Here is a 57,671-nt window from a genome sequence, read left to right as displayed (position 1 = left end):
GCCTTTAATATCCTAACCTTAGATCGTTTTACTTTGTGGGGTAGTATTATGGTCTTACCCCTGTTTGGGGAATTTGCCTATCGCTTCGCAGAAGGGGATTATAAAACCTTTTTAAGCACCAAATTGGGCGGACTCTACCATCGTATTCTTGCTGGTTTTTTGGCTGCTGTTTTTTTAGGAACAACTGTTTTTACAATAACCTTAAGCAATTTTAGACCGTCCCAGCCCACACCTATAAAAATGTTGCCTATTGTTAATTTTCTCAATCAGGATATGCATTATAAATGGCGCTTTTTGCCACTGGGGTTTGGCGATCAGATCGCGTGGCTTTCTGCACAAACTGATGCTATGACCGTTGACGGAAATTATCATTCTGCCCGTCGCCTTCCTGAATTGACTACCCGCGCTATAGAACGGCTGGAGAACTCCAAATTCCGTGGCGTTGAAGGCATTGGTTCGTTACAGCAATTTTTGACCGTTCCTAAGAAATACAACCTTAAATATGTATTTTCTAACGATAAATTCTACGATCCTATACTTTATTTTGCAGGTTGGCAACGCTTAGGTTTATTAGAAAATGGTATAATGGTTTGGGAGAAATTGGGCGTTCCTCCTATGCCCGAATTGATGCCTAAAGATGATATTCCCTTATTTCTTATTTTGATGTGGGGCATCATTCCGTTATTGACGGTTTTAGTTGCTTTTGTGATTAATATTCAATCGATCTGGTTACGTGCACTTCGGTCTAAAAAACCTAAAAAACCACCCTATATGCAGTGGAAAATTGATTTTTCCGCTTCCGCTAAAACATCACAAAAACGATCACAATTCCTCTTTAATATTGCTCATTTTTATGGCTTTATCGTGCTCTGCTGTTTTGCTATGGGTATCTATACTTTTTATCTCAAAAATGCCGATCAGATTTCGCCTAAAAATGTGGTGGAGGCTTATTTTGATGCGCTTGATTTTAAAGAACTGGAACGTGCCTATTCGTATTTTGATCCACAAAGTGATAAAACGCTCGACCAGTTTATGTTAGAATTCGCAGTCACAGACGGACTTTTAAACAGTTACGCCAAGCTGGATGCTATTAGAGTTACAATCACCAAGGAAACCGACAGTAATGCTCTGGCAACCGCAAAAGCATCTTGGATCACGCCACTCGAGCTCATCAATACCACCGAAGATCTGGAACTCGTTAAACGTTCCGGAAAATGGTATGTGAAACCTAAAAAACCAGAATTAGACCTTCCGCCAGATCAACTGATCACAGTTACTGAAACCGATTTTTACAACCACGGGAGACGAAGAATAACTTCAGAACAAACCTATCATGAAGATATTCTTAAACAGCCTGTTTTAGAAGTGCTTTCTGCGTGTTTGATAAAGGTTAATAACGATTATGTAATTGTGGGTGAAATTCAGAATGTTGACAATGTTCCGGCAGATGTTTCGGTAAAAGGTACCTTGTATGATAAGGAAGATCACGAACTGGCGACGTATAATGCTAAATACGAAATGAAGCATAAGCTGATGCCTAAAGAAATAACTTCGTTCAAAATAGAATTTGAAGGCACAGCCTGGATCAATCCTGATGAGCATATTCCGCTGACTTTTGATCCTGATCAATTCACTCCTATTGAATTGGATGGCAAACCTGTTAATTTTGATTTGCACGTTTCTGGCAACGTGGCTAATACCGATTTGTACAAACGCGTGGCTATAAACAGTATTGAGGTGAAAGATGATCAGCTCACAACTACATTATTCAATCCCGGTACGCAGCAGGCGACAATTCCACAGTTGTTATTATCCTATTATGATGAAAAGCACCAATTGCAATGGGTGTCTCATCATTTTCTGCAAGAAGGCGTTAGACAGCAACGCAAGCAACAGGTTTCAATCGCTTTAAATAAAGAAGAAACTCAACTTATATCAGACTCGATGCAAGCCATATTTGTAAACGGATTGCCAAATACTGAAATCGCACGCAAGGTTGTTCCACAGCGAGATGTCTCACAAGAAGATGTTGTACAGATCCAATTAAGCGACGGAGGCTTTCTTAAAGTTGAAATCAATAGTTATCTTGGTAATCCCCGATGAAAATAAACAAAGCTTACATATTGATTTCTGGTGTGCTGCTGCTTTTGGGCTTTACTGTAATTCCAAATCTTCAAAACAAAGTACAATCCGCTGTGCTTCTAACCGAGCAATCGGAATATATTGTTGGAAGCCCCATCTCACTTTCTTTTAATACTGAGGCTAAAACCACGCAGCTTATTGTTTCAAATGCTTTAGGAACATCAGTAATACAGGCAGAAAAAACAACTGGAACGGATGAAATTCAATTCTCAATTGCTGAACCTTTTTGCACAAGTTCAGGAGTTCTAAACTGGACATTAATTGGAAAAGAAAAAGCCTTATTAAACGGGAAACTTCAGCTCAAAGCAGATACAACACAAATTGCAAAACTAGAATCGTATTTGGGTCCGCAACGTATTGCTGCTGGTGGTGAAGATTTTGCCCAATTCACAATTTTGCCTACAGACATTTATGACAACCCCTTGCCGGATGAGACAGAAATTTCCTTAAATACCGGTTATACAAGCAACTCAAATGTTGAAACTTTAAAAATTCAAGAATTTATAAGTTGGAAAAATGTGTATTCTACCTTAAAATCAGGACGCATTTTTGTGGCTGCAAATAGTGACACCACGACATCAAAACTACAAACCATTTATGTAGATGCTAACCTGGCGACTCCTTTTAAAATAGATTTTGAAAGGTCCAATACGTATGCAGATGCAGACCAGATCACAACGCTAAGAACCGATATAATCAAAGACCGTTATAATAATACGATCCCTGATGCTACGCTGGTTAATTTTGTAATAAAAACCAACAGTGGTGCAATACTACAAACTTCTGGAAATACTATAAATGGTATTGCACAGGCACAAATACAACATCCTGCAGCGCCCCAAAACTGGACGGTAAAAGCTTACATCACGGGCATTGCAAAAAGCAACCCTATTACCATACAGTACCAACCGGCGATCAATGATATTCCTGTAATTTGGGATGCAACAATTAGAAAACTCAAAATTGGTCCGCTCAACGGTATGCTCGGTCAGACCTTACCAGAAGGAACTGTTGTTAGCTTAAAAATCAAAAACAAAATCGGAGAAACAGAAACATTAACCCAAAAGACCGAAGCCGGTCACGTAGCCTTTGAATTGAAAAAAGCCTTTTACCCATCTGGATCGTATTCCTTAGAAATAAGCGTTTTAGGTGTAAGCAAAAACTTAGAATCAGTACTATTTAAATCGTAATCTCGATTATCGAGTGAAAAATCAAAATAAAAACATATACCGCGCATTGCTTATTCTTTCCTTCATTGGGTTGAATTTACTTATCGTTTTTGCGATAGGCCAGATTATGACGTACCTCAACACCGGTGCAGATAAGAGTAAAATGCTCAACCTTGCGCTAAAAAGTGAGCGTGTTTACAAACCGCATCTCATCTGGAGGGATACACTCAACCCTAGCAGACCGCTAGAAAAACCAACTCAAAAACGCGTAGCGCAAGATTATCTGAATGCCTGGTATGTGCGTGAAGTTGCTTTAGCAACTAACGAGTTTAAAGGAATTGATGATTATTATACAGCAAGTGCCAGACAAAAAGTTGAACACCTGTTGAACCAAAATATAAATGCACTGACACGTATAGAAGGCACGAGTCTCAATCACAATCTGGAACTAGAATTTTACAGCGCAGATGGTCAGTTTATCAGTTTTAAAGATTTCGGTGTGCAGGAAGCACAGCGGATTTTTAGTGAAAATAATTTGCTGCTTCAGCATACTATTACGGCTTCCTATCGCGTAATTATGCTGCTTGAAGATGGGTTTTGGAGAATAAGACAGCTGGTTCGCATTCCGCAGCAGGATTCTATTGTACCGAAGAATCAAGTGGTTAAAAAAGAAATGCCAGATCAAATTAAAGCCATCAATTACTATCCCCAGCAAAATCCGTGGGATACATTTGGAACAGATTTTCAACCTGCTGTAATCCAAACTGATTTAAAAAAAATCAAAGATTTGCAGTTTAATACGATTCGGATTTTTGTGGGCTATGAAGATTTTGGCAAAGCCGAAGTAACTCCTAAAAAACTCAGCAAGCTCAAAAAACTAATGGATCTCGCTGACGCAGAAGATCTTCAGGTCATTGTTACCTTATTTGACTTCTATGGCGATTATTCAGTAATAGACTGGTCAAATACTTTTAAACATTCCAGAGCTGTCGTAAACGCTTTAAAAGCCCATCCGGCATTGCTCGCCTGGGACTTGAAAAACGAACCCAATCTGGATTTTGAATCTCGTGATAAAGATCTGGTGCTGTTCTGGCTTAAAAATCATTTAGCCTATTTAAAAAGTCTTGATCCTGCCACGCTGCTTACAATTGGCTGGTCTGATGCAGCTTCAGCTTCTTTGCTTTTAGATGATGTTGATCTTGTCTCTTTTCACTCGTATCAAGATTTTGCAAGCTTCCAAACTTCGTATGAAGAATTAAAAGCTCAAACTAATAAGCCGCTGATGCTTCAGGAATTTGGACTTCCCACTTACTCTGGCATTTGGAATCCATTAGGTGCTGACGAAGATGAACAAGCCGAATATTACACTGAGTTTCTAACTTTCGCAAAAGCTGAGCAACTGCATTATGCGCTATGGACGCTTTATGATTTTAAAGAAATTCCAACGGCTGTTGTCGGGCGGTTACCCTGGCGAAAAGCCAAACAAAAACACTTCGGTTTAATTGATGCCAATGGTGAAGCAAAACCAGCCTTATCTATTGTAAAAGACATTCAGGATTAAGCTGCTCAACTCTTAAATTTGCAGCAAATTACTTTATGAAATTATTCGATATAGAACCAAATACCTCAAAAAATCTGCTACCAAAAGACGGTGTAGTAAACTATTACGGGAAACTGTTTTCTCAGGAAGAAGCTGCCTTCTATTTTCAGTATTTAATGCATCATATTGAGTGGCGTAACGATGAAGCAGTAATTTTTGGGAAAAAGATCATTACCAAACGTAAAGTAGCCTGGTATGGCGATTCCCCCTTTTCATACACCTATTCCAAGGTTACTAAAAAAGCGCTCTTATGGACTAAGGAGTTGAAAAATCTTAAACTAAAAACTGAACAGGAGACCGGTGAACAATTCAACTCATGTTTGTTGAATTTGTATCATGATGGCAGCGAAGGAATGGGCTGGCACAGTGACGGGGAAAAAGATCTCAAAAAAAATGGAGCAATTGCTTCAGTAAGTTTTGGAGCAGAACGAAAATTTGCTTTTAAGCATAAAGATACTCAAGAAAAAGTGGCCTTAAATCTAGAAGATGGGAGTTTGCTTATTATGAAAGGTGCCACGCAAACTCACTGGCTACACCGCTTACCTCCTACTACCAAGATACATTCAGCACGAATAAATCTAACTTTTAGAACAATAGTTGAGTAATTTTTAATGTCCTTGTAGTTTAGATTATCTATCAAATAAAGAACCCCAAACGCTTTTAGGGAAAGCGAGAGGGGTTACAACCAAATCGAAGTGGGGTGAAAGGCTCCTTAAATTGAAATCAGGGTTTTTGCTTTTTTTGACTCTTTTTGTTCTATAATTTGTTTGAATACATCTACATATCTATCTGCAATAGTACTCATTGGTAATGCTGTAGCTGCTTTATAATTTGCTTTGCCCATCTCAACGCGATATTGCGGATTAGCTAATACTTTGTATAAAGCAGTAGCGAGATCTTCAATGTTATTCGGCTCAAAAAAATGTGCCTTATACCCTTCTTCGCGAGATAAAATTCCCAGGTCGCCAAGGTCTGGCATGATTACAGCTTTACCGTAACTTCCTGCCTGGTGCAAAACGCCACTGCTTCCTGTTGTAGATGTATATGGGAAAACCACAACAGCACTCTCTTCAAACAAAGCAGGAACGTCTTCTTCTGCTACATAGCCCGTAAATCGTAGTTGCTTAACGTGCGCATATTTTTCTTTCATAGTATCTAAATATCCTTTCACATTAGGATTATCTGTACCTGCAATCAAAATCTCAATATCTGCCTTAACATTTTTACGAAGATGTTCTACCGCTTCAATAAGCATTTCTACTTTTTTATAAGTACCAAACTTTCCAAAAGTCATCACTTTCATAGGGCCATCCGGTAATTCGTAGTTAGGTTCAGCAGGAAGCTCAAAAGTTCCGTGCGGGATAAGACCTACGTTATCTGCATTGTATTTTTCTTCAAGAATAGAAACGTATTTACTGATAGTTAACGCAACAAAATCAGCTTTTAGAAGAACTCGTGTTAAATTTGTGCCTATAAAACCATAAGCCTTCTGAAGTAGCTTATTAGCTGTAAAACCAGCCTGATCAAGGTCTACCTGCTCCATTATATTGTGTAATAATACGACACTGGGTATACCCATTAACTTACAGATGCCCGGGAGTAAAAGTCCTAAAGCAGCAGGGATTTTTTTATCCCCAAATTTCATAAACTGAAGGTTAAATAAAACACCGTCAGGTACAGTTTGACGTATTGCTCTTAGAACACTTTGTACATTATAATAGCTGTTAAAACTCCAGCAAGGTTTTACAGTTACTTTACAACCATTAATATCCAGATGCATATTTACTTCTTCTTCTGAAGCATCGGTTAAAAGAATCAATTCTTTGATCTCGTTATGCTTTCTGAAGGCTTTTACTAAATAATAAGCATACTCATTTAAAGTAACTTTACTTGGTGGAAATGCGGTGACTAATGCTAATTTCATGGTGATTTGGTTTTTAATTCTGATTCAAAATTGCGACTAAGCAACAGATTATCAGGTGTAAAAACGATAACAGGTAAATCACTGTAGTCGAATGGTAGTTACAGAACGTTGAATGGAAAACGTTAGAAAGTTGAACTTGAAGTTAATCTAACGAAATTAAATAGTACCATTAACAAATGCAGGAGAATTGACGAAATACATAAAAACGAAAAACCCGCGCTCTCGCGACGGGCCTTTCTCCCAACTTAAACTCGTAAATTAATTATGATTTGGGGCAATCAATAATCAAAAAATGCTTAGTATACGGTTATTATGATTTGGGTGTTTTGAAGTTAGGTCCGGTTACTAAATAGATTTGGGGCTTTAAGTTTAAATGGAATCAATCATGATTTGGGGAAATCAAAATATAATTTGGGGGAATTATACAGCTTTAATAGGGTTCTTTATATTGGCAAGTTCAAGTGGCTTGTGCGCATAAATGGTAACACCGGTAAAGTTCACTTTCTCAAGTTGATATAATCTTAAAATTGCAGCAGGTAATTCTGATGCTATCTGTTCTGATTTTTTCAATTCACTTTTAAAATTGATCTCTGAGTTTTCAAGAACAACCTTTACGCTTTCAGCGCTAATAATTGTCGTTTCAGAAAATGGTTTTGAATCTTTAGTATCGTTAGCTAGAAGAGCAGTAGACACAAAAAAGAAAAGGAGTAGCGTAGTAATTTTAAGCATTTTGTTGGGGTTTTGTTTGTAATACATCCCAAATATATAACCATTCATCTATTAAAAGCAATTATTTTCGATGAAATACACATATTTTAGCATTTTATTGATATAAATCAATTGTTGATATAATTTATACATGCTTTCTTACAAAATATTCTTACAATTATTTTAAGTTAATGATCAGTTTTTATAAAAAACAGGATTTGAGCAAGCAAAAGTAGAATCATACTTAAGATTTGCATAAAAACAACTTGTATTAGATCGGTATGAAATAAGACTATCAAACTTAATTGAAGGAATCCACCTACAAAACTTATAAATACGGATTTATACTTTCCTAAGGATAAAAAATAGTAGGTAAACAGGTTGGCGATCGCAAACATTCCTGTAGCTAAAGCATAAGGTCCCAGTAATGAAGCTACTTCCAAATATGCTTCGCCAAACATTATTGTAACGATAAGTTGTGGAGCTATAAAGCACGTAGCTATAACTGAGGCTGCAAGTATACTTATATAGCCAATATATTTATATAGGATCTTACGTGTGTCTTCGCCATTTTTCTTTTTCTCAACTACAACCGGCAACAAAATCATCACAAACATCCAGGCAACAAAATAAACCACGCGACCTATAAGTGCCAGTGAGGCATATAACCCGGCTTCTCTGGCATCAAAATAATGCTTGACCATCAAAATGTCACTGTTGTTAATTAAGATTTGCGTCCCCTCGTAAAAAGCTGTGATGAGAAAAAAGTTCAATACCTCTTTATTCAGTTTTGCATCGAGTTGACCTGTTCCTTTTTGAGTTTTATTTTTTGGGAATTGTGCCAGTATCAAAGAAAGTCCTACGCCTATCGCAACGCCTACAGCAGGTTGTTTGTGGAAAAGAACTATCAACAAAACCGTAAGAACCAGCCTGCTCCACATTTCGATCTGATACGTCTTGGCAAGACTTAACATATCTTGATTTCCCTGAAATATACCGCGATTGATACTCATTATAAAATAGAGCGGAACAGAAAGTCCAAATATTATAAACATCGTCTGGGACTGTGTCTGAAAAACTTCCTGAAAAAATGAGGAGAAGATCACAAAACAAGCTCCCAGTAAAAACCCGATGCGCGTTCCCCATTTTTTAATTTTCTGTAAAAATAAAAGTTGCTCTTGTTCATTCATCAAAACAACAAAACGCGCCGTCCCTAACTGAAAGGTCATTGCTGCAAAAGATAAAACCAACAGTAAGGTTATTAAGATGGCAGCATCGGCAAATGCTTCTGGTCCCAGCATACGGCCTAAAATCAGATTATAGGCATAGTTACCTGCATTAACAAGTAAGGCACTCAACATAAAAAGCTGTTGATGCGAGATTTTATAATTGATAAACGGTATAGCAAGCATAACTGTTGTTTTTGGCGTTAGTTTGATGAGGATTATGCGGCAAGCATGGGAGCTGTAAAATCTTTATTATCTAATAAATATTTCTTTCCAGCAAGTCCAAAACTACCTAGTACAGAAGCATTCTCAACACCTCTGAACAAAATAAGTTTTCCGCTGTTTCTATAATTGTTTTGTAACTGAACTAGCTTCATTACTGTGGTTAGTGTTAGTTCATTTAGGACGCTTAGGTCAATTGTTATTTTCTTTTGATTTCTAAAATCTTCATTAATAGTTGCAGCTAATTCACAAACAGATTGTGCTTTCAAGATGCCGCGTATTTGAATAGACTGTGGAGTTGTGATAAATGAATACATAGTGGTAGTTTTTAAAAGTTTATACTGCAAATGTGCGGCGCATCTCTATTTTACTATCCTGAAATTCGTTAAGCCGAATTTTACTGTAGATGAATGGTATAAATAGCAGCGTTAAACTGTAAATAGCAGAAAAACGGTCTTCTTTTATAGCAGTAGACATTTTTTAAGAACCGAGTTAAGTTCATTTTGAAGACTGCTATCCAATCAATAAGGTTGTTACAATTGATAAAAAGCCGTGAGATGCAGATAAGTGTCGGTAAGTGGTAAATCGCTATAGATTAAAAATGTAAGTATCGCTTCTAACTTGCTAACACCAAATCTTAGTTATGAAAACGCTATTTACATCAGTCTTATTAATTGTATTTCTTTTTAATGCTCAGGCACAAGAAATGACCACCGGTTTCAATTATTTAGAAGCAGGACAAAACAAAAAAGCAGAATTATTCTTTGCTGAAATCTTAAAGGAATATCCTGAAAACAAAACCGCACAACTTTGTTATGCGCGGGCTTTAGGTCTGGGCGGGAATCCTGCTGAAGCTTTAGAGCTTTTTAAAGAAATGCGTGTAAATCATCCCGGAGATCTGGAAATTGACCTCAACTATGCAGAAGCATTTTTATGGAATAACGAGTTTCAAAAGGCCGTACCTGTCTATAAAGAACTGGTTAAAAATAATCCGGAAAACTTTGGTGCATTACTGGGTTATGCCAATACACTTTCTAACTTAAAAGAGTATGATACTGCACTTATCTATATAAAGAGAGCTTTAGCAACTGATCCCGGAAATACCAATGCCTTAATTTCTAGAAAATACATCAGATTGGGTAAGGCAGGCCAACTAGCAAAAGTTGATCAATCAGAGCGTGCTCTTGCCCTACTCGATTCTAATCTAATAGATTTCCCTAATGATCGTGATACTGAACTTAATAAAATAGCGATCTATTTACCCACTGAAAGTTTTGAGGAAGCAGCTCGTATATATTCAGGTTTCAATGCTTCTACTAAAGATAGTATTACTGGTAAAATAGGTTTATCACTTGTTGCTCATTTAGGTGAAAAAGATAAAAAAGCACTGATCTTTGCTACCGAAGCTTTTACAATGGCTCAGCAATTTAAAAAAGATTCTTTGGCCTTTCTCCCTGCAGCAGAGCGTTTTACGCAAGCCTTAATATGGAATGCTAAGTATAGTGATGCAAAGCAAGAAATAGCAGCTTTATCTAAAGATTTTCCGCAGCACAAAATAGTATTAGCGTTACAAGCAATGTTAGGTATGTATACGGGAGATTTTAAGACTTCACTAGAAGCTTATCAAACCATCTTGAATAAAGATTCTACCTCTTTTGATGGAAATTTAGGGATTGCAAATGCTTATCGTGCTGCAGACAATCCATTACAAGCATACACATATGCACAGAAAACGTTAAATCATTATGAAGGTCAGAAAGATGCATTAGGCTTGATCACTACATTAGATCTATCTTATGCTCCAGTTGTGGGTACAAGAGCATCAGTAACTAAAGATAATGGTGAGAATAAAGCATATAGTTATGGAGTGAATATTACGCTTCCTTTTTCGACTGCTTTTAAAACAGAAGCCTTATACGGTTATCGCACTACCCGTAATGAAATTAGCGGTCAAGAAGCTCACGCTCACGAATTAGGTCTTAAACTGAATTATATGTTTACACCTGGTTTTGAACTGGAAACGCAAGCCGGTTTAATTAAAGCATTCACTGCAGACAAAGATTATACAGATGTACAAGGCTCGTTAAGTTTAAAAACAAAGCCAGCTAAACGTCAAAATCTTGAAGTTGGGTACAAAAGAGCCTTACAAAATTTCAATGCGGAATTGATTGAAGAAAAAATAGCTTTAAACGATTACTTTTTAAACTACAACTGGGGGATTACTACGCGCTTAGGCTGGTATACTTCTATGATTTACACCGCGCAATCTGATGCTAACAATCGCAAGCTTTTATTTACTTCGCTATATTATGGATTGACTAAAAAACCTGCTTTGAAAATGGGTTTTAATTATCAATATTTAGGTTATAAAAATCAGGTGAATATGCTGTATTTCAGTCCGTCTAAATATCAAGCTACTGAAGTTTTTGCAGACTTAATGCTTAATGACTTAGGCTCTTTTCAGGTTCATGCTGTTGCTGCCGGTGGTTATCAGTTTGTTGAAAGTCAAAAGGCCACCAGTATTTTTAGAGCAGAACTCAATGTGAATTATACTCTTTCTTCACAATTCAATCTTGGCTTTTATGCAAAGTATAGTAATATAGCCTCTGCAGTGGCAAGTGGTTTTGAATTTGGTGAAGCCGGTATTACATTAAGATGGTTACCGTTTAATAAACCTTTGTTTAAGAAGTAGATTGAACAAGTAAGAAAATACAAATCAAATCTTTATATGCGAGCTCAAAATCTTGATTATGAGCTCGCATTTTATTTGAAGTTGAATTACAGCTTTTAAAGTTCACTCATAAATTGATTTACTTAGGCCTTCATTAAATAGCTTTTTAAAGTACATTTATATCGCGCATGATTTAATCGCAAAAGATTTACTATGAAAACCTCAACTACTCAAGACGTATTTAGAATACTATTAGGTTCTATGATGACACTCGCAGGTATAGGTCACCTTACCTTTCAACGGGACGAATTTCAGGTGCAAGTGCCACGCTGGCTTCCTACTGATTCTGAGTTTATAGATTTTGTGGTTATAGCTTCTGGTGTAACGGAAATTCTTCTGGGTCTCGCTTTGATCTTCCTTATCAAATACAAGGTGAAGATTGGGCTTTTTCTGGGTATTTTCTTCATTCTGATTTTTCCCGGCAATATCTCACAGTTTACTAATGGTGTAGATGCTTTTGGTCTAGACACAGATCTAAAGCGCTTGATTCGTTTATTTTTTCAGCCGGTTCTAATTCTTTGGGCACTTTGGTCTACCGGTGCAATTACTTATTTGAAAAACCTAAAAACAAGTAGCTATGAATTTTTATGATCTAGAAGCAAAAACACTACAAGGAAAAACTATTTCTATGAGTGTTTATAAAGGTAAAACAGTTGTCGTTGTAAATACTGCGAGTAAATGCGGGCTTACACCGCAATATGAAGGACTTGAAGAATTGTATGAGAACTATAAAGATCAAGGTCTTGAAATTTTAGGTTTTCCGTGTAATCAATTCGGAAATCAAGAACCCGGATCTGCAGATGATATTGAAGCGTTTTGTCAGTTAAATTATGGCGTTAGCTTTACCATGTTTGATAAAGTTGATGTGAATGGTTCTCAAACTCACCCGATTTTTAAATACTTAAAATCGGAATTAGGTGGATTTTTAGGAAGCAAAATAAAATGGAATTTCACTAAATTCCTCATAGACAAAAGCGGAAAGCCTGTAAAGCGCTATGCCCCTATTACTAAACCGCAAAAAATGGAAGCTTCAATCAAAAAATTACTATAAATGGAAGATGCTTCAGTTTTACATTTAGAAAATCAGTTTTGTTTTCCGCTTTATGCGGTATCAAGACTTACAACAAAATTATACGTTCCGTTACTAAAAGAAATAGACCTTACCTACCCTCAATACTTAGTGCTTTTAGTTCTTTGGGAAAATGATTTGCAAACAGTAAACGAGATAGGGAACTGTTTAGTATTAGAATCAAACACCTTAACTCCGCTTCTGAAAAGATTAGAACAGAAAAAACTCATCAAACGAATGCGTAAAAAAGAAGACGAACGCATTGTAACAATTGCTCTTACAGAACAAGGAAAAGCACTTAAAAACCACGCAGTTTCAATTCCGCAGAAAATAGCTTCATTATTTAAAAATACGGGCTTAACTGAAGAAGATTATGGGACTTTTCAGCAAACGCTACTCAAACTCTTAAGTACACTAAAAAAAGAAACCTCAAAAAATTAATCTTTTAAAGAATCTATTAACGCGGGTTGTAATTTTTTAAGTGCTAAAGAAGCAAATGAACGAACCTCTTTGTTTTTTGCTGTTATTTGCAATTCTGCTAATAATGGTAAAAAAGTAGTGTCTCCTAAAAACTGTATCAGATAGATAACAGGTAATCTCAAATGACCATCTCCTACTTCAATAAGTTTAATTAAAGCCTTATTAAAACTTATGTCAGAGTCTACCAGTATTTCTTCATATACATCTACATCATCAATAATAGCAAGTTCTAAAAGCGGTAATAAAACGTGCTTTAACTTGGGTGAGAGAATATTATCTAAAAACTCTATTGCATTAGCACGCGTATCTTTGTCTGTACTTCTAAAACCTTTGTAAGCAACGTCAAGATCCTTTCTGCTGTAATATATAGCGAGAAGTTTAAAGATGGTTTCAATTCTTAATTGAAGTTGTTTATCTAGTATTTCGAGTAATCCCGTACGTGCTACTTCCAATTCAATTTTATCATCAGAAGAAAGTAAATGCTCATAAGACTCAGCATTAAAATTGCTTTTGATCACTTTACGACTGCTTACTATATCTCGATACTCAAAAGTATATTCTAGCAATAATCTAAAAATTGACTTCGGAAAGAAATTGAGTTTAGGATTTTTAGTCTTTAGTCTATATAAAGATTTTGCAGAAGCTCTGCGTATTAAATTATCTCTACTCTTTAACAAACGCAAAAGTACTCGCACTGAAGCTTGTGTTTCAAAAGTTTGAATTACCGCCGGAATATATTTTTTAGTATTATTCTTTAGCAACTTTTCGGATTCACGGGCAAGCAAAACTTCACTGATGGATTCTCCGTAATTTTTTAAGGCTTCAATTGCAACACTACGATATTCTTTTACTGTTAGGAAGTCAATAAGCGCATCAATGAACATAGGCTCTCCAGAAATTCCGGCAGCTTCAATCGCGTGACTTACAATATGTGGATTTCGGTTATTAAAGTTCGCCGAGATAAACGAATAAAATTGTGGAATCTGAGCATAACCTATAGATTCTAATAAGAAGGATAATTCTTCCGGACGATGGTCACTGTTGGGCAACTCGAGTTCGGCAAGCCATAGCTCAATACGCAACTCCAGATTATATCTAGAAGCTATTTTTTTGTTTTTTCGAGCTTCCTTTGCCAAACATAATAATGCGGCGTGCGCGATATAATCGCTGCTATTATTTAGATAAGAATCAAATATTCGGTTATCGTTAAGCGATGTATGCATGATCAGATAGCTCATTGCCGCATAAACCACTTCATCATCTTTTAAATACACCATTTTGCGCACAGCCTCTAACGCTGTACCTTCAGGATAATGATACAGCTGACCGATCGCGGCTATTTTAACAGCATCATCCTCATGCTCTAAAAGAGGTATTATTTTATTCCGTAAAATTTTTGCGTTCCTAGGATTTATATGCTCTAAGTAATGAACAATTTGTTCAGTATCATTGGAGCTTAAAATACGCTTTCCCAGTTCTAATGGAGATTTACGTTTTCTTCTCGATGTTCCTTCCGATAGCTCTACTGCCTCCCTAAGACTCTGTCTAAAGCTTTTAAAATAAGAATCGCGTACTTTGAACACACCAACAATCCAAATGAGGATCAAGAACAAAATAATTACCGTAACGTAGTTTGAAGGAAGTGAAAGTCCTTTGATTACAAAAATCAATAAACAGCCAGCTATACCGGTTGCAACGCTATCAACAACAACATCAATAAATGACTTTGTGCGATTTTTTATTTCTAAAGAAATAGGTACCATAGCTAACTCAGTAGCCGCTTTATTAACCGATTGTTTTAAGCTACCGTCTAAGCCTTTTATGATAATTAGCACCCACAGTTCCGGAAACGTCAAAAACAACAGCGAACCTAAAGCTATGCCTAAAGGAAGGATCAATAACGAACTGTTTACTCCTAGTTTTTCTACTACTCGATTGGTTAGAAATAACTGGATACCTAAAGAAACCAGGTTAAAGGTCGAAAACCAAAATCCAAAAAATGATGCCAAGCTATCGGCATCTGGTATAGCTCGGCTGGCAAAGTCACTAAACTGGAAGTCTACCAGTTTTGCAACAATAACCCCTAAACCTATAATTAAAGCCAAAAAAGTTAAATGCTTTGATTTCAAGAGCAGTTTAAAAGCGGTATCACCCATATTATGATGAGCATTTGCAGATCTTGATGCTCTGCTCACATAACCCTTTTTATAGATCATAGAAAGTAGTGGAATACAGGTTAAAATAAAAATAGAAGCTATAAGCAACATATTTCCATTACCGATATAGGGTACCAGAATAGTGGTTAGATATCCGCCAAAAATTCCTCCTGCAATTGCTCCAGATCCTATAAAACCAAACAACCGTTTTGCTTCTCTGGCATTAAATACCATATTCGCCAGTAACCAAAACTGGCTGGTAGTGAGAACAGCAAAAATCCCACTTATAACATAATAGATGTATAGAGTTGCCGAGCCAATTATCTGCATTTTATACAACACACTTAGCAAAATAAATGCAAAAGCAAAAAAGATAAGCGAAGAGACCATAATACGCCTCAAAGAATAACGCCTTACCGCCTGATTGTAGAAATACGAAGTGATTATAGCTGTCGCAGCTATAAAGAGATATCCAAAAGCAAGATTATCTGCACCCAATCCTTCGAGAAATAGGGCATTTACTATAGGCTTTACGATCAGTAAAATAGTAATGATCAAAAAGACGTATAACTGCATGAAAAAAGAGATGGTGATTTCACCATCTCTTATATTAAACGTCTTTTTTAGAAATTTCCTAATCACCTAAACTGCCAGCGCCTTTTGTAGCACTTGCGAGTAAAGTTCGAGATTTTTGGATAGCTTTCTCTACAGGAAATACTAAATTTCTTATAATTTGTTCTCCGTTAGGATCTTCAACTAAAGCTACAAGAATATATTTACGACCATTGTCTCCCCAAACCAAAATAGAATCGGAGTGGTATTGTTTCCAAGAACCAGATTTTCTAAACAAACGTGCATTTGGCGCAATACGTTCTAGCGTATTTACAAATTTGTGGTGTAAAGAAGGATTCTCCATAATATCAAGCATTGCTTTAGAACGCTCTGGACTTACTAATTTACCGGTAACTAATTTGTAATAAAATCTACAAACCTGTTCTGCTGTAGCAGCGTGACTTAATCCCTTAATGGGATCTGGTCTACGTTCACCGGCAGCAGCATAACGCTTACCTACCCATAAACCACCACCGTGAGCTTTATCGTATAATTTATATTTATCGCTTTGTAATACACTAGATATTTTATCATATCCTAGACGATCTATCATACGCGTACTAGCTTGGTTGTTAGATTTACTAATCATCAACCACATATCTTTTTTGATCTCTGCAGTTTCCTTCAATTCTCCTTTATCAATAGCATCCATCGCAGAAAGAAGAATAGCGATTTTAGGTAAACTCGCAGCGTACATCATTTCTTCACCATTGAGACCGGCATATTGAATCGCATTAGGATCATCGAGACTCACAATACCTACAGCCATTTTCTTTTGGTCAACAAGACGCTTCATGGTAGGGTCTTTGGAAATCTGAGAATATAATTGAGAAGTTAAAACCGAACTATTAAAATCTTCCAAAGGGGCATCAATACAATCTTTAAATGGAAGTTCTTGAGCAGTTACTTTTGAAGCTATCGCTACTAATAGCAATAGGATTAACAAATTTATTTTTTTCATAGACAATTTTTGGGTGTGCTTAATTTTGGGGTTTAACGCAATATTTACAATAATAGTATGCAAAGGTTAAAGAAAAATCAAGTCAAAATCAATATTTAACATTCTTTAATTGAATTAGTTGCAAGTCTTATGCCAAAGAAATGTTAAAGAGAAATTAGTTTTAAATCTTTTTGATGCAGAAGATAAAGTCTAAAAAATCTAACTTGTTGATTAGTAATCCCAACGTCTTGTTTGATTGAGTTCTTCCTCTTTCTGTAATTCTTCTTGCGGAATAACCTTTAAAAAGGAGGGATGTTGTTCTATGGCGTACTCGATCATTTCTACAATATCTTCAACAGAATCGTTTTCATAATCAATATCCAGTGGTTTTTTAATTTCCATAGTTTGAAGAATACCGCGTTTTTTGATACGAATACCCTTTTTATCAAAAGAGCGTCTAAACCCATCAATAACGATAGGTACAACGACCGGTTTATATTGCTTAATGATGTGTGCAGTTCCTTTACGAATGGGTTTCCAGGGTTTTGTAGTTCCCTGTGGAAATGTAATTACCCAACCATCGTGCAACGCAATACCTATATTTTCTGTATCACTAAGATTCACAGGCCGGTCTACTTCTTTTCCTTTTGAACGCCAGGTTCTACTCACCGAAACCGCACCGGCATAAGCCATAATACGCGGTAATATCCCGCTACGCATCGTCTCACTTGCAGCTACATAGTAGATATTGAGTTTAGGTTGCCACAAATACCCTACATTTTTTATGCTATCTACTCTACCGCTTAAACTCGCGTTAAACACATGAAACATCGCCACAACATCAGCAAAATAAGTTTGATGATTCGATACAAATAGCACATTTGTGCCGGGCAATTCTTTTATAATTTCAGAACCTTCAATTTGCAGTGCATTAAAACCTCGGTAGCGTCTGTGTGACATCGCACCAGCAATACGGATAAGCCACTTCTTGATGAAGTCATAATGCCCAAACGGATTGTTTTTTAAAAGTCCCATAGTTTTTATTACGTAATGAAAGGATAATTGTGAAATATAAAATTAAAACTTCAAATTATATACCGAAACTCAATCTAATTGTTGAAGCGCCCACTTAACTTCGCTAAGCATCATTGCTGTTGCGCCCCATACTACACGCTCTGCAAGATAAAAAGCAGGTACTTCTAACATAGTACCGTAAGAAGTATCTATACGTTGTTTGATCACCTTTTTATCATCTAAAAACTCTTTTAAAGGAACTTCAAGAATCGCTTCGACCTCTGCTTCTTCTTTTGTAAAAGTTGGTTTAGATCGCACAATCCCTATATAGGGTTGAACCCAAAAGTTACTGGGTGGGATGTAAATTTTTGTCAATTTTTTGATTACTTCGATGGTATTACGATCTACTCCTATCTCCTCTTCGGTTTCGCGTAAAGCGGTCTCCTCTAATGATGCATCAAAAGATTCTACCTTTCCTCCAGGAAAACCTACCTGATTGCTATGTACACCTTTATAGGTTTTTCGCAGAATTAAAACCAGCATCGTATCTCCTGATCCATTAGGATAAAATACAGCCATCACTCCTGCCCATCTGGGATTTTTTGCCTCAATATCTATATCTTTTAACGCACGTATGCGTTCATCAGGAGCCATTAAGAATTGAGCCTCTTGTCCCAATAAGGTCAAATTGCTTAATTTTGGCATTCGTTTTAAAAACTCTTCAAACTGCATTTATGCGTATCTCTGTTATTTTAGTATTATTCGTCTTGGTATTAACCGGAGCCAGCTGTGAAGATAAAAAATCAAAACAAAAAACAACCGAACCACAAACCGTTGAGAAAGTTGCAGATAGCACTCCAGAGCAAAAAGCAAAAGCCGAAAATGAGAAATTAAAAAAGAAAGCAGGATCAATTATTGAATCTCAGGCAGAGCTTATTCCCTTTTTAACAGAATATGGCAAGAAGAATCCCGAGACGCGTGTACGCATCAAAACCAAGTTTGGTAATATTGAAATTCAACTCTACAGAGATACACCGTTGCATAGGGCAAATTTTATATTACTGGTAAAACAGGGATATTTTGATGATACGATGATTCATAGAAACGCACTGGATTTTGTCGTACAAGGCGGTAACAGTGATGGCTACGAAACACCCAAAAAACGTCAACGAATCGGTAATTATTTAATACCCAATGAAGCTAGCTCTAATCACACACATGTACGCGGAGCTTTCTCTGCTGCAAAATATCTAGAGCAAAACATAAGCGATGCTTCTTCTCCCTTTGAATGGTTTATTGTGGTCCCAGAGCGCGGCGCACATCATCTGGATGGTGAACATACTGTTTTTGGACGCGTAATTAAAGGAATGGATGTTGTTGACGAAATAAACAAACTAAAAACAGACGACAATGAATGGCCTATTGAAAATGTCTATCTGGAGGCCGAGTTGATTAAATAATCTTGTTTTTAAATAAAATAATTCAGTTGGGATCTTTATTTAAAAATCCCGGTTTCTAATCCGTCGAGACTGGTTTGATTTTTCTCGGTCCAGTATTCTTTTATACCACGCTCACCTTTTTGCTCTGACCAGACTTTTAAGGTCTCGCGCTCGCCGATATATTCCATAAAAGGAACCCCAAAACCACAAGAAGTTTGCACTAGGTCAATATTCAATTTAAAAATTTGACGAGCTCCGGCAGTTTCTTCAAAATGAGTGATGTATTCACCAAAAGCCTCATCTCGTTCATGAAAGACTTCGGCTTTGCCATACAGCCTTAAAATCAACGGATTCTTATCAAATGAACAAAACATAATGGTCATTCTGGGATCTTTAAGCATATGAGCAGCAGTCTCATTACCGCTACCGGTCATATTAAGCCACAAAACCTCCTGCTTGTTGAGAATATAAAAAGTTGCCATCCCTTTAGGTGATACATTCACACGACCCGTTTCTGCCGCAGTACCCACAAAGAATATTTTTTGATTGCTGATGAATTCCTTTAAGTTGTCTGTTAGCTGCGGAAGTTGTTTTCCCATAATTCTTGAATTAAATAATACCGAAAATGCTAGTTTTGATAACGTTCTGCCTTGCTATAAATTGAAGGTAATTGCAACTCATAGATCACTGCAAGTGTTCTGATCAGGACAACTACAAAACCTGAAACTACGGCATTTATACCAGAAGATATACCAGAAGAATATAAAATCACATATAAAGACCCTCCAGCTATACAAGCACTCGCATAGATTTCTTTTCTAAAAATAACAGGAATCTCATTGCACAGAATATCACGAATCACACCTCCAAAACAGGCCGTTATCGTACCCAAAGCCACACAAATAACAGGATCTAAATTTACCAAAAGTGCTATTTCTACACCGGTAATAGTATACAAAGCAATACCTATGGTATCAAACAAAAATAAAGACCGGCGTACATAACGTAGTTGTTTTCTAAAGATAATACCCACTACGGTGGTGATCACGATAATATAAACAAAGGTTGAATTGAGTAACCATGTAACCGGTGATTTACCAATGAGAAGATCTCTTAGTGTGCCACCACCTACTGAAGTTACAGTCGCAATGATGAGAATCCCAAAAAGATCCATCCGCTTTTTTGTTGCGGTAATCACCCCAGAAATCGCAAAAGCAATTGTACCTAAAATATCGATGATGTCTGCAATACTTTCCATTTATTTCTGAGTGTAGTAGTTATAATCTTTAAGAACACGATCTACAAATGTAAACGGTGTTTCTTCTGGTGTAACCTGCATCGTTTTAGCAAGTTTTTCGCTCAGCTTCAAAATAACCTTGTGTTTAGAGTAGCGCTTAGCATCACTGTAAACCGTTTTAACTTTCTGTATATCTGCATCGGTAAAAACGGTTACCTGTGGATATTTTGGTATATAATCTTCAGCTATGTTTTCTAATATAGTGTGGCTTAAACGCACTTTTTTACGCTCGGTCACAACTGTGGTTCCAGCAGCTATATCTCCTAAACGCTGACCTTTTCCATTTAAAAGAATGGTAAAAACAGCAACGCCGCCTGTAGTTAAGGTCACATCGATCACACGCATAATCCAACGCACAAAAAAGCTTCCAAAGCCTGGTTTTGAGCCGTCTAATTTTACCACCCGTAAACCCAATGCTGCTTTACCCGGTGTGCGACCGTCCCAGAATCCCTCAAAAAAGAGAAAGTATAAAAACGAAGGAATCCCGATAATCATAAAATAAATATTGATTGAAGAACCTTCGTTAGAATCTAATCCAAAAGCGGTTACTAAAAAGATTGAAGCGATCCAGTAACCGCCTAATATCAATAAATCAATGAGGTATCCCAATATGCGATCCCCTATTCCCGCAACCTGTTGCTGAATGCTCACATTTTGTGCGGTTTCAATTTGAAAGTTATCCATGAATTCTTTTTCTTTACCTATTAAGTAGGATTTTAGAATTTAGAGTTTATCTCTAAAAAATTAAACTACACATCGCTAAACAGGGAATCGAACCTGATTAATTAAACGAATAACCAGACCATGCGCGAGGCGGCTTTTGTGAAGCAAAATAAGGATAAATGGTTAAGATTTGAAAACGTTCTGGAAGGTAATCAATCTGATTTATCTCCAGACGAGTTATCTGCCTTGTATCTTGAGGTTACAGATCATCTGAGTTATGCAAAAACTTTTTACCCAAAAAGCAAAACTACGCAGTATCTCAATTATCTGGCGTCTCAATCACATCAAAAGATCTATAAGACTAAACGCGAGTCTAGCCGCAGGTTCATCACTTTTTTTACTGAAGAGTTCCCAATTTTGATGTATAAATATCAAAAACAATTATTACTTTCTTTTGCTACTTTTTTGATTTTTTGCATCATTGGTGCTTATAGTGCTGCAACCGATGGGGCTTATGTGCGCAGTATTCTGGGTGATGGTTACGTCAATATGACTTTAGAGAATATTCAGAATAACGACCCGATGCGTGTTTACAAAGAAATGAACGAAGTAGAGATGTTTATGGGTATTACCGTAAACAACATCAGAGTTGCCCTTATGGCATTTATTCTGGGAATACTTTTTAGCATTGGTTCGCTTTATATGATGATGCAAAACGGCGTGATGCTGGGCTCTTTTCAATATTTCTTTTACGATAAAGGTTTATTATGGGAATCTGTACGTACGATCTGGATTCATGGTACTATTGAAATTTCAGTAATCATTATTGCGGGTGCTGCGGGATTGGTTTTAGGAAATGGAATTTTATTTCCGGGAAGCTATACCCGACTCGAATCTTTTAAACGCAGTATGAGAGACGGACTCAAAATTGTGGTGAGTACCATTCCGTTTTTTATTATTGCGGGTTTTCTGGAAGGTTTTGTAACCCGCCATACCGAAATGCCAGACTGGCTTGCTATTTTAATTATTAGTATTTCTTTGTTACTAATTCTGTTTTACTACGTCGTATACCCAAGAATTGCTTATAAAAAAACAACTACATCCATTAAATGAAAGAACTGATCACTTTTAAAAAACAACGTGAATTAGGAGAGATAATTACAGACACATTTAAATTTCTCCGTCTGGAATACAAACCTTTATTTAAAGCTTTACTGCGCAACGCTGCAATACCTTTTTTAATCTTAATAGGTATATCCGCCTACTATACAGGGATCTCTACAGATTTTGACATGTTTAGCAATGATATGTTTAACGCTGCAAATATTATACTGCCTTTAATAGGCTTATTCATTGCTGTGTTTTTTTATTATGGAGTTCTTTATGGAACGGTACTCAACTTTATTAAACTATATATCAAAAACCAAGGCGTTGTTGATCAGGATGAACTTAAAGTATTAGTGCGTCAGGATTTAGGAAATTTGACCGGTCTTACATTTCTAATTGCAATAATGATCTTTTTTGGTTTTATGCTTTGCTTTTTCCCAGGAGTATATGTTGCTGTTCCGTTATCATTAACCTGGGCGATCTTGGTCTTCCAAAATCAATCTGTAGGTGATTCTATTTCAGATAGTTTTAAATTGGTTAAAAACGAATGGTGGATCACTTTTGCCACTATGTTTATTTTAGGCTTATTAATGTGGATTGCCAACATGGTTTTCTCTATACCTGCACTTATTTATACCGTTGGTAAAGGTTTTGCTTCCGCAGAACAAATATCTCAGGGAGATATGTCTAGTATGTTTGATTGGGTTTATGTTTTATTGAATGTACTCTCCTCTGCTGTTCAATACATCTTAGCAGGAATTTTCGCAATAGCGATCGCTTTTATTTATTTCAATTTGAATGAAAAAAAGAATCAAACCGGAACTTTTGAAACTATAGAAAGTATAGGTTCTGGCAATGATTAGAAACCTGATTTACATATTCGTTTTTCTATATTCTTTTGGTTGTATTTGCCAGACGGTAAGTATTGATTCTACTGAATTTATTCAGGAAGTTCAATATGATAAAAGTGCTATTACCCCATTGCAGTTTGATGATCAAGCTATACAAGAATTAAAACAAGACGAAGCTTTTGATTATGTTGAGTTTGTTCCACCAGATAACATTTGGACACGTTTTAAAAACTGGATCAATGAAGTATGGAATTCTTTTATAAACTGGATTCTTCAGGGAAATGAAGCTACGGGAATTCTGGGGTTTTTAGTAAAAGCTTTACCTTACCTACTCATTGCGGGAGTTCTTGTATTTTTAATATGGCTTTTCTTGAGAATTGATCTGGGAGGTTCTCCTCTTAAAAATGCAGAACTTAATAAAGTGATTCTTTCTGATGAGCAGGATATCATAGAGACCCATGATATAGAAAGCTTAATCACCCAGGCACTTCACGAAAACAACTACCGTCTTGCGGTTCGTTTTTACTATTTATTGGTACTTCAAAAATTATCAAAAAAGGATATTATAGACTGGCAGGTTCAAAAAACGAATGCCGATTATGTTTATGAAATTAAAAGTGAAGGTCTACGCAATGACTTTACCAAACTTACCCGTATTTATGATTTTATCTGGTACGGCAATTTTGATGTGAATGAAACCGATTTTTTAAAAGCAGAAAAAGAGTTTAAACAAATCACCGCCACGTTATGAGTAAACGTTACAAAATAATGGCGGTTCTTCTGGTGGTTTTTCTCTCGCTTCTAATTATTGGCGAAGCCACACAACCCGAACCGGTAAACTGGTTCCCCGGTTATGGAAAGCAAGATAAAATTCCATTTGGTACATATGTTTTTTACGATCAGCTTCCTTCAATTATTGATGAAGAGCGTTTAGAAGACGTTAATATTCCACCTTTTGAATTTTTGCTAGATTCTACAGATACACCTGAAGGCACGTATCTTTTTCTCAATTCAAGCGTTTATAATGACGCTTCAGAAAGCGCCAAAATTTTAGATTGGGTAGCTAAAGGAAATACGCTGTTTGTTGCTTCAAAAGCAATTAGCGAAACAATTCTGGATAGTTTATGTCTAAATACAGAATATCTTTCGGAAACCAGCGAACTCAAAAAACGTCCGTTAGCAAACCTCAGTAATCCATCTTTAAAGGCCTCAAAACCTTATCGCTTGAATAAAGATGTAGGCACAGTTTATTTTGATCAGATAGACACTACCCAAACCACAATTCTAGGTGTTTATGATCTTATCAGAAACAATGATTCTACAAAAATTCTGGAGCCTAAAGTCAATTTCATCAAAACTCCGTACAGAAAAGGCACAGTCATTCTCAATACTTTTCCCGAAGGCTTTACCAATGTGTTTATGCTAGACAGTCTCAATGCGAGTTATACGGCTAAAGCTTTGTCTTACCTTCCTAAAGAAGGAAAGATCTATCTGGATCAGCATTACAAAAACAGTAAAGCCACAGCGGTCTCTCCACTCTATTTAATACTCACAAACAAGTATTTAAAATGGTCGTGGTACACCCTCTTAATGGGCGCTTTGATATGGATTTATTTTGAAGGAAAACGCAAGCAACGCAGCATTCCGGTAATTAAACCACTACCCAACCAAACACTCGATTACACGCGCACGATTGCAGGAATGTATCTCGATAAAAAAGACAATCGCCAGATTGCGATGCACCAGATCAATCATTTGCTAGAGCACATCAGAAGCACTTATACACTAGCTACAGATCGCAGAGATTCGGCATTTATTGAGAAGCTAGCTACAAAAAGCGGAATTGAGCAAGCAACAGTAAAAAACCTTATAGATTATACCATAACGATTAGACAGAAAGCAGTCGTCACCGAAGACGAATTGATCAAGCTGAATTCGCTAATCGAAAAATTTAAAAACAGCCATTAAGATGGAAGAACATAAAGATCAGGAAAACTTAAATTTGAATCAGGAGCAACCGCAAACGTCGCCTGAACCTTCAGAAAATCTCGAGTTTCAAAATAGAATTCCGCTGGAAGATTTACGCAAAAGTGTAGATGCATTGAAAGCTGAACTCGCAAAGGTGATTGTGGGTCAGCACGAGTTTATAGAACTACTTATTGTAGCCTTACTAACAGACGGTCACGTTCTCATTGAAGGTGTTCCGGGAATTGCAAAAACCGTTACGGCCAAGTTATTTGCAAAAACACTCAATACCGCTTTTAGTCGCATTCAGTTTACGCCAGATTTGATGCCAAGTGATGTTTTAGGAACTTCGGTGCTCAATATGAAAACCAGCGATTTTGAGTTTAAATACGGACCTATTTTCTCAAACATTGTATTGATAGATGAGATCAATAGGGCTCCGGCAAAAACACAGGCTGCTCTTTTTGAAGTGATGGAAGAACGCCAGATCACCATAGACGGTCATAAATATGAGTTAGAAAAACCCTTTATGGTTTTGGCAACGCAAAACCCCATTGAACAAGAAGGAACCTATGCCCTGCCTGAAGCACAACTAGACCGTTTTCTATTTAAAATAAAGGTTGAATATCCTGATCTTGAAGATGAAATCTTAATTCTTAAAAGTCAGAATGATATAAAGGGTTCACAGATGGAAGTTGTAAACGCTATTCTATCACCAGAAAAACTTCAGGAATATCGCGATCAAACCCATCAGATTCTGGTAGAAGAAAAAATACTGAATTACATCGCTTCAATTACGGTTAAATCCAGAACACATCCACATTTGTATTTAGGAGGTTCGCCTCGTGCTTCCTTAGCCATTATGAATTCGGCTAAAGCATTTGCAGCCATAAATGGTCGGGACTTTGTGACCCCGGAAGATGTAAAGAGAGCCGTAACTCCTGTTTTAAGACACCGTGTCATTCTCTCTCCAGAACGTGAGATGGAAGGTATGACGCCAGAAACCGTTATTGAGATGCTTGTTCAATCTGTAGAAGTACCTCGCTAGTGCGCATTATAAACTTCATAAAAAGTCTGTATTTAGGTAAACGTGTATTCTACGTACTTGCCGTTCTTATTGTGCTTTTTTTATTTTCATATTGGAGTCATGTGTTATATCCTGTCGCTTTAGTTGGGTTGTTTCTTTTAGCTATTGCTGCGGTTTTTGACAGCATTTTATTATTCAAAAAGAGAGATGGCATTCTTGCAACCCGGGAATTACCAGAGAAATTCTCAAATAGTGATCTCAATGAAGTACCACTGAGTATTCAGAACAAATATGGTTTTAAAATCGCTTACAACATCATTGATGAAATTCCGGTACAATTTCAAAAACGAGATTTTCTCAAATCGGGAAGTATTCCGGCGCGAACTAAAAAATCGATTGTATATCAATTAAGACCTGTTGATCGTGGAGTTTACACGTTTGGTAAATTGAATATATATGTGAGCTCTCCGTTCAATTTTGTAAAACGCAGATTTTCTTTTGGAAAAGATCAGACAGTAAAAGTCTATCCCTCTTTTATACAAATGAAAAAATATGCGTTTCTGGCTATTGACAATAAACTGACACAATTTGGTCTTAAGAAGATTCGCCGTATAGGTCACACTATGGAATTTGAGCAAATCAGAGAATATGTAAGTGGTGATGATGTACGCACAATTAACTGGAAAGCCACGGCAAAACGCGGAAATTTGATGGTTAATCAATTTCAGGACGAAAAATCTCAACCTGTTTATTCGATTATAGATGCCAGCCGGGTGATGAAAATGCCTTTTGAAGGCTTAACCTTGCTAGATTATGCCATTAATAGTGCTTTGGCCTTTAGTAATATTGCATTAAAAAAAAATGATAAAACCGGTTTATTGACATTCAGTAACACGATTCATAATCATCTTGCTGCAAGTAGCAAAAAGACACATCTCAATACAATTTTAGAGGTTTTATATTCAATTAAAACTAATTTTCTAGATAGTGATTTTGGTAGATTGTATGCTGAAGTAAAACGTAAAATCACACATAGAAGTCTTTTATTGCTGTATACTAACTTTGAACACTTGAGTGCTTTAGAGCGTCAACTCCCCTATTTAAAAGGTCTTGCCCAAAAACATGTCTTGGTTGTCATCATTTTTGAAAATACAGAACTCGACAATCTGATTTCAAAAAAAGCAACCAGCACTCCAGAAATCTATCATAAAACCATTGCTCAGAAAATGGATTATGATAAAAAGCTTATGGTAAAAGAACTTGAGAAGCATGGTATACAAGCCGTTTTAACCAAACCTGAAGATCTTTCTGTAAAAACAATCAATAAATATCTGGAGATAAAAGCACGGGGAATTATTTAAGTTTTAAATACCCCGAAATTTTGAATTTTCAATATTCAATTTCTCCCGAAAGCCCTTATCTTTGCAGCCTAAATTTTTATTATGATCCAAGTTACTTTGCCAGACGGCAGCGTAAAAGAATTTGAAAACGGAGCAACACCCTTTGACGTTGCAAACAGCATAAGCGCAGGACTTGCGCGTAATGTTATTTCTGCAAAATACAACAAGCAAACCATAGAAATCACGACCCCGCTTACCGAAAACGGTTCTTTAGTTTTGTACACTTGGAATGATGATGAAGGTAAAAAAGCATTCTGGCACTCTTCTGCTCACATTTTAGCGCAAGCTTTAGAAGAATTATATCCAGCGGTTAAATTGACCATTGGACCGGCCATTGATAAAGGATTTTACTATGATGTAGATCTTGGTGATCGCTCGTTAAGCGAGAATGACTTCAAAAAGATCGAAGATAAAATGCTTGAAATTGCCAGAGGAAAACATGAATTTTCAATGCGTAGCATTTCTAAAGCAGATGCTCTCGACCTTTACAAAAAACAAGAAAATCCATATAAGGTTGAATTGATAGAAAACCTTGAGGATGGTACAATCACCTTTTGCGACCATGATACGTTTACAGATCTATGTCGAGGTGGACACTTACCCAATACCGGTTTTGTAAAAGCAGTTAAGTTGATGAGTGTTGCAGGTGCTTACTGGCGCGGTGATGAAAATAAACCACAACTTACACGTGTTTACGGTATTTCATTTCCAAAGCAAAAAGACCTAAAAGAATATTTAGAGCTTCTTGAAGAAGCTAAAAAGAGAGACCATAGAAAATTAGGAAAAGAACTTCAGCTGTTTACTTTTTCTCAAAAAGTAGGTCAAGGTCTGCCATTATGGCTGCCTAATGGTGCCGCTTTGCGTGAACGTTTAGAAAATTTTCTAAAAGCTGCTCAGAAAAAAGCAGGATACGAGATGGTGGTTACGCCACATATTGGTCAAAAAGAATTGTACGTTACTTCTGGTCACTATGCCAAATATGGTGAAGACAGTTTTCAGCCAATAAGTACTCCTGCTGAGGGCGAAGAGTTTTTATTGAAACCTATGAACTGTCCGCATCACTGTGAGATTTACAATGCAAATCAATGGAGTTACCGTGATTTACCAAAGCGTTTTGCAGAATTTGGCACGGTTTACCGTTATGAACAAAGCGGTGAACTTCACGGACTTACACGTGTGCGTGGGTTTACTCAAGATGATGCACACATCTTTTGTACTCCAGATCAGCTCGATGAAGAATTTATGAAAGTAATAGACCTGGTACTTTATGTATTTGGTTCTTTAGGTTTTGAAAATTTTACAGCTCAGGTTTCGTTAAGAGATCCTGAAAACAAAGAGAAATACATCGGTTCTGATGAAAATTGGGCAAAAGCCGAAAACGCAATCATAAATGCAGCAAAAGCTAAAAATCTTAACTATGTTGTAGAAACTGGAGAAGCCGCTTTTTACGGCCCTAAGCTAGACTTTATGGTAAAAGATGCATTAGGTCGAAGCTGGCAGTTAGGAACAATTCAGGTAGATTATAACCTTCCTGAGCGTTTTGAACTAACGTATAAAGGCAGTGATAATGAGGAGCATCGCCCGGTTATGATACACCGTGCACCCTTTGGAAGTATGGAGCGTTTTGTTGCTATTTTATTAGAACATACCGGCGGAAACTTTCCATTGTGGCTTATGCCAGTACAAGCCAGTGTGTTAACACTCAGTGAAAACTATGAGAATTACGCACAAAATGTATTAACTTTGCTTGAAAATCACGAAGTTCGCGCCACGATTGATGATCGTGGAGAAACTATGGGAAGGAAGATTAGAGAAGCAGAAATGCAAAAAACTCCTTTCATGCTTATAATTGGTGAAAAAGAATCCAATGATGGTACGGTTTCTGTACGTAAACATGGTGGAGAGGATTTGGGAACGATGACAGTTGCAGAATTTGCACAAATCATCAATACTGAAATCTCTAAGACACTAAAGAAATTTGAAGTTTAATTAAAATTATATAGCCATAGCAATACGTAGAAAAAGATCAAGAGGACCGGCAAGAGTCCAGAAGACAGACCAACACAATATCAACCAAAAAATTCGTGCTCGTGAAGTACGCCTTGTAGGTGATAATGTAGAAATGGGGATATACCCTACTAGCAAAGCACTTGACATCGCTCAAGAGCAAGAACTAGACTTAGTAGAGATCTCTCCTAATGCAGAACCACCTGTTTGTAAGGTGATGGATTATAAGAAATTTGTTTACGAACAAAAGAAGCGTGAAAAAGCAATAAAAGCTAAAGCGTCTAAAGTTGTCGTTAAAGAAATTAGATTTGGTCCTAACACAGATGATCACGACTACGAGTTTAAAAAGAAACATGCTCTAAAGTTTCTTGAAGAAGGAGCAAAGCTAAAAGCTTATGTTTTCTTTAAAGGGCGTTCAATTATTTACAAAGATCAAGGTCAGATTTTGCTACTTCGCTTAGCACAAGATCTTGAAGAATATGGTAAAGTTGAGCAAATGCCTAAATTAGAAGGGAAACGTATGATTATGTTTCTTGCACCTAAGAAAACAAAATAAAAGCCTAACAGCTTTTTAAACTATAAATCCCGACCTTTTTTAAAAGGCCGGGATTGTTTTGATAGTAAAAAATCAAGACAAACAATAATAAGCGGAATAATTAAATAAACTAGGAATTATGCCTAAAATGAAAACAAAAGGCAGTGCTAAAAAGCGTTTTAAGCTTACAGGTACTGGTAAAATCAAAAGAAAGCACGCGTTTAAGAGTCACATCTTGACTAAAAAGTCTAAGAAACGTAAGCTAGCGTTAACTCACGATACTTTGGTACACAAAGCTGACGAGAACAACGTGAAAATCATGTTACGTCTTAAATAAATACGTAACCGGTTAAATTATTTTATAAACCCTGGAGTTGGGCAAAACGAAAATATAAGAGTTTTAAAAGTGGTGCTTGTCACCCGCCTGCTACAAAAACAATTAAATTATGCCAAGATCAGTAAATTCAGTTGCTTCAAGAGCCCGTAGAAAAAAGGTAATGAAGCAAGCCAAAGGTTACTTTGGAAGACGTAAAAACGTCTACACAGTTGCAAAAAATGCGGTTGAAAAGGCTATGCTTTATGCATACCGTGACCGTCGTCAAAAGAAAAGAAATTTCCGTGCACTATGGATTACTCGTATTAATGCGGGTGCTCGCATGCATGGAATGTCTTATTCACAGTTTATGGGTAAAGTTAAAGCTGCAAACATCGAACTTAACCGTAAGGTATTAGCAGATTTAGCAATGAATCACCCAGAAGCTTTTGAAGCAATCGTAAGTAAAGTAAAATAAGGCTAACGCCTAATTAATTAACAATACTCCGCTTATAAACAAAAAGCCCGATCAAATGATCGGGCTTTTTCATTTTAAATTACTTCCAGTTAAAGCTTACCGCTTTTTCCATATCAGGATGCAGACTATTTAAAACAGGACACGTTTTAGCTGTGTTTTCAAGAATCTTTCGATCTTTATCATTATGAACTCCTTGCAAGTTTAATTCAATTTCTATACGAGCGATTCTGCGGGGTTCTGCATTCATTATTTTAGTCACAGATGCAGATGAACCTTTAAGCTCTACTCCGTTTAACTGCGCTGCTTTTATACCCATTACTGTAAGCATACAACTCGCTAATGCAGTAGCAACTGTATCTGTAGGAGAAAAAGCTTCTCCCTTACCATTATTATCAATTGGAGCATCCGTAATAAATTTATCACCAGATTTAAGATGCTCGCATTCTGTTCTTAGATCACCTAAATAAACAACTTTACTAGTCATATTTTAATCTTTTAAAAATAAAGATGATGAAGATTTAGTAGGAATTTCAACTACTATTTCTTCCAGATCCTGACCATATTTTAAAATATATGCAGCTGTATTAAAATACCCTGCTGATACCGGATCCTGAATATAATTGAATTTATTCTCAACATACTCAGTACTATATCCTGCATCTGCTGCATCATATAAACTTTCTGATGCGGCTAATCGCAATAAAGTATCAAATGTTATGTCATAACCTCTTACTGCATAACTGCTAGGAACATAACCGTATTTTCTTTCGTAAGCATCAATAAACGACTTTTGACCAGCACCGTAAGCCCTGTCTACAGAAGGAAAGTGAAAGTTCAGCTTCATCAACGTAATGTTAGAAACATCATCACTTTCATAAGCTGAACCCTTATTGGTAGTCATCAAGGTGATCTTTCTATTCTCTGATATTTGTGTTGATAAACTCGTTGTTACATTACTAATTAAAGCAATATCGTTAGTCTCAAGAATAACCCAATTATCTATAGTTTGAGATAATTTTGCCGTAAGATCACTAGCTCTCAAATACGAACCATTATCTGATGATTTAGGAAATACAACCTTAGCATCAGGATACATGGCTAAAATCTTATTCTTAATACTCTGGTTTTTTGAATCAGCGATAACAACAATATTCTTGCCTTTACCCTGTAATTTTATGTACCGAAGCATTTCTTGTTTTAAAATCTCATCATCTGGTCTGGACTGAAACATATTAGAACTCATCGCTACATTAGGAACAATAGGAGACACAACTGGAACAGAACGACCTTTAAGAAGCTGACTTGCCTTTTCTACGTTTGAAGTAAGAAGCGGACCTACAACAGCATTCATTTTTGAAAAGTCATTGCTGTTGATTAGATTTTCAATCTTACGATCATTTCCCGCTTTACCGTCGCCTCGTGCATATTGCGTATCGTAGACATAAAGATTTGAAGAAATACCTAACGCTTTAGCAGAATCTATCGCCATAAGAGCACCGCTGTAAAAGTCTAAGGCGATATTCATTACCCGATCTTTTTTAATTACAGATTTACGCACATCTGCCGTATCAATTTCTGTTCTACCTAGATTAAAAGGAAGCATCAACGCAATATTCTTGGTTGACTTGTTTGTCAAATTATCAGCAAGCTTTATTGCACCACCGTTGACAGTTACAGCTGTTTCAGCACCCAATTTAGATTTGGGTAATTTAAGAATCATTCCACTTTTAAGACCATCTTCAAGAGCGGGATTAAGCGTCATCAATTCTGCTTCTGTCATATCCCATCTTTGGGTTAGTCTAAACAAGTTCTCTTTTGGCTTTACCTCATAAAATCCAAATCTACTATCTTCTAAAACCGCATCTTTTGCATAAGATTTATCTGGCACATTGATAATATCACCTATCTGCAAACCGTCTTCAATACCGGGATTCATCATCTCAAGCTCTTCTATGGTAATTCCATACATTGAAGCTAAACCATATTTAGTTTCTTTAGGCTTAACAATATGTTTTCTATTAGTAATAGCAGGTTTAGCCGTCTCATCAATAACTACTGTTTCTGTATTAGGAAGTTTTACAATCTCACCATTTCTCAATTCGGCACTATACAAATGCTTATTGTAGCGTTTTATCTCAGATTCTGAAATATCATATTTTTTTGAAAGACTATACAAAGTCTCCCCTTTTGCTACTGTATGCAATATAAATTTGCCATCAGCACTTATTTCTGAACCACCAGGAACAGATTTACCTCCCGGAAGGATAAGCACCAATCCCGGATATAGATTTCCCTTAGCTTCAGGGTTTAAGCGATAAATCTCATAAACAGTAACATTATACTTATTAGCAATACTGGAAACAGTCTCGCCATCGCGCACCTGATGACTTGCATATTTTTGTTGACCTATACTTGAACAACTGAATACAACAAATATAAAAACGAATAAAATGGTGATGTTTTTCATTGTGGTTATTTTTTAAACCAATACCTCATAAAACTATGAGGTATTGGTTTGAAAATGATTTTATAAAATTAAAAATTCAGTTTATTCCCACTCAATAGTTGCTGGTGGTTTTGAACTGATGTCATAGACTACTCTATTAACGCCTTTAACCTTATTTATTATATCATTTGAGGTCTTTTGTAGAAAATTATAAGGAAGGTTCACCCAATCTGCGGTCATACCATCTGTACTTTCTACGGCTCTAAGTGCAACACATTTCTCATAAGTTCGCTCATCGCCCATCACACCAACTGAATCAACTGGTAATAACATAGCGCCAGCTTGCCAAACCTGATCATAAAGACCCCATTCACGCAAACCGTTAATAAAGATCGCATCAACTTCTTGAAGAATACGCACTTTTTCTGGAGTGATATCTCCTAAAATTCTAATCGCAAGCCCAGGCCCAGGGAATGGATGCCTACCCAATAAAGTTGGACTCATATCCATACTGGCACCCACGCGCCTTACTTCATCTTTAAAAAGCATACGAAGAGGCTCTACCACTTTAAGCTTCATAAAATCTGGTAAACCACCTACGTTATGATGTGATTTTATAGTTGCTGAAGGACCACCTGTTGCAGAAACAGATTCTATAACATCAGGATAAATTGTTCCTTGCGCTAACCATTTAGCATCTTCTACCATATGCGCTTCGTCATCAAAAACTTCGATAAAAACACGGCCTATGGTTTTTCTTTTTTCTTCGGGGTCACTTTTACCGGCAAGAGCATCTAGAAAACGATCTGAAGCATCAACTCCTTTCACATTTAGGCCCATTCCCTCATATTGTTTCAACACATCGTGAAACTCATTTTTACGAAGCAAACCGTTATTTACAAAAATACAGTGTAGATTTTTTCCTATAGCTTTATGCAGTAACATTGCCGCTACAGAGCTGTCAACACCTCCAGAAAGACCAAGAATTACTTTGTCTGCACCTATTTTCTTTTTTAAGTCTGCAACTGTAGTGTCTACAAAAGTATCTGGAGTCCAACTTTGTTCAACTTTTGCGATATTGATTAAGAAATTCTCTAATATTTTTTTTCCATCTGTAGAATGATACACCTCAGGATGAAACTGAATTGCATACGTCTCTTCACCACCTATACGGTATGCTGCATTTTCTACATCGTGCGTACTGGCTAATTTCACAGAGCCTTCCGGCAGAGCCTTTATCGTATCACTGTGACTCATCCACACCTGGCTACCTACCTCTACACCTTCAAAAAACGGTTCATCCTCCTTTATCATCGAAAGATTTGCCCGGCCATACTCACGGGTATTAGACTGGCCAACTTCACCTCCATGGAAATGAGCCAGATATTGTGCCCCATAACAAACACCCAGCAAGGGCTTTACACCTCGTATCTTAGAAAGATCTGGGTGCGGTGCATTTTCAGCACGAACTGATGATGGAGATCCCGAAAGAATTACAGCTTTATAACTGTTTAAATCTTCAGGTAAATTATTAAATGGTTTTATTTCGCAGAAAATATTGAGTTCCCGTATGCGTCTTGCAATTAACTGGGTATACTGCGAACCGAAATCTAGAATGAGTACGTTATTTTGCATAGGTAAAAATAGTATTTCTATCTATTTTCAGTAAGTCAAAAATCATTCTTATTTTGACATTTAATAAACAATTTATGAGGAAGCAAAAAAATCATCTCTACTACTTCAGCTTATTAAAATAAATTAGAATTACTTTAAAGTAGATTAGACGTTTTACATCCTAAAACCGACTAAATACTTCTATCTCGATATTTTAAAGAGTATCATCCTACACAAAATATAAACTGCATGCTATCAATCATTTATACTTTTAATAATATAGCTAAGAATTTGATAGTTATGTACTCTAAATTTCTTAATAAGCTAATAATTAATTAAAAATATAATTATCAACAATATATCTGAGTTTAATTTTTATATTTGAACAAATTAGATGTTCCCTAAACCTAATCTATAAAAATGTCTATATCAAAACAACTTAAAGCGCTCAGAGAAAAGACTTCTTTGTCTCAAAAAAAAGTTGCCGAAGAGCTCGGTATTACTCAAGGTGCCTATTCCTTAATTGAAAATGGGCAAAACTCTATCACTACAGAACATTTACTTACACTAAGCAGACTTTATAGTGTTCCTACAGATCGCATTTTAAAAGGCTCTCATAATTCTATAATGATGAGCTCTACAAATGGATTTGTACCACTTATCAACGTTGAAGCGAGAGCTGGTTTTATCGAAAATCGCGACAATGAACAGTGGATGTCTACTTTAGACATGTTTAAACTTCCGGGTTATGAACCCGCTCAAGGTCAAAAACTTTTTGAAGTTGAAGGGGATAGCATGATGCCTACACTAATGCACGGTGATATATTGATCACACAGCATACAGAAGACCTCTCTGAAATATTAGATGGCTCTGTGGCAGTTATAGTTACTACAAAATCTGTATTAACTAAGCGTATTAAAAAAGACCTTTCTAACAATGCTATTATTTTAATAAGCGATAACAGTAAGTATGAGAGTATAAGCTATGACCTAGAAAATATTCTAGAAATCCTTATTGTAAGAGGTAAAATCACAAGTTCGCTCAATGTTGTAGACATGGATGCTAATAAGCGTGTACAGCATTTAGAGAGCCAAGTTGATAAGTTACAAAGCGATATGAGTAAACTCATAGAGAAAATAAATAAACTGGTTTAAAACCTCAGTTTTCTTCAAAAAAAATCCGGTCTGAAATAGACCGGATTTTTTATTTAAATTAAATTTTAATTAGTCTTTAGTTACGCGACCTACAGGAAATGATGCAGTATTTATTTGCATTTTATTTGTAACTGCAGAACCGGCTTCTTCTGTAATTGTACCGGTTAATGGTCTTAAAACAAAAGGCTTTGTTTCATCATTATCAGGACTTGGTTCAATAGTAATAAAAGCTCTTCTTCCTAGGAGATTTGGCGCTGTAGTTATCCCATACAATTGAGAAAGTAAGCTAATATTTACAAAATCTTCTCCTGGAAAGTCAGGACCATCATTTATGCTTGAACTGAATGTAGCAAATTCATCAGCATTATTTACATTAGTAAACTTCCCCGTTGAAACATTAACATCACCACTTGCTCCCTGTAATGTAACCCATCCTTCATATTTCCAACCAGAAGGAAGTGTTGGCAATTTAAGACCAGGCTGCCCTGTTGAAGGCACATACCAGTAAAGTCCACTATTCTCATTTGTAGCTACATCGTCTGTTGGCGTTTGTAATACAAATTGCCCAGAAGCTGTTGTATAAGAACCAAAGGTATCGGTAACATCAACAGTAGCGGCATTACCAACAAAATCGCCACTAAGTATAATAGACTGACTAATTTCTGAACTTGGATCATTGCCTGGCTCAATACTCAGTACAAAACCTTCAGCATCATTAACCTGTCCCGTTAATGCCTGAAAAGTCTTCGGAAAATTTACATCTGTAAATCTACCCAGAGACACAAGATTTGTATTTGTAACTAACCAAGCCTGATATTCTGCTCCTGAATCTAGTCGTTCTAATCCTGAAATATCAACAGTTACATCAGATCGATCTACCGAATCATCTCCTGAACAAGAAGCAAAAAAGATAGCAGCAAATAATATCATTAATAGATTAAGTTTTTTCATAAATAGTATTTTAAGTTGTTTCAAATTGTAAACGCAAATAGCGTACAAAAATTTCAATAAAAAAACCAAACCGCCCTAAAGCGGTTTGGTTTTAATAAATATTTAGCAAAACGCTTAAGCGTTTTGCTTTTTGATCAAGTTTAAAGCAGAACCTTCTCTATACCACGCGATTTGCGCATCGTTATAAGTATGATTTGCCTTAATTGTGTCTTTGCTTCCGTCTGCGTGAGCAACTTCAATAGTTAAAGGCTTATCTGGAGCAAACTCTTCGATGTCAACAAAGCTGAATGTATCATCCTCCTGAATCAAATCATAATCATTTTCGTTAGCAAAAGTCAATCCTAACATTCCTTGCTTTTTAAGGTTTGTTTCGTGGATACGAGCAAAAGACTTAACTAAAACTGCTGCAACACCTAAGAAACGAGGTTCCATAGCTGCATGCTCACGAGAAGAACCTTCACCATAATTGTGGTCTCCCACAACAATAGTTTTGATTCCCTTAGCCTTGTATTCACGCTGTGTATCTGGTACACCTCCATATTCTCCTGTCAACTGATTTTTTACGAAATTCGTTTTCTTATTATAAGCATTTACAGCACCAATAAGACAGTTGTTAGAAATATTATCTAAGTGCCCTCTGTATCGTAACCAAGGGCCAGCCATTGAAATGTGATCTGTAGTACACTTACCAAAAGCTTTAATAAGCAACTTAACCTCTTTCAATTCTGAATCCTGAATTGGTGTAAAAGGCTCTAATAACTCTAAACGCTCACTATCTTCTGCAACTTTAACCTCTACAGAACTACCATCTTCAGTAGGTGAAAGATACCCATTCTCATCAACAGCAAAGCCTTTTGGCGGAAGTTCAAGACCTACAGGAACATCTAATTTAACCTGTTCTCCATCCTCGTTCAATAAGGTGTCTGTCATGGGATCAAAATCCAAACGACCTGAAATTGCGATTGCTGCAACCATTTCTGGAGATCCTACAAAAGCATGCGTATTAGGGTTACCATCCGCACGTTTTGAGAAGTTGCGGTTAAAGGAATGAACAATTGTATTTTTCTCTTCACCTTTGCGATCACTACGATCCCACTGACCAATACAAGGACCACAAGCATTTGTAAATATAGTAGCACCTAAGTTTTCAAAAACTTCTAATAAACCATCTCGCTCAGCTGTATATCTAATCTGCTCAGAGCCCGGATTGATACCAAAATCACTCTTAGGTTTTAATTTTTTATCTATAGCCTGCTGTGCAATTGAAGCCGCTCTAGACAAATCTTCATAAGAAGAGTTTGTACAAGAACCTATAAGACCCCAATCTACTTTAATTGGCCAATCATTTTCAGCAGCTTTTTTTCCTAACTCACCTACCGGAGTAGCAAGATCTGGAGTAAAAGGACCATTAAGGTGTGGACGTAGTTCTGAAAGATTAATTTCAATAACCTCATCAAAGTATTGCTCAGGATTAGCATATACTTCATCATCCCCTGTTAAATACTCTTTAATTTCATTTGCAGCATCTGCAACATCAGCTCGGTCTGTAGCACGTAAGAAACGTTCCATAGACTCGTCATAACCAAATGTAGAAGTGGTAGCACCTATCTCAGCTCCCATATTGCAAATAGTACCTTTTCCTGTCGCAGAAAGATTTTTTGCACCAGGACCAAAATATTCTACAATAGCACCCGTACCACCTTTTACAGTAAGAATACCAGCCACCTTAAGAATAACATCTTTAGAAGCAGTCCATCCACTTAACTCTCCGGTTAACTTAACACCGATCAGCTTAGGAAATTTAAGCTCCCAAGGCATACCTGCCATCACATCTACTGCATCAGCACCACCTACACCTATAGCAACCATACCAAGACCACCAGCATTTACCGTATGGCTATCTGTACCTATCATCATTCCTCCCGGAAATGCATAGTTTTCTAAAACCACTTGGTGAATAATACCTGCACCCGGTTTCCAGAAACCAATACCGTATTTGTTAGAAACAGATTCTAGGAAATCAAAAACCTCATTACTGGTTTCATTTGCTCTTTTTAAATCTTTTTTAGCGCCCTGCTTTGCCTGAATCAGGTGATCACAATGTACTGTAGTAGGCACAGCAACATTTTTTTTACCTGCTTGCATAAATTGCAATAACGCCATCTGAGCTGTAGCATCCTGACAAGCGATACGATCTGGAGCAAAATCTACATAGTCTTTACCACGTACAAATGCTCTATCGGTTTTACCATCCCAAAGGTGAGAGTATAATATTTTTTCTGCCAGTGTTAAGGGCTTACCTGTAATTTCGCGAGCAGCGTCTACACGCTCTGCAACTTTACTGTAAACCGATTTGATCATATCAATATCAAATGCCATATCTAAGTTTTAGTTAAATGAATTTGTAATTTACATACGCCCGAAAGCGGCTTTAAAATTACGAAAAAGCGTAGAAAATATGAAGCCTAAACATAGATTAAGGCTATCTGTATAAATGCTAAATTTATTGCAAATTCAACTAACATTATATCGATTTCGTTGCTTAATTGTGATAATTAGTCAGTTACAAACCGGATGTTATTAAAAAACACTTCTAAAACATTATTTAGAGTCCTTCTATATTAGTTTACAATAAGCTATTTATGATTTTATTAAGGGTCAAGCCTTCTGCTTCAGCTTTGTAGTTCTTGAGCAATCTATGCCCTAGTATTCCCTGCGCCACGGCTTGTACATCTTCAATATCTGGTGAATATTTACCATTTATAGCTGCGTGAGTTTTAGCAGCAAGAATTAAATTTTGAGATGCTCGTGGGCCTGCTCCCCAATCAATATAATCTTTTACGAGTTGCGGAGCTTCTTGAGAATCTGGTCTGGTTTTTCCTACCAAAGCAACTGCGTATTCAATTACATTATCAGCCACAGGAATCCTACGAATTAACTCTTGATAAGTCACAATTTCTTCCGCAGAAAACAAAGAATTAGTAATCACATTATTATTTGCAGTTGTAGCTTTTACAATAGCAACTTCTTCTTCATAAGAAGGATATGCTAAATTAATAGCAAACATAAAGCGGTCTAATTGAGCTTCGGGTAATGGGTAAGTCCCCTCCTGCTCTATAGGGTTTTGAGTAGCTAATACAAAGTATGGCTTATCTAAAGGATATTGCTTACCTGCAACTGTAACTGCCTTCTCCTGCATTGCTTCAAGTAAAGCTGCCTGTGTTTTAGGAGGCGTTCGATTTATCTCATCTGCAAGAATAATATTTGCAAAAACAGGCCCCTTTAAAAACTTAAAATTACGAGACTCATCTAAAATTTCTGCTCCTACAATATCACTGGGCATTAAGTCTGGCGTAAACTGTATACGCTTAAAATCTAGACCTAAAGCTTGAGCAATGGTATTTACCATCAAGGTTTTTGCGAGTCCCGGCACTCCTATTAAGAGTGCATGACCACCAGAGAATATTGAAATTATAATTTGATCAACAACATCGTCCTGACCAATAATTACTCGTGATATTTCCTTTTTTAAATCCTTATAACGGGTGACCAGTGCATCAATCGCTTTGGCGTCTGACATAAATTAATTTTTTAACCAGTTGCTACTATACTCGCAATTTCTGTAATCTCCGTTTAATTTAATATAGGTTTCAGCAATTTTTTCATCTTGCCATTTTTCAATAGCTTTTATACGCTTAGCCTGTAAAGCAAAGTTTTTGATCTTCACATAGTCTATAGCAAAATCTGCCTCATGCTCTTCGATTCTATCTGAAACCGTGTAGATCTCATAACGAGTTTTACCGGTACGAGTAGGATTATTAAAGGCTATAGAAATATCACCTTCTTTTAAATTTTGAACTTTAGGATACAATTCTGGAGGTAAGTTTTTAAGCTCAAACATACGGTCTTGAGTCACCGGGTTTATCATAATACCTCCGTCGCTAGCGGTTTCTTTTTCATCAGAAAATTCTTTTGCAGCTTCAGCAAACGTAATTTCACCAGCTTCAATACGCGTTTTCAATTTTTGAATTTTGTCTTTTGCAGCATTTTCTGCTTCAGGTGTTACTTTAGGTATTCTGAGTATGTGTCGTAAATCAATTTTCTGACCGCGAATTTTTTCCACCTTAATGATATGATAACCAAATTCAGTTTCAAATGGCTTACTCACTTCTCCTTCTTGAAGACTAAAAGCTACATCTCTAAATTCTTTTACAAATTGAGATTTACGATCTACATCCTTTATCAAACCACCATCACCACGAGTAGACTCATCTTCAGACCAAAGTACTGCTTTTGTAGCAAAGCTACTTCCGTTATCTACAATATCAGTACGGTAACCGTTAAGTTGCTCTATTACTTTATCTTTTTCCTCTTGAGGTACCTCAGGTATAATTTGAATTTTTGAAATTTCTAACTCTACCCCAAACTGCGGCAAACCATCTTCTTCTAATTGCTTGTAGTATGATCTAATTTCTTCCGGAGTTACTTCAATCTCTTCAACAATTGTTTGTTGCATGGCTTTAGCCAACTCCTGATTTCTATTTAAATCAAAAAGCTCTTTTTTAAGATCACTCATTTTTTCCTTACGGTAAAACTTAAGCACCTTCTCTTCAGAACCTAATTGATTAGTAAAATAATCTATTTGCTGTTGGGTATATGAACGCACTTGATCTTCGTTAATGGTAACACTATCTACAACAGCGTGATGTGCATAAAGCTTATCTTCCATAAGCTTATCTATAACTTTACAGTTAGAAAGATCCTGACCTTCAACTTCCTGCTGCTTCAAAGACTCTATAGCTTGCTGTATATCGCTCTCTAAAATCACATACTCTCCTACAACAGCCGCAACACCATCTACCTTAAACGTAGTACCAGTAGTTAAAGGCTTATCATCAGCCTGAGCTGTTTCTTCTTTAACACTAGTATCTATGATTTCTTGTGCATTTAATCCTGCACTTACACCACAAAAGACAAGTAGTGTAAAAGCTTTAGTTATAAAGTTCAAATTGTTTGTTTTTAATTGCATCCTTAGTAATATCCTTTTCTAATTGTTTAATCAATTCTAATTTTCTTCGGTTGAGAAGAATTTGTTTCACCGTTGGCAAAACATAGCTTAATGGTGCGTCATCATTGCGATCGAGACGATCTTTTATAGCGATCAAATATAATCCTAATGAATCACGCAGTTGTAAAAAATCAGTTTTATTTAATAAGCGGCTACTGTTATCAATTGTCACCGGAGGTATTTTAGCAATCACTTTATCAAGACTAACCCAAGTACTATCGTTCAAGTACTGTGCCTTAAACTGTACAGAAATTGAATCTAAATATCTTTTATCCTCATTATCAAATCGGGTAAACCTTTTTTTTATTTCGTCTATATTATAATCTGTATCATTCATCTCAAGAAATCTAAACTTGAGTAAAGATTCATTAAGCTTAAAATTTTCTTTGTTCTCATCATAGAAGAGTGAAGCTTCAGCATCTGTAATTGTACTATCTAAACTACGTGCAACCAGAGCATCTTTATAAGCTTGAGCATATAAATCGAGTTCATATTGATCTACCAGTTTATTCAATCTATCTTGTTCTTCCAACGTGATATTCCGTTGTGCATTATTCATCAATAGTCGCTGAGTAGCCCATCGATTTATATAACTGTTTACGATTGTTGTACTATCATCTGCATTCATATCAGATGTAACCAGCTTTGCAATATCTTCTTTATACAAATAATGGTCTCCCACACGAGCTACAGGAACACCTACAGGAGCCTTAGACCCAAGTAAATCACAAGACACCAGTAAGACCGACATCAGAGCAACTAGCAAATACTTTAAGGTGTTTGACATAAATGATTTTACTTTCAGCTTTAAGAACACGTTAAAGACGGCTCTCTTTACTTAATGTTGCATAAACTTTAAGATTTGCAAAATTACATATAATATAGGAGAATTAAGACTCGCTGATAGTTCAGACTTCTTCAAGTATTTTTAAAATTTAAATTCTAAGCAAACTAATATGCAATAACTTTAAAAACCTGAATTATAAGCTATGCAATACACTAAAAAAATTATTATAGATGTGCCTCTCAAGGAAACGGTAGCGCTTATGGACAACCTTCAAAATTTAAAAAAATGGCAAAAAGGTCTTAAAGAAGCTAAAGTTATTCAAGGTAAATTTGGAGAAAAAGGTGCTAAAACAGAATTAAAATATGACTTCGGAAGGCGCAAAATGACTTTAATCGAAACAATTCTAGAAACAGACGTGCCGCATTCCCTAGTAGCGGAGTACACTACAAAGAATATTTATAACATACAGCGAAACACTTTTCAAGCCACACAGGACGGAAAAACAATCTGGATCTCTGAAAGTGAATTTAAGTTTGGAGGTTTTGCTATGAATACAATTGGTTTTCTAATGTCTGGAGCATTTAAAAAGCAGTCTCTAAAATATATGCGAGACTTTAAGACCTTTGCAGAAAACCACTAAGAAATCATAAGTTAGTTTAAATTGGCACACTCATTGAATTAGAATAAATGGAAAAGAAAATAAAACTCATTTGGGATTTCAGAGGACCTGATGCTCAAAAAATTGCAGAGCATCACGAGATTCACCTAACCGATTATAAAAAAGCTAATAATCTTAATAAAAGTGCAACTGGTGTAGAAATCAAGAGTCCTTTGTATACCATAGCTTATTTAACGGTGTTACAAAGTGAAATGCCTGCAGTAAGAGATGCTTTAAAACCACATCGGGGAGAATTTTGTGATTGAGAAGGCTTTATAACCCTTTATTTAAAGTTGACGTTAAAAAAATACTTTGATAGCTCAAGTGCTTTTTTATCTTTGCCCGTAATTTTTTAGAAAATTTAAATCATTAAGTAGAATTAATTGCCTGTTCAAAAAGGCTAAACAAAAAACAAATGAAGAAATTATTTTTACCTGTAGTAGCTTTTTTAATAAGTTTTACAGCGCTTGCACAATCTAAAGTAGGAACAATAGACAGCGATCTTGTTATCTCTAGTCTTAACGAAGTAGCACAAGTGCAAAAAGATCTCGAAACTTATGGAGCTGATCTTGACAAACAATTTAAAGACCTAGTTGCCAAATACCAAGCATCAGTAAAGGCATATCAAGATGTTGAAGCAACTGCTTCAGAAGAGGATAAAAAAGCTAAGCAAGAAGAAATTGTAGGTATGGAACAAGATCTTCAACGTTTTAGACAAAATTCTCAAGGTCTTATTCAAATTAAACAAAACGAACTGATGCAGCCTTTGTACCAAAAAGTTGGTCAAGCTTTAAATGAAGTTGCTCAAGAACAAAACTATTCTCAAGTACTCACTTTAAATGCAGGAGTGGCTTATTTTGATCCTGCTTTAGACCTTACTCAGGCAGTAGCAGATAAATTAGGAGTAACATTAAAGCAACCTGAAGAACAAACAGGAAACTAACACCGCATACCTGTTATAAAAAAAAGGGGAGCCGCTTGGCTCCCTTTTTTTTATATAATTCTAAGACTATCTACTGTAATTAGGAGACTCTTTAGTAATGGTAACATCATGTGGATGACTTTCGTGGATACCACTAGAAGTGATTTTTACAAAACGTCCATTTTCTTTTAAGGTATTAATGTCTTTAGCTCCACAGTATCCCATACCTGCACGTAAACCACCTATAAACTGATGTACACTTTCGTACAACTCTCCTTTATAGGGAACACGACCTACAATACCTTCTGGTACTAATTTTTTGATATCATCTTCTACATCCTGAAAATAACGATCTTTAGATCCTGTTTTCATTGCTTCAACAGAACCCATGCCGCGATAGGTTTTATATTTTCTCCCTTCGTAAATGATAGTTTCTCCTGGAGATTCTTTAGTACCTGCTAAAAGTGAACCAAGCATTACACAGTCTGCTCCTGCTGCGATAGCTTTAGGAATATCTCCTGTATATCTAATACCACCATCTGCTATAACTGGCACCCCTGTTCCTTTTAAAGCTGCTCCAACTTCAAGAACTGCACTAAATTGTGGGAATCCTACACCAGCAACAACTCGAGTTGTACAAATAGAACCGGGACCAATACCTACTTTTACAGCATCTGCACCAGCTTCAACTAAATATTTTGCAGCATCTGCCGTTGCGATGTTTCCTACTACAACATCTAATTCCGGAAATTTACTTTTTACAGCTTTTAAAACTTTTACCACACCTTGTGTATGGCCGTGAGCAGTATCTATAACAACTGCATCAACTCCTGCATTTACTAATGCTTCTACACGCTCTACAGCATCTCCAGTAACCCCTACAGCAGCAGCAACACGCAAACGACCATAGGTATCCTTATTAGCAATTGGTTTCTGGGTTAATTTAGTTATATCTCTAAAAGTAATTAAACCTATTAGCTTATTATCATCTGTAACTACAGGAAGTTTTTCAATTTTATTCTCTTGAAGAATTACTTCTGCTTGTCCTAAAGAGGTTCCTTCGGCAGTAGTAATTAAATTTTCTGAAGTCATCACTTCTATGATTGCACGCTCATTGTCTTTCTCAAAACGCAAATCTCTATTGGTAACAATTCCTTCTAAATGACCATCACTATCTACAATTGGTATTCCCCCAATGCTATGCTCAGCCATCAGGCGCTTAGCATCTTTTACCTTAGCATCAGACTTTAGCGTAACAGGGTCGATGATCATACCACTTTCTGCACGTTTTACACGACGAACCTTCACCGCTTGCTGAGCAATGGTCATATTTTTGTGTAACACACCAATTCCTCCCTCTCGAGCTATGGCAATTGCCATACTTGATTCAGTAACGGTATCCATCGCTGCAGATACAATAGGAACATTAAGTGTTATATTTCTTGAAAATTTAGACTGAATATTAACTTCGCGAGGAAGTACTTCTGAATAAGCAGGAACTAAGAGTACGTCATCGTAGGTAAGACCTTCTCCAAGTATTTTTGTTTCGTGTGCTGTCATTGCAATTAGGATTTAATTGCGTGCAAATATACTGCTAAAATCTCAGAATCTTTCGTATTAATTGTTTAAAAAGAAGTAACCCAAAATATTTAACTTAGTGATAATATTCAAATATTCGGGTTGCTTCATTGTGCGCAGACTCAAAACTCATAGGTCTAATTCCTGATTCTGCTTTAACGGAATTAAAATACGAAAGCATTTTTTCGGTAGGCATATTGCCGGTAAGTTCGTCTTTTGCCATGGGGCAACCACCAAAACCCTGAATGGCACCATCAAAACGTCTGCAACCTGCTTTATAGGCGGCGTCTACTTTCTCAAACCATTTTTGAGGTGTCGTATGTAAATGTGCACCAAATTCAACGTGGGGATATTTTGGAATCAAATTCTTAAACAAATAGTCTATAGTTTCAGCATCAGAAGTTCCCACGGTATCTGAGAGCGACAGGATCGAAACACCCATATTAGCTAATTTTTCGGTCCACTCCCCTACTATTTCCACATTCCAGGGATCACCGTAAGGATTACCAAAACCCATAGAAATATAGGTGACTACTTTTTTTTGGTGTTTATCGGCTACTTCTAAAATGGCTTTTAGAAGCTCTACAGATTCTGCAATAGTTTTGTGCGTATTCCGCATCTGAAAGTTTTCAGATATACTGAAGGGATAGCCTAAATAGTTAATTTGAGCATGCTTAACCGCATCTTCAGCTCCTCTTAGATTCGCAATAATTGCAAGAAGTTTGGTTTGGGTTCTGGAAAGATCCAATAAATCCAATACCTGAGCGGTATCAACCATCTGTGGGATGGCCTTGGGAGAAACAAAACTCCCAAAATCAATTGTGTCAAAACCACAGCGCAAAAGCGATTGAATATATTGCGCTTTTTGAGCAGTAGGTATAAATTCTTTTATACCCTGCATAGCATCACGCGGACATTCTATGATTTTAAGAGCCTGACTCATCAATATGTTTTAGCAAAATTAAAGATACAATTAAAGATGTGAGTTTGTGATCGAAGTACTCTTAGTCTTTTAAAACAGGTAGTGCAAATGTAAAAGTTGAGCCTTTACCCACTCTGCTAGTTGCGGTGATTTCTCCGCCAGCTTTTTTTGCTATTTCCTGACAAAGTATAAGACCTATACCGTTACCAGATTCATTAGCTGTGCCTTCTACAGTATAACGCTCCTTATTAACCAAAACTTTTTCGATCTTATCTTGAGCCATACCCACACCTGTATCTGAAACATGAATATAATAATAGTTGTCTTTTTCTTCTGTATTAAAGGTTATAACACCTCCTCTCGGTGTGAATTTTATTGCATTGTTCAGTAAATTTCTCATCACAACTTGCACTACCTGAGGATCTGCTTTAATCGTAGCATCATCAGTTATATTACAATTTATCTTGATGTTTTTACCTTTAATAAACACTAACTCGTTATTGTATAAATTCTCAATAAAGGACTTTAAATTAATCTTTTTAGAAATAAACTTAAATCCATCCATTTGAGATTTTGCCCAGATCAATACATGTTCTAAAAGATAATGCAGACTTAGAGATTGCCCTTTTAATTCTTCAGCTAATTTTTGCAATTCTTCAGAAGTAAAACTATCAAGATTAGCTTGGAGCATATTAGTACTGCTTAATATAGCAGCAACAGGACTCTTAACATCGTGAGCTACAATGGAAAAAAACTTATTCTTCTCACTATTTATTGTTGTCAGATTACGATTAAACTCATTAAGAACGCTTTGCTTTTCTTTTAAAATCACATTATTTTTAGCCTTAAGATTATACATCCCGTATAAAATTAAAACCATTACCAAAAGTAAAAATATAAATATGGCGATCCCCCAAATTCCATAGCGTTGATTTTTGATTTGCATCGCCTGGATTTCTGCATCTGTTTTAAGCAGTTTATTTTCAAACTCACGCTCTTCAGTTTCAAACTTCACTTTAATATTTTGAAGTATTGCAGTTTGCTCGCGGTTATGAATCTCATTATTTAATTGAATATACTTTTTGGCATAAATGAGAGCTTCAGTAGTATTGTCTTTTGCTTCAAAAACTTTTTGCTTTGCCTTATAGAACTCAAGTGTCACATACTGATCGTGTAAATTTTCGATTTGAGATTGTAAATTCTGAAGAACATCTTCAGCTTCTTCAACTTTACCAAGTGCTAATAAAGCCTGAGATTTATAAGATTTAGATAAAATTTCAAATTGAATAGGTATTTCTGGTTGAGCAATAGCATAGTTGAGACTTGCAATAGCTGTCTCGTATTGATTTAGAAAATACTGAGCAGTTCCTAAATTGAAATAAGTTACTGCAACTATCCTGTTTTCTTTATCATTTTTGATTTGATCTATTGCCTTTTTAGCATAGTAAAGTGAGCTGTCATATAGCTTTTTTTCTCTATAGACCCCACTCATATTGGTGATTAATTTAGTGTATAAATTAACCTGTTTAAGACTGTCTATGTGGTTTAATGCTTCTTGAAAATTATCTAGTGCAGAGTCGTAATCCCGTAAATAAAAATCAAGAGCACCCAAATTGGAGTAAGTTTCAGCAAGACCAACACTATCTTCTACTTTTTTAAAAATAGGAAGTGCTTTTTGAAATTCTACAATCGCTTCAGGATATTTTGACTGGAATACATAATAGGTTCCTTTCCGATTATAACTGGTGGCAGAGGCAGATTCATTCTTAACAGCCTCAGCAATCGTTATAGCTTTATCTATATAAAATAGTGCGGAATCCGGTTTAAAATATAAATATTCATATCCCAGACGCTGATACAAATAGCTCTTTAAAGAATCATTTTTAGTTTGAGAGATTTTCTGTTTTAAGGAGTCAATTGTCGGAGTCTGAGCGTGTATTCCCAAAGTAAGAAATAAAAAATATACTCCACAAAAATGCAGAATAATTCGTCTGTGTAAAAAGGTAAAAAATATCACAAGAATTATACTACTTTGGTCTTATAATTAATAGGTTAAATCTAATAAAAGTTCTTTGAACTAATTAACTCGTTTTAAAATTTCCTTATTAATATTTTTTATTAGAGATGGACCTTCGTATATAAACCCAGTGTATAGCTGAACTAAGCTTGCTCCGGCTTCTAATTTTTCAATCGCATCTTTTGGACTATGAATTCCTCCCACACCAATTATCGGGAAAGATTTGTTGCTATTTTTAGACAAAAACCGAATTACATCTGTAGCTCGCTTTCTTAAAGGTTTTCCGCTTAAACCACCTATTTCCTCTTTATTTTCAGAAGACAACCCTGTTCGACTTATAGTGGTGTTGGTAGCTATAACACCAGCAATTTTAGTGGTATTCACAATATCTATAATATCCAGAAGCTGGTCATCAGTAAGATCTGGAGCAATTTTGAGTAGAATTGGTTTTTCTTTTGCTGCTCGAGCTCTGTTTAATCTCTGTAAACCACTTAACAGATTAGTCAAAGGTTCTTTATCTTGAAGTTCGCGTAAGTTGGGTGTATTGGGCGAACTTACATTGACCACAAAATAATCTACATGATCATATAAAGCCTCAAAGCAAATCTTATAATCATTGAATGCTTCGTCATTAGGCGTTACCTTGTTTTTACCAATATTTCCACCTATCAGAACGTTTTTATTTTTTTTTAAACGCTCTACAGCTGTATCAACTCCACCATTATTAAAACCCATTCTATTAATAATAGCCTGATCTTCTTTTAATCTGAATAAACGCTTTTTAGGATTACCGGGTTGCGGTTTTGGTGTTAAGGTCCCTATCTCTACAAAACCAAATCCCAACTGAGAAAGTTCGTTATACAGTTTTGCATCTTTATCAAAGCCTGCCGCAAGACCTACCGGATTTTTAAATTTCAGCCCAAAAACTTCACGCTCAAGTCTTTTATCTTTGACTTCAAATGCAGGTTTTAATACGTTTAAAAGTCCGGTTTTACTCAACAACCGAATGCTTTTAAAACTAAAATGATGCACCCCTTCAGGGTCAAACTTAAAAAGTAAAGGTCGTAAAATTGATTTGTACATAAGGCTGATTAATGTGCTGTAAAAGTAAGTTTATGTCTTGCAACTCAAAAGAAAAGCTATAATTAAAAATATTATAAAATTTAGTATCAGCCTTTGAATCTTTAGGCATAACAGTACCTTTGACCTCAAAATTTATAATGATTATTCAATACCCTTGCATATGATAGAAAAAGACTCAATAATAAGCCGTTTTGTTAATTATGTGACGATTGACACACAAAGTGACGAGAACAGCTCTTCTACACCCAGCACTCAAAAACAATGGGATCTTGCCAGAAAATTACATCAAGAATTGATAGAATTTGGACTTAAAGATGCTACAATAGACGATAACGGCTATATCATGGCAACCTTACCGGCAACGGTAAATACTGTTTTGCCGCCTATAGGGTTTATTGCTCATTATGATACAACGCCAGACTTTACCGGAACCGATGTGAAACCTCAAATTATTGAAAAATATGAGGGAGGAGATATTGTCCTGAATGAAGATCTAGATATTATTCTTTCTCCGGATGACTTTGAAGACCTATTGGCTTACAAAGGTCAAACCTTAATTACCACAGACGGAACAACGCTTCTTGGAGCTGATGATAAAGCGGGAATTACAGAAATTATGGAAGCCATAAAATATCTGATCAATCATCCTGAAATCAAACATGGCCCCATCAGAATAGGTTTTACTCCAGATGAAGAAATAGGTCGTGGCGCACACAAATTCGATGTGGAAAAATTTGGTGCTGAATGGGCATATACAATGGACGGAAGCCAAATAGGCGAACTAGAATTTGAGAATTTTAATGCAGCCAGTGTAAAAGTTTTTGTTAAAGGAAAAAGCGTACATCCTGGTTATGCTAAAGGTAAAATGATAAACAGCATCCATATTGCGCAAGATTTTATCAGCTCATTACCACGTCTGGAAACTCCGGAGCATACTTCTGGGAGAGAGGGTTTTTTTCATTTAAATGGAATTCACGGCGATGTTGAAGAAACCGTTTTGGAATATATTTTAAGAGACCACAACAAAGAGCATTTTGAAGCGAGAAAAGAAGTACTCAACAATCTTGCTCTGGAAATCAATAGTCAATACGGGTTAGAGCTTGTAACACTTGAAATTAAAGATCAATACTTTAATATGCGTGAAAAAATAGAGCCTGTAATGCATATTGTAGAACTTGCTGAAAAAGCGATGCGCGCTGTAGACGTAAAACCTATTATAAAGCCCATACGGGGCGGTACAGATGGTTCACAGCTTTCATTTATGGGACTTCCCTGTCCTAATATCTTTGCCGGTGGTCATAATTTCCACGGAAGGTTTGAATATGTTCCTGTTGAAAGTATGATCAAGGCTACTGAAGTTATTATCAAAATAGCCGAACTGGCAGCTAAAAAATAAATCCCTTTTATCAAGCAACCTATTTATTAGAAAAGCATCTTAGTTAAAATCATAAATTCTATTTCACTTTTAATTTTAAAATTTTGAACAACAAATTCTATTATTTAAAATCGTTTTTACTCCTATTTATTTTAACACTTTTCATTTCTTGCAGTGACGACGACAATAACGAATCTGAAGCCGAAGCTTATACTCGAAATCAACAAGAGTTAGAAGCATATATAGAAGCTAATGATCTGAATGTTGAAAAATCTAATTCAGGTTTATACTATATAATTACAACCGAAGGTGAAGGTGCTACACCCACCACTAGTTCTGATGTAACCGTAAAATATAAAGGTTATTTTCTGGACGGCACTGTATTTGACCAAGCTACTACAGAAGTTGAATTTAATTTAGGTCAAGTAATACCGGGGTTTAGAGAAGGTATTTCTTATATGCAAGAAGGTGGATCTGCCACCTTACTAATGCCTGCAAGATTAGCTTACGGTTCAAGAGGAAGCGGACCTATACCTCCAAACACGGCTATAGCATTTGACATAGAGCTTATCGCAACTGAATAAGTAATACTATTTTAAAAGAAAAAAAGGAGCGACTAATTAGTCGCTCCTTTTTTCTTTTAATTCATTTTTCTAATGAAAAACTACTTCTCGAAGGCTTTAAGCGTTTTAGTTATAATCGCAACACAATCAAGCAACTGCTCTTCATTCATTACCAGTGGAGGAGCAAAACGAATGATATTTCCATGAGTAGGTTTTGCTAGTAGTCCGTTTTCTTTAAGTGCTACACAAATATCCCATGCTGTACTGCTATCTTCAGAATCATTAATCACAATAGCATTAATTAATCCACGTCCTCTTACTAACTTCACAATATTGCTTCCATCAATAAATTCATTGAGTTTAGCTCTGAAAAGCGATCCTAAAACACGTGCATTCTGAGCAAGTTTTTCATCTTTTACAACATCTAAAGCAGCCATAGCAACAGCTCCCGCAACAGGATTTCCTCCAAAAGTAGAACCATGCTGACCCGGTTTAATTACATTCATAACAGCATCATCAGCAAGCACAGCAGAAACAGGATAAGCACCTCCAGATAAAGCCTTTCCTAAAATTAAAATATCTGGTCTCGTATAAGTCTCCTGACGCTCGCAATGAGCTTCACAAGTACAATTTCCGCAGACTGCTAGTAAAGCTCCAGTACGCGCAATACCAGTTTGAATTTCATCAGCGATAAACAGCACATTGTGTTCTTCACATAAAGCCTTCGATTTTTTGATAAAATCATCAGCCGGAGTATAAACCCCTGCTTCACCTTGTATAGGCTCTACTAAAAATCCTGCAACATTGTTATTTTCGATCAATGCTCGTTCTAAAGCTTTAGGATCATCATAAGGTATTTTAATAAATCCCGGTGTGTATGGGCCAAAGTTCTTACGAGCATCCTCATCGTTAGAAAATGAAATAATCGTTGTGGTTCTTCCGTGAAAATTATTTTCACAAACAATGATTTGTGCATCGTGCTCTGCAACGCCTTTTTCCTCATAAGCCCATTTACGTGCAATTTTTATAGCTGTTTCTACAGCTTCTGCACCGGTATTCATCGGTAATAGCTTGTCAAACTTAAAATAGTCTGTCGCATACTCTTCATAGCGCCCCAATATATCATTGTGAAATGCTCGAGAAGTAAGCGTTAATACTTCGGCTTGTTTAGTCATTGCTCCCACAATTGCAGGATGACAGTGACCTTGGTTTACTGCAGAATATGCAGATAAAAAGTCATAATACTTCTTATCTTCAACATCCCATACGTATACACCTTCACCACGTTTTAAAACCACGGGAAGTGGGTGATAATTGTGTGCACCGTGCTTGTCCTCAAGAGCGATTGCTTCTTGCGAAGTGAGTTGTTTTACAGTAGTCATTTTGTAATTTTTTAAGGTAATCTTTATACGATTCCTACTTAAGATGCTTTTATAAATCAGCTCTTTACGATTCTATTATTATCTATTAAACAAAAGAAATGTATAAGTCTGAAATTTAAATCTTATGAAGCAGATTTAGAACATCCTCAACAGGAGAGAAATCATCCCGGTTAAGCGCTTGCAAAATACTAAAATTAGAGGACAACTCCATTAAATTCAACAGCATCAGCTTTATTCAAATTGACTTTAAATAAAGAAGCTTCCCCTCAAAATTGAACTCAATAATACTTCTAGCTAGTCCGTTGAAATAATCGTCTTATTTATTCTATTTTTGCGGCGTGTCAAGAAGAAAGAAAACAAGAAAAGTTTTTACTGATGTGCAGGTAATTGATGCCGGCGCAAAAGGAAAAGCTATAGCTAAAGCGCCTGATGGACGTGTTATTTTTATCAATAATGCGGTACCGGGTGACATCGTAGATGTACAAACTCAAAAACAACGCAAGGCGTATTATGAAGGTACAGCGATAAAAATCAATAAATATTCTCCTAAACGTACCGAACCAGAATGCCAGCATTTTGGCACTTGTGGTGGTTGTAAATGGCAGAATATGCATTACGATTACCAGTTGGAATACAAACAACGCGAAGTTGTAAACAACCTGAAACGTCTGGGCAAAATTGAACTTCCTGAAATCACTCCCATTAGCGGCAGTAAAGAGATTTACTTTTATCGTAATAAGATGGAATTTTCATTTAGCGACAGCAAATGGCTTACACTAAAGCAGATTCAAAGTGATGAGATCATTGAAGATCGAAATGCTTTAGGTTTTCATATCCCGGGGATGTGGGATAAGATCTTAGATATTGACAAATGTTGGTTGCAGCGCGACCCCAGTAACGCGATACGTAATGGCGTTAAAGAATTTGCTACAAAAAACAACATACCCTTTTTCAACACACGCAATCAGGAAGGCTTACTTCGCACACTAATGATACGCACGAGCAGTATTGGTGAATTGATGGTTTTGATTCAGTTTTTTAAAGAAGAAAAACAACAGCGCGAGTTGGTTCTAAACTATCTAAAAGAAACCTTCCCTGAGATAACTTCGCTTCTTTATGTTATAAATGAAAAAGGAAATGATACCATTTATGATCAGGATGTAATTTGCTACGCTGGTAGGGATCATATTTTTGAAGAAATGGAAGGTCTTAAGTTTAAGATCAATGCCAAATCATTCTACCAAACTAATTCTGAGCAAGCATACGAACTATATAAAATCACACGGGATTTTGCCGGATTAACGGGAGAAGAAACTGTTTTTGACCTGTATACCGGCACCGGAACTATTGCGCAATTTGTTGCCAGACAGGCCAAAAAGGTTATTGGTGTTGAAGCGGTTCCTGATGCGATTACCGCAGCTAAAGCCAATGCGCAATTAAACGGCATAGAAAACGTTGAGTTCTACGTAGGTGATATGAAAAATGTATTTAACGATGCATTTATCTCTCAACACGGACAACCAGATGTTATAATTACAGACCCTCCACGTGATGGAATGCATAAAGATGTCGTTGCTCAATTGATAAAAATTAAAGCTGATCGTATTGTATATGTAAGTTGTAACAGCGCAACACAAGCAAGAGATCTGGCACTGTTAGATGAATTATATAAAGTAGAACGCATACAACCCGTTGATATGTTCCCGCAGACGCATCACGTTGAAAATGTGGTTTTATTAAAACTGAAATAAGCCCCATGTTTAAAAACTGGATTTTGTTAATGCTTGCCGTATTGTTACTCTCCCTTTCTTGTGAGCGTGATGATATTTGTGCAACCAGCACCCCTACTACTCCATTATTAACAATTGGCTTTTTGGATGTGGACAATTTCAATGAAACAAAATCATTAAATATTAATATATACAAGCCCGATCTTTCAGACAGCATCGTATACACCAACGCATCTACTATAGAAGTTCCTTTGCGTACAGACACTACAGCTACGGTTTTAGTTTTTGTAAAAAATCCGAATAATTTAGTAGCAACAGAAGATCCTAATAATGCAGACACAGTGACGTTTAATTATACGCCACAGGAAGAATTTATAAGTTCTGCTTGTGGATATCGCGTAATCTATACGAATCTTAGCATTCAAAATAATCCAGGCTCAGATGGTCGCTGGATAGACGACTTAACTTTTACAACCAGAACTATTTCAGATGAAGACACCACACAGGTTTTTATTAGTCACTAGTTTTGCGCTCTTGAGTTTTCTCAACATTGAGGCTCAAAAAGAAGACCGGGGCATTGAGGTTCAAAAACCTTTAGAAGAAGTAGCCGCTGATACTGTAGCGCCTAAACCAAAAATCAATAAATACGGTTTACGGGTAGGCATAGATCTTAGCAAACCGCTACGCAGTTTTCTCGATGATACTTATCAAGGCTTTGCTATCGTAGGAGATTTTAGGATCAAAGATCGGTATTACTTAGCTGCAGAAATAGGTACAGAGTCAAAGGAATTTGATGATGCTAACTATTTTGCTAAAACTCAGGGAAGTTATATTAAAGCAGGTTTTAATTACAATGCTTATAACAATTGGGTGGGAATGTCTAATATGATCTATGTAGGGTTACATGCTGGGTTCTCGACCTTTAATCAAGATCTGGATAGTTATACCATTTATACCACTAATTCATTTTTTGATCCCAATTTACGCACCGTTTCCCGCAACTATTCAAATTTAAATTTGACTTGGTTAGAATTGCAAATGGGATTACAGGTTGAACTTTTCAACAATCTATATATGGGTCTCAATGTGCAGCTGAAACGTATGATCACTCAAAAAGAACCCGACGGTTTCACAAACTTATATGCGCCAGGTTATAACAAAGTAACCTTTGACAATGTTTACGGTGCGGGTTATGGCTACACAATATCCTATTTGATCCCTCTCTTTAAGAAGTAAATATGGGATTTCGCGCTCGCGTAAATAGCATTAATAACTTCATAAAAAGACCAAACGATATACCATTTTCTATATCTACTTGGGAAAAGTTTAAATTCCTCATTTCTGGAATTATATATGACTTTATAGTAGCATTCATTTTTGTGATTTTGATCTCTATTTTAGAGCCATTAATGACACCTTATGAAAATATACTAAATAGCGAATTGTATTCGTTCTGGAAGTCCATTTTACTAATCACTATCCTTCCTCCACTCCTTGAAGAATTGATCTTTAGATTTCCTTTAAAGTATAAACGCAATTATGTTTTTCGGTTCATAGCATATCTCTTTAAAAGTGATTTTTCTGGTTTTTGGAGAAAGCATCTACGCATTATTGTCTATCTATTTTCAGCAACTTTTGGTTTTATCCATTTGAGTAATTATAATAATGTTGATTTAGTTTTCTTTATGCTGGCGCCAATTATTGTGGGAGCACAACTTTTCGCTGGAATTATTTTTAGTTTTTTTAGACTAAAAATGGGGTTTGTTTGGGCGCTTTTGGGACATTTTAGTCATAACTTTATTTTAATTATGATGTCCTTTATGTTTTTTCATAATGTAGAAAGAAGCCTCTTGGATGATGATGAGGTTAAGATTGAAGCAACAGGTATTGCTTTTAAACTGGATAACCCAACTCGCTTAACTATAGACTCTCTTCAAAATGGAAACATACTCTGTCTGGATGCTCAAAATTACAGTCTGCAAAAATTGCTTGACGAACTTTATCGCACAGACACTTTAAGGATTAGAGATAATGATCAACTTAACCTAAAGCTTTATAGTAAAAAAGAAGAAGGATACGCTAAAGATCAGCTGCTTGAGGTTTTAAAAGAATTTTACACTTTTAAAAAAGTAACTGATTCTATTTCAAAAAATGAATAAGGCTGACTCACTTTAGTATCTTTAGCCAATTTTATAAATTACATCTACATAAGGTTATTTACCGCAATGATTAAAGAAATTAGCAGCACGCAAAATCCCACTATAAAAATCCTGGTAGCCTTGCAAGACAAAGCACGCGAGCGTCGAAAAAGTGGTGAATTTCTTATTGAAGGTGTTCGCGAAATC

The 57,671-nt window shown here is 36.2% G+C and carries 55 protein-coding genes (2 of these 55 only partly in view); 30 read left to right on the top strand and 25 right to left on the bottom strand.

The genetic code is table 11. The features are described from left to right. The 4 genes in view from DSM03_RS11675 to DSM03_RS11660 are tightly spaced (at most 35 nt apart) and all read left to right on the top strand, a layout consistent with a single transcriptional unit that may run on beyond the window. Positions 1-2,103 carry the 3' portion of a hypothetical protein gene (locus DSM03_RS11675; protein ID WP_128760694.1) on the top strand. The gene continues 999 nt to the left of window position 1, outside the view, so the window shows 2,103 of its 3,102 coding nt (coding positions 1,000-3,102); its start codon lies beyond the left edge, outside the window; the stop codon is at positions 2,101-2,103. Then, entirely contained in the window at positions 2,100-3,332 is a 1,233-nt protein-coding gene (locus DSM03_RS11670; protein ID WP_128760693.1) for a hypothetical protein, read from the top strand. Before DSM03_RS11675 ends, DSM03_RS11670 begins: the two co-directional genes overlap by 4 nt. Before the next feature lie 13 nt (positions 3,333-3,345). Next, the gene (locus tag DSM03_RS11665) at positions 3,346-4,872 is read left to right on the top strand and encodes a cellulase family glycosylhydrolase (protein WP_128760692.1); all 1,527 of its coding nucleotides are present in this window, start codon (positions 3,346-3,348) and stop codon (positions 4,870-4,872) included. Between the two features lie 35 nt (positions 4,873-4,907). After that, on the top strand, positions 4,908-5,516 hold the full coding sequence (locus DSM03_RS11660; protein WP_128760691.1) for an alpha-ketoglutarate-dependent dioxygenase AlkB family protein: 609 nt from the start codon (positions 4,908-4,910) through the stop codon (positions 5,514-5,516). 107 nt (positions 5,517-5,623) lie between these two features. On the opposite strand, the gene DSM03_RS11655 is transcribed toward DSM03_RS11660, so the two are convergent. From DSM03_RS11655 to DSM03_RS18980, 5 genes are all read right to left on the bottom strand, one after another. Beyond that, positions 5,624-6,835, bottom strand: a complete 1,212-nt coding sequence (locus DSM03_RS11655) for a glycosyltransferase (protein WP_128760690.1) — start codon at positions 6,833-6,835, stop codon at positions 5,624-5,626. A 420-nt stretch (positions 6,836-7,255) separates the two neighbouring features. Continuing rightward, the gene (locus DSM03_RS11650; RefSeq protein WP_128760689.1) at positions 7,256-7,612 is read right to left on the bottom strand and encodes a hypothetical protein; all 357 of its coding nucleotides are present in this window, start codon (positions 7,610-7,612) and stop codon (positions 7,256-7,258) included. Between the two features lie 119 nt (positions 7,613-7,731). Then, positions 7,732-8,955: an oligosaccharide flippase family protein gene (locus tag DSM03_RS11645; RefSeq protein WP_128760688.1), complete on the bottom strand. Its 1,224-nt coding sequence runs from the start codon at positions 8,953-8,955 to the stop codon at positions 7,732-7,734. Positions 8,956-8,987: 32 nt separating this feature from the next. Next, positions 8,988-9,308, bottom strand: a complete 321-nt coding sequence (locus DSM03_RS11640) for a hypothetical protein (protein WP_128760687.1) — start codon at positions 9,306-9,308, stop codon at positions 8,988-8,990. Between the two features lie 19 nt (positions 9,309-9,327). Then, the gene (locus tag DSM03_RS18980; RefSeq protein ID WP_161567069.1) at positions 9,328-9,468 is read right to left on the bottom strand and encodes a hypothetical protein; all 141 of its coding nucleotides are present in this window, start codon (positions 9,466-9,468) and stop codon (positions 9,328-9,330) included. A 166-nt stretch (positions 9,469-9,634) separates the two neighbouring features. Between DSM03_RS18980 and DSM03_RS11635 the strand changes: the two genes are divergently transcribed. The 4 genes from DSM03_RS11635 (at position 9,635) to DSM03_RS11620 (ending at position 13,232) form a co-directional block, all read left to right on the top strand. Beyond that, a complete protein-coding gene (locus DSM03_RS11635) occupies positions 9,635-11,683 on the top strand; it encodes a tetratricopeptide repeat protein (RefSeq protein WP_128760686.1) in 2,049 nt (682 codons plus the stop codon). Positions 11,684-11,875: 192 nt separating this feature from the next. Continuing rightward, complete coding sequence (locus DSM03_RS11630; protein ID WP_128760685.1) at positions 11,876-12,313, top strand: DoxX family protein; 438 nt, start codon at positions 11,876-11,878, stop codon at positions 12,311-12,313. Continuing rightward, positions 12,300-12,773 (top strand): glutathione peroxidase, encoded by a 474-nt coding sequence (locus tag DSM03_RS11625; protein WP_128760684.1) that lies wholly within the window; start codon positions 12,300-12,302, stop codon positions 12,771-12,773. Before DSM03_RS11630 ends, DSM03_RS11625 begins: the two co-directional genes overlap by 14 nt. Further along, complete coding sequence (locus DSM03_RS11620) at positions 12,774-13,232, top strand: MarR family winged helix-turn-helix transcriptional regulator (protein ID WP_128760683.1); 459 nt, start codon at positions 12,774-12,776, stop codon at positions 13,230-13,232. Here DSM03_RS11620 and DSM03_RS11615 read toward each other — a convergent pair. The 4 genes from DSM03_RS11615 to DSM03_RS11600 form a co-directional block, all read right to left on the bottom strand. Then, positions 13,229-16,003 (bottom strand): Npt1/Npt2 family nucleotide transporter, encoded by a 2,775-nt coding sequence (locus tag DSM03_RS11615; RefSeq protein WP_236638774.1) that lies wholly within the window; start codon positions 16,001-16,003, stop codon positions 13,229-13,231. The genes DSM03_RS11620 and DSM03_RS11615 overlap by 4 nt on opposite strands. A 58-nt stretch (positions 16,004-16,061) precedes the next feature. Continuing rightward, positions 16,062-17,000: a serine hydrolase gene (locus tag DSM03_RS11610; protein ID WP_128760681.1), complete on the bottom strand. Its 939-nt coding sequence runs from the start codon at positions 16,998-17,000 to the stop codon at positions 16,062-16,064. A 210-nt stretch (positions 17,001-17,210) separates the two neighbouring features. After that, entirely contained in the window at positions 17,211-18,014 is an 804-nt protein-coding gene (locus DSM03_RS11605) for a lysophospholipid acyltransferase family protein (protein WP_128760680.1), read from the bottom strand. Between the two features lie 69 nt (positions 18,015-18,083). After that, the gene (locus DSM03_RS11600; RefSeq protein WP_128760679.1) at positions 18,084-18,725 is read right to left on the bottom strand and encodes an NUDIX hydrolase; all 642 of its coding nucleotides are present in this window, start codon (positions 18,723-18,725) and stop codon (positions 18,084-18,086) included. A gap of 2 nt (positions 18,726-18,727) precedes the next feature. On the opposite strand from DSM03_RS11600, the gene DSM03_RS11595 reads away from it, so the two are divergent. Further along, positions 18,728-19,453 (top strand): peptidylprolyl isomerase, encoded by a 726-nt coding sequence (locus DSM03_RS11595; protein ID WP_128760678.1) that lies wholly within the window; start codon positions 18,728-18,730, stop codon positions 19,451-19,453. A gap of 35 nt (positions 19,454-19,488) precedes the next feature. On the opposite strand, the gene DSM03_RS11590 is transcribed toward DSM03_RS11595, so the two are convergent. From DSM03_RS11590 to DSM03_RS11580, 3 genes are read right to left on the bottom strand one after another with little or no spacing between them, the layout of a single operon-like run. Beyond that, on the bottom strand, positions 19,489-20,031 hold the full coding sequence (locus tag DSM03_RS11590; RefSeq protein WP_128760677.1) for a pyridoxamine 5'-phosphate oxidase family protein: 543 nt from the start codon (positions 20,029-20,031) through the stop codon (positions 19,489-19,491). A gap of 29 nt (positions 20,032-20,060) precedes the next feature. Continuing rightward, positions 20,061-20,690 carry a trimeric intracellular cation channel family protein gene (locus DSM03_RS11585; protein WP_128760676.1) on the bottom strand — a complete coding sequence of 210 codons (630 nt, stop codon included), beginning with the start codon at positions 20,688-20,690 and terminating at the stop codon, positions 20,061-20,063. Continuing rightward, positions 20,691-21,413, bottom strand: coding sequence for an RDD family protein (locus DSM03_RS11580; RefSeq protein WP_128760675.1), 723 nt, complete (start codon positions 21,411-21,413; stop codon positions 20,691-20,693). 120 nt (positions 21,414-21,533) lie between these two features. Here DSM03_RS11580 and DSM03_RS11575 point away from each other — a divergent pair, with 120 nt between their 5' ends. The 10 genes from DSM03_RS11575 (at position 21,534) to rplT (ending at position 31,075) form a co-directional block, all read left to right on the top strand. Beyond that, positions 21,534-22,505, top strand: coding sequence for a stage II sporulation protein M (locus tag DSM03_RS11575; protein WP_128760674.1), 972 nt, complete (start codon positions 21,534-21,536; stop codon positions 22,503-22,505). Next, entirely contained in the window at positions 22,502-23,362 is an 861-nt protein-coding gene (locus DSM03_RS11570; RefSeq protein WP_128760673.1) for a YciC family protein, read from the top strand. Before DSM03_RS11575 ends, DSM03_RS11570 begins: the two co-directional genes overlap by 4 nt. Continuing rightward, positions 23,355-24,101, top strand: coding sequence for a DUF4129 domain-containing protein (locus tag DSM03_RS11565; protein WP_128760672.1), 747 nt, complete (start codon positions 23,355-23,357; stop codon positions 24,099-24,101). Before DSM03_RS11570 ends, DSM03_RS11565 begins: the two co-directional genes overlap by 8 nt. Further along, positions 24,098-25,318, top strand: a complete 1,221-nt coding sequence (locus DSM03_RS11560) for a DUF4350 domain-containing protein (protein ID WP_128760671.1) — start codon at positions 24,098-24,100, stop codon at positions 25,316-25,318. Before DSM03_RS11565 ends, DSM03_RS11560 begins: the two co-directional genes overlap by 4 nt. Before the next feature lies 1 nt (position 25,319). Beyond that, entirely contained in the window at positions 25,320-26,363 is a 1,044-nt protein-coding gene (locus DSM03_RS11555; protein ID WP_128760670.1) for an AAA family ATPase, read from the top strand. Between the two features lie 5 nt (positions 26,364-26,368). Continuing rightward, entirely contained in the window at positions 26,369-27,703 is a 1,335-nt protein-coding gene (locus DSM03_RS11550) for a DUF58 domain-containing protein (RefSeq protein WP_128760725.1), read from the top strand. An 81-nt stretch (positions 27,704-27,784) separates the two neighbouring features. Beyond that, positions 27,785-29,731: a threonine--tRNA ligase gene (thrS, locus tag DSM03_RS11545; RefSeq protein WP_128760669.1), complete on the top strand. Its 1,947-nt coding sequence runs from the start codon at positions 27,785-27,787 to the stop codon at positions 29,729-29,731. A gap of 22 nt (positions 29,732-29,753) precedes the next feature. Next, on the top strand, positions 29,754-30,305 hold the full coding sequence (gene infC, locus DSM03_RS11540; RefSeq protein ID WP_128760668.1) for a translation initiation factor IF-3: 552 nt from the start codon (positions 29,754-29,756) through the stop codon (positions 30,303-30,305). Between the two features lie 118 nt (positions 30,306-30,423). Further along, positions 30,424-30,621 carry a 50S ribosomal protein L35 gene (rpmI, locus tag DSM03_RS11535; protein ID WP_009780460.1) on the top strand — a complete coding sequence of 66 codons (198 nt, stop codon included), beginning with the start codon at positions 30,424-30,426 and terminating at the stop codon, positions 30,619-30,621. Positions 30,622-30,730: 109 nt separating this feature from the next. Next, positions 30,731-31,075: a 50S ribosomal protein L20 gene (gene rplT, locus DSM03_RS11530; RefSeq protein ID WP_128760667.1), complete on the top strand. Its 345-nt coding sequence runs from the start codon at positions 30,731-30,733 to the stop codon at positions 31,073-31,075. A gap of 79 nt (positions 31,076-31,154) precedes the next feature. On the opposite strand, the gene DSM03_RS11525 is transcribed toward rplT, so the two are convergent. The 3 genes from DSM03_RS11525 to guaA all read right to left on the bottom strand — a co-directional run bounded on the left by DSM03_RS11525 (position 31,155) and on the right by guaA (position 35,156). Next, positions 31,155-31,559, bottom strand: coding sequence for an OsmC family protein (locus tag DSM03_RS11525; RefSeq protein ID WP_128760666.1), 405 nt, complete (start codon positions 31,557-31,559; stop codon positions 31,155-31,157). 3 nt (positions 31,560-31,562) lie between these two features. After that, on the bottom strand, positions 31,563-33,542 hold the full coding sequence (locus DSM03_RS11520; RefSeq protein ID WP_128760665.1) for a LysM peptidoglycan-binding domain-containing protein: 1,980 nt from the start codon (positions 33,540-33,542) through the stop codon (positions 31,563-31,565). A gap of 81 nt (positions 33,543-33,623) precedes the next feature. Further along, positions 33,624-35,156 carry a glutamine-hydrolyzing GMP synthase gene (guaA, locus tag DSM03_RS11515; RefSeq protein ID WP_128760664.1) on the bottom strand — a complete coding sequence of 511 codons (1,533 nt, stop codon included), beginning with the start codon at positions 35,154-35,156 and terminating at the stop codon, positions 33,624-33,626. Positions 35,157-35,555: 399 nt separating this feature from the next. On the opposite strand from guaA, the gene DSM03_RS11510 reads away from it, so the two are divergent. Beyond that, complete coding sequence (locus tag DSM03_RS11510; protein ID WP_128760663.1) at positions 35,556-36,290, top strand: XRE family transcriptional regulator; 735 nt, start codon at positions 35,556-35,558, stop codon at positions 36,288-36,290. 69 nt (positions 36,291-36,359) lie between these two features. Here the strand turns inward: DSM03_RS11510 and DSM03_RS11505 are convergent, their stop codons facing one another. From DSM03_RS11505 to DSM03_RS11485, 5 genes are all read right to left on the bottom strand, one after another. Further along, positions 36,360-37,241, bottom strand: coding sequence for an anti-sigma factor (locus DSM03_RS11505; protein WP_128760662.1), 882 nt, complete (start codon positions 37,239-37,241; stop codon positions 36,360-36,362). A gap of 114 nt (positions 37,242-37,355) precedes the next feature. Continuing rightward, a complete protein-coding gene (locus DSM03_RS11500; RefSeq protein WP_128760661.1) occupies positions 37,356-39,620 on the bottom strand; it encodes an aconitate hydratase in 2,265 nt (754 codons plus the stop codon). A 247-nt stretch (positions 39,621-39,867) separates the two neighbouring features. Further along, positions 39,868-40,821 (bottom strand): AAA family ATPase, encoded by a 954-nt coding sequence (locus DSM03_RS11495; RefSeq protein WP_128760660.1) that lies wholly within the window; start codon positions 40,819-40,821, stop codon positions 39,868-39,870. A gap of 3 nt (positions 40,822-40,824) precedes the next feature. Further along, entirely contained in the window at positions 40,825-42,249 is a 1,425-nt protein-coding gene (locus tag DSM03_RS11490) for a peptidylprolyl isomerase (RefSeq protein ID WP_236638773.1), read from the bottom strand. After that, the gene (locus tag DSM03_RS11485) at positions 42,233-43,096 is read right to left on the bottom strand and encodes a peptidyl-prolyl cis-trans isomerase (protein WP_128760658.1); all 864 of its coding nucleotides are present in this window, start codon (positions 43,094-43,096) and stop codon (positions 42,233-42,235) included. Before DSM03_RS11485 ends, DSM03_RS11490 begins: the two co-directional genes overlap by 17 nt. 202 nt (positions 43,097-43,298) lie before the next feature. Here DSM03_RS11485 and DSM03_RS11480 point away from each other — a divergent pair, with 202 nt between their 5' ends. From DSM03_RS11480 to DSM03_RS11470, 3 genes are all read left to right on the top strand, one after another. Continuing rightward, positions 43,299-43,736, top strand: a complete 438-nt coding sequence (locus DSM03_RS11480) for an SRPBCC family protein (protein WP_128760657.1) — start codon at positions 43,299-43,301, stop codon at positions 43,734-43,736. A 47-nt stretch (positions 43,737-43,783) separates the two neighbouring features. Then, a complete protein-coding gene (locus DSM03_RS11475) occupies positions 43,784-44,020 on the top strand; it encodes a hypothetical protein (RefSeq protein WP_128760656.1) in 237 nt (78 codons plus the stop codon). A 149-nt stretch (positions 44,021-44,169) separates the two neighbouring features. After that, positions 44,170-44,697 carry an OmpH/Skp family outer membrane protein gene (locus DSM03_RS11470; RefSeq protein ID WP_128760655.1) on the top strand — a complete coding sequence of 176 codons (528 nt, stop codon included), beginning with the start codon at positions 44,170-44,172 and terminating at the stop codon, positions 44,695-44,697. A gap of 66 nt (positions 44,698-44,763) precedes the next feature. On the opposite strand, the gene guaB is transcribed toward DSM03_RS11470, so the two are convergent. The 4 genes from guaB to DSM03_RS11450 all read right to left on the bottom strand — a co-directional run bounded on the left by guaB (position 44,764) and on the right by DSM03_RS11450 (position 50,276). After that, positions 44,764-46,236 (bottom strand): IMP dehydrogenase, encoded by a 1,473-nt coding sequence (guaB, locus tag DSM03_RS11465; protein ID WP_128760654.1) that lies wholly within the window; start codon positions 46,234-46,236, stop codon positions 44,764-44,766. 94 nt (positions 46,237-46,330) lie between these two features. Next, complete coding sequence (locus DSM03_RS11460) at positions 46,331-47,197, bottom strand: hydroxymethylglutaryl-CoA lyase (protein WP_128760653.1); 867 nt, start codon at positions 47,195-47,197, stop codon at positions 46,331-46,333. A 61-nt stretch (positions 47,198-47,258) separates the two neighbouring features. Continuing rightward, entirely contained in the window at positions 47,259-49,121 is a 1,863-nt protein-coding gene (locus DSM03_RS11455) for a tetratricopeptide repeat protein (protein ID WP_128760652.1), read from the bottom strand. 132 nt (positions 49,122-49,253) lie between these two features. Further along, entirely contained in the window at positions 49,254-50,276 is a 1,023-nt protein-coding gene (locus DSM03_RS11450; RefSeq protein ID WP_128760651.1) for a quinone-dependent dihydroorotate dehydrogenase, read from the bottom strand. Positions 50,277-50,436: 160 nt separating this feature from the next. Between DSM03_RS11450 and pepT the strand changes: the two genes are divergently transcribed. Further along, positions 50,437-51,672 carry a peptidase T gene (gene pepT / locus DSM03_RS11445; RefSeq protein WP_128760650.1) on the top strand — a complete coding sequence of 412 codons (1,236 nt, stop codon included), beginning with the start codon at positions 50,437-50,439 and terminating at the stop codon, positions 51,670-51,672. Positions 51,673-51,755: 83 nt separating this feature from the next. Further along, a complete protein-coding gene (locus tag DSM03_RS11440) occupies positions 51,756-52,235 on the top strand; it encodes an FKBP-type peptidyl-prolyl cis-trans isomerase (RefSeq protein WP_128760649.1) in 480 nt (159 codons plus the stop codon). Between the two features lie 80 nt (positions 52,236-52,315). On the opposite strand, the gene rocD is transcribed toward DSM03_RS11440, so the two are convergent. Continuing rightward, positions 52,316-53,596 carry an ornithine--oxo-acid transaminase gene (rocD, locus tag DSM03_RS11435; RefSeq protein ID WP_128760648.1) on the bottom strand — a complete coding sequence of 427 codons (1,281 nt, stop codon included), beginning with the start codon at positions 53,594-53,596 and terminating at the stop codon, positions 52,316-52,318. A 338-nt stretch (positions 53,597-53,934) separates the two neighbouring features. Between rocD and rlmD the strand changes: the two genes are divergently transcribed. From rlmD to DSM03_RS11410, 5 genes are all read left to right on the top strand, one after another. Then, the gene (gene rlmD / locus DSM03_RS11430) at positions 53,935-55,347 is read left to right on the top strand and encodes a 23S rRNA (uracil(1939)-C(5))-methyltransferase RlmD (RefSeq protein WP_128760647.1); all 1,413 of its coding nucleotides are present in this window, start codon (positions 53,935-53,937) and stop codon (positions 55,345-55,347) included. A gap of 5 nt (positions 55,348-55,352) precedes the next feature. Then, complete coding sequence (locus DSM03_RS11425; RefSeq protein WP_128760646.1) at positions 55,353-55,850, top strand: DUF6452 family protein; 498 nt, start codon at positions 55,353-55,355, stop codon at positions 55,848-55,850. Beyond that, positions 55,816-56,562 (top strand): DUF6048 family protein, encoded by a 747-nt coding sequence (locus DSM03_RS11420; protein ID WP_128760645.1) that lies wholly within the window; start codon positions 55,816-55,818, stop codon positions 56,560-56,562. Before DSM03_RS11425 ends, DSM03_RS11420 begins: the two co-directional genes overlap by 35 nt. A gap of 2 nt (positions 56,563-56,564) precedes the next feature. Next, on the top strand, positions 56,565-57,485 hold the full coding sequence (locus DSM03_RS11415) for a CPBP family glutamic-type intramembrane protease (RefSeq protein WP_128760644.1): 921 nt from the start codon (positions 56,565-56,567) through the stop codon (positions 57,483-57,485). A gap of 66 nt (positions 57,486-57,551) precedes the next feature. Next, positions 57,552-57,671, top strand: the start of a protein-coding gene (locus DSM03_RS11410) for a TrmH family RNA methyltransferase (protein WP_128760643.1). Its footprint extends 687 nt past the window's final position; the window shows 120 of its 807 coding nt (coding positions 1-120); its start codon is at positions 57,552-57,554; its stop codon lies beyond the right edge, outside the window.

The sequence above is a fragment of the Leeuwenhoekiella aestuarii genome, from assembly GCF_004104055.1.
GTDB classification, from domain to species: domain Bacteria; phylum Bacteroidota; class Bacteroidia; order Flavobacteriales; family Flavobacteriaceae; genus Leeuwenhoekiella; species Leeuwenhoekiella aestuarii.
This window is presented reverse-complemented; position numbering and strand designations above follow the sequence as displayed.

What these genes read in the sequence shown, in the direction of transcription:
- DSM03_RS11620 (WP_128760683.1), top strand. Translation starts at nt 12,774, where the DNA reads ATGGAAGATGCTTCAGTTTTACATTTAGAAAATCAGTTTTGTTTTCCG.
- DSM03_RS11415 (WP_128760644.1), top strand. Translation starts at nt 56,565, where the DNA reads ATGGGATTTCGCGCTCGCGTAAATAGCATTAATAACTTCATAAAAAGA.
- DSM03_RS11645 (WP_128760688.1), bottom strand. Translation starts at nt 8,955, where the DNA reads ATGCTTGCTATACCGTTTATCAATTATAAAATCTCGCATCAACAGCTT.
- DSM03_RS11615 (WP_236638774.1), bottom strand. Translation starts at nt 16,003, where the DNA reads ATGCAGTTATACGTCTTTTTGATCATTACTATTTTACTGATCGTAAAG.
- DSM03_RS11585 (WP_128760676.1), bottom strand. Translation starts at nt 20,690, where the DNA reads ATGGAAAGTATTGCAGACATCATCGATATTTTAGGTACAATTGCTTTT.
- DSM03_RS11570 (WP_128760673.1), top strand. Translation starts at nt 22,502, where the DNA reads ATGAAAGAACTGATCACTTTTAAAAAACAACGTGAATTAGGAGAGATA.
- DSM03_RS11420 (WP_128760645.1), top strand. Translation starts at nt 55,816, where the DNA reads ATGAAGACACCACACAGGTTTTTATTAGTCACTAGTTTTGCGCTCTTG.
- DSM03_RS11575 (WP_128760674.1), top strand. Translation starts at nt 21,534, where the DNA reads ATGCGCGAGGCGGCTTTTGTGAAGCAAAATAAGGATAAATGGTTAAGA.
- rocD (WP_128760648.1), bottom strand. Translation starts at nt 53,596, where the DNA reads ATGACTACTGTAAAACAACTCACTTCGCAAGAAGCAATCGCTCTTGAG.
- DSM03_RS11485 (WP_128760658.1), bottom strand. Translation starts at nt 43,096, where the DNA reads ATGTCAAACACCTTAAAGTATTTGCTAGTTGCTCTGATGTCGGTCTTA.
- DSM03_RS11450 (WP_128760651.1), bottom strand. Translation starts at nt 50,276, where the DNA reads ATGTACAAATCAATTTTACGACCTTTACTTTTTAAGTTTGACCCTGAA.
- DSM03_RS11510 (WP_128760663.1), top strand. Translation starts at nt 35,556, where the DNA reads ATGTCTATATCAAAACAACTTAAAGCGCTCAGAGAAAAGACTTCTTTG.
- DSM03_RS11670 (WP_128760693.1), top strand. Translation starts at nt 2,100, where the DNA reads ATGAAAATAAACAAAGCTTACATATTGATTTCTGGTGTGCTGCTGCTT.
- DSM03_RS11655 (WP_128760690.1), bottom strand. Translation starts at nt 6,835, where the DNA reads ATGAAATTAGCATTAGTCACCGCATTTCCACCAAGTAAAGTTACTTTA.
- DSM03_RS18980 (WP_161567069.1), bottom strand. Translation starts at nt 9,468, where the DNA reads ATGTCTACTGCTATAAAAGAAGACCGTTTTTCTGCTATTTACAGTTTA.
- DSM03_RS11480 (WP_128760657.1), top strand. Translation starts at nt 43,299, where the DNA reads ATGCAATACACTAAAAAAATTATTATAGATGTGCCTCTCAAGGAAACG.
- DSM03_RS11525 (WP_128760666.1), bottom strand. Translation starts at nt 31,559, where the DNA reads ATGACTAGTAAAGTTGTTTATTTAGGTGATCTAAGAACAGAATGCGAG.
- thrS (WP_128760669.1), top strand. Translation starts at nt 27,785, where the DNA reads ATGATCCAAGTTACTTTGCCAGACGGCAGCGTAAAAGAATTTGAAAAC.
- DSM03_RS11630 (WP_128760685.1), top strand. Translation starts at nt 11,876, where the DNA reads ATGAAAACCTCAACTACTCAAGACGTATTTAGAATACTATTAGGTTCT.
- DSM03_RS11635 (WP_128760686.1), top strand. Translation starts at nt 9,635, where the DNA reads ATGAAAACGCTATTTACATCAGTCTTATTAATTGTATTTCTTTTTAAT.
- DSM03_RS11470 (WP_128760655.1), top strand. Translation starts at nt 44,170, where the DNA reads ATGAAGAAATTATTTTTACCTGTAGTAGCTTTTTTAATAAGTTTTACA.
- DSM03_RS11425 (WP_128760646.1), top strand. Translation starts at nt 55,353, where the DNA reads ATGTTTAAAAACTGGATTTTGTTAATGCTTGCCGTATTGTTACTCTCC.
- DSM03_RS11650 (WP_128760689.1), bottom strand. Translation starts at nt 7,612, where the DNA reads ATGAATGGTTATATATTTGGGATGTATTACAAACAAAACCCCAACAAA.
- DSM03_RS11495 (WP_128760660.1), bottom strand. Translation starts at nt 40,821, where the DNA reads ATGTCAGACGCCAAAGCGATTGATGCACTGGTCACCCGTTATAAGGAT.
- rpmI (WP_009780460.1), top strand. Translation starts at nt 30,424, where the DNA reads ATGCCTAAAATGAAAACAAAAGGCAGTGCTAAAAAGCGTTTTAAGCTT.
- DSM03_RS11605 (WP_128760680.1), bottom strand. Translation starts at nt 18,014, where the DNA reads ATGGGACTTTTAAAAAACAATCCGTTTGGGCATTATGACTTCATCAAG.
- DSM03_RS11565 (WP_128760672.1), top strand. Translation starts at nt 23,355, where the DNA reads ATGATTAGAAACCTGATTTACATATTCGTTTTTCTATATTCTTTTGGT.
- DSM03_RS11625 (WP_128760684.1), top strand. Translation starts at nt 12,300, where the DNA reads ATGAATTTTTATGATCTAGAAGCAAAAACACTACAAGGAAAAACTATT.
- DSM03_RS11595 (WP_128760678.1), top strand. Translation starts at nt 18,728, where the DNA reads ATGCGTATCTCTGTTATTTTAGTATTATTCGTCTTGGTATTAACCGGA.
- DSM03_RS11640 (WP_128760687.1), bottom strand. Translation starts at nt 9,308, where the DNA reads ATGTATTCATTTATCACAACTCCACAGTCTATTCAAATACGCGGCATC.
- DSM03_RS11590 (WP_128760677.1), bottom strand. Translation starts at nt 20,031, where the DNA reads ATGGGAAAACAACTTCCGCAGCTAACAGACAACTTAAAGGAATTCATC.
- DSM03_RS11560 (WP_128760671.1), top strand. Translation starts at nt 24,098, where the DNA reads ATGAGTAAACGTTACAAAATAATGGCGGTTCTTCTGGTGGTTTTTCTC.
- guaB (WP_128760654.1), bottom strand. Translation starts at nt 46,236, where the DNA reads ATGACAGCACACGAAACAAAAATACTTGGAGAAGGTCTTACCTACGAT.
- DSM03_RS11460 (WP_128760653.1), bottom strand. Translation starts at nt 47,197, where the DNA reads ATGAGTCAGGCTCTTAAAATCATAGAATGTCCGCGTGATGCTATGCAG.
- DSM03_RS11660 (WP_128760691.1), top strand. Translation starts at nt 4,908, where the DNA reads ATGAAATTATTCGATATAGAACCAAATACCTCAAAAAATCTGCTACCA.
- DSM03_RS11610 (WP_128760681.1), bottom strand. Translation starts at nt 17,000, where the DNA reads ATGAAAAAAATAAATTTGTTAATCCTATTGCTATTAGTAGCGATAGCT.
- DSM03_RS11505 (WP_128760662.1), bottom strand. Translation starts at nt 37,241, where the DNA reads ATGAAAAAACTTAATCTATTAATGATATTATTTGCTGCTATCTTTTTT.
- DSM03_RS11580 (WP_128760675.1), bottom strand. Translation starts at nt 21,413, where the DNA reads ATGGATAACTTTCAAATTGAAACCGCACAAAATGTGAGCATTCAGCAA.
- DSM03_RS11500 (WP_128760661.1), bottom strand. Translation starts at nt 39,620, where the DNA reads ATGGCATTTGATATTGATATGATCAAATCGGTTTACAGTAAAGTTGCA.
- DSM03_RS11520 (WP_128760665.1), bottom strand. Translation starts at nt 33,542, where the DNA reads ATGAAAAACATCACCATTTTATTCGTTTTTATATTTGTTGTATTCAGT.
- DSM03_RS11555 (WP_128760670.1), top strand. Translation starts at nt 25,320, where the DNA reads ATGGAAGAACATAAAGATCAGGAAAACTTAAATTTGAATCAGGAGCAA.
- DSM03_RS11475 (WP_128760656.1), top strand. Translation starts at nt 43,784, where the DNA reads ATGGAAAAGAAAATAAAACTCATTTGGGATTTCAGAGGACCTGATGCT.
- rplT (WP_128760667.1), top strand. Translation starts at nt 30,731, where the DNA reads ATGCCAAGATCAGTAAATTCAGTTGCTTCAAGAGCCCGTAGAAAAAAG.
- pepT (WP_128760650.1), top strand. Translation starts at nt 50,437, where the DNA reads ATGATAGAAAAAGACTCAATAATAAGCCGTTTTGTTAATTATGTGACG.
- guaA (WP_128760664.1), bottom strand. Translation starts at nt 35,156, where the DNA reads ATGCAAAATAACGTACTCATTCTAGATTTCGGTTCGCAGTATACCCAG.
- DSM03_RS11600 (WP_128760679.1), bottom strand. Translation starts at nt 18,725, where the DNA reads ATGCAGTTTGAAGAGTTTTTAAAACGAATGCCAAAATTAAGCAATTTG.